This window comes from Bifidobacteriaceae bacterium, assembly GCA_031281585.1.
In the GTDB taxonomy this organism is placed as follows: Bacteria; Actinomycetota; Actinomycetes; order Actinomycetales; family WQXJ01; genus JAIRTF01.
Genome location: JAITFE010000135.1, coordinates 1 through 48,095, shown reverse-complemented (window position 1 = coordinate 48,095; position 48,095 = coordinate 1). Strand labels below are relative to the sequence as shown.

The 48,095-nt window shown below is 68.4% G+C and carries 44 protein-coding genes; 16 read left to right on the top strand and 28 right to left on the bottom strand.

Translation table 11 applies throughout. The features are described 5' to 3' along the window. The first annotated feature begins 143 nt into the window (after nt 1–143). The 6 genes from LBC97_14360 to LBC97_14335 all read left to right on the top strand — a co-directional run bounded on the left by LBC97_14360 (nt 144) and on the right by LBC97_14335 (nt 5,380). Nucleotides 144–1,310, top strand: a complete 1,167-nt coding sequence (locus LBC97_14360; GenBank protein MDR2567212.1) for a DUF916 domain-containing protein — start codon at nt 144–146, stop codon at nt 1,308–1,310. A gap of 357 nt (nt 1,311–1,667) precedes the next feature. After that, nucleotides 1,668–2,456, top strand: coding sequence for a DeoR/GlpR family DNA-binding transcription regulator (locus LBC97_14355; GenBank protein ID MDR2567211.1), 789 nt, complete (start codon nt 1,668–1,670; stop codon nt 2,454–2,456). A gap of 112 nt (nt 2,457–2,568) precedes the next feature. Continuing rightward, nucleotides 2,569–3,159 (top strand): hypothetical protein, encoded by a 591-nt coding sequence (locus LBC97_14350; protein MDR2567210.1) that lies wholly within the window; start codon nt 2,569–2,571, stop codon nt 3,157–3,159. A 92-nt stretch (nt 3,160–3,251) separates the two neighbouring features. Further along, entirely contained in the window at nt 3,252–3,860 is a 609-nt protein-coding gene (locus LBC97_14345) for a hypothetical protein (GenBank protein MDR2567209.1), read from the top strand. 60 nt (nt 3,861–3,920) lie between these two features. After that, nucleotides 3,921–4,439, top strand: coding sequence for a hypothetical protein (locus LBC97_14340; protein ID MDR2567208.1), 519 nt, complete (start codon nt 3,921–3,923; stop codon nt 4,437–4,439). Next, on the top strand, nt 4,364–5,380 hold the full coding sequence (locus LBC97_14335) for a hypothetical protein (protein MDR2567207.1): 1,017 nt from the start codon (nt 4,364–4,366) through the stop codon (nt 5,378–5,380). The genes LBC97_14340 and LBC97_14335 overlap by 76 nt, the downstream gene beginning before the upstream one ends. Nucleotides 5,381–5,484: 104 nt before the next feature. On the opposite strand, the gene LBC97_14330 is transcribed toward LBC97_14335, so the two are convergent. The 4 genes from LBC97_14330 to LBC97_14315 are packed head-to-tail and all read right to left on the bottom strand — an operon-like array spanning nt 5,485 to nt 8,774. Next, nucleotides 5,485–6,483 (bottom strand): hypothetical protein, encoded by a 999-nt coding sequence (locus LBC97_14330; GenBank protein MDR2567206.1) that lies wholly within the window; start codon nt 6,481–6,483, stop codon nt 5,485–5,487. Beyond that, nucleotides 6,480–7,658, bottom strand: coding sequence for an ATP-binding cassette domain-containing protein (locus tag LBC97_14325; protein ID MDR2567205.1), 1,179 nt, complete (start codon nt 7,656–7,658; stop codon nt 6,480–6,482). The genes LBC97_14330 and LBC97_14325 overlap by 4 nt, the downstream gene beginning before the upstream one ends. Then, nucleotides 7,655–7,984, bottom strand: a complete 330-nt coding sequence (locus LBC97_14320; GenBank protein MDR2567204.1) for a transcriptional regulator — start codon at nt 7,982–7,984, stop codon at nt 7,655–7,657. The genes LBC97_14325 and LBC97_14320 overlap by 4 nt, the downstream gene beginning before the upstream one ends. Next, nucleotides 7,944–8,774, bottom strand: coding sequence for a hypothetical protein (locus tag LBC97_14315; GenBank protein MDR2567203.1), 831 nt, complete (start codon nt 8,772–8,774; stop codon nt 7,944–7,946). The genes LBC97_14320 and LBC97_14315 overlap by 41 nt, the downstream gene beginning before the upstream one ends. Before the next feature lie 156 nt (nt 8,775–8,930). On the opposite strand from LBC97_14315, the gene guaB reads away from it, so the two are divergent. After that, nucleotides 8,931–10,463 (top strand): IMP dehydrogenase, encoded by a 1,533-nt coding sequence (gene guaB, locus LBC97_14310; protein ID MDR2567202.1) that lies wholly within the window; start codon nt 8,931–8,933, stop codon nt 10,461–10,463. A gap of 38 nt (nt 10,464–10,501) precedes the next feature. Here the strand turns inward: guaB and LBC97_14305 are convergent, their stop codons facing one another. Further along, nucleotides 10,502–17,020, bottom strand: a complete 6,519-nt coding sequence (locus tag LBC97_14305) for a DUF11 domain-containing protein (protein MDR2567201.1) — start codon at nt 17,018–17,020, stop codon at nt 10,502–10,504. A gap of 150 nt (nt 17,021–17,170) precedes the next feature. Next, nucleotides 17,171–17,851 carry a DNA polymerase III subunit epsilon gene (locus LBC97_14300; GenBank protein MDR2567200.1) on the bottom strand — a complete coding sequence of 227 codons (681 nt, stop codon included), beginning with the start codon at nt 17,849–17,851 and terminating at the stop codon, nt 17,171–17,173. A 132-nt stretch (nt 17,852–17,983) separates the two neighbouring features. On the opposite strand from LBC97_14300, the gene LBC97_14295 reads away from it, so the two are divergent. Both LBC97_14295 and LBC97_14290 read left to right on the top strand, forming a co-directional pair. Beyond that, the gene (locus tag LBC97_14295; protein ID MDR2567199.1) at nt 17,984–19,108 is read left to right on the top strand and encodes a GuaB3 family IMP dehydrogenase-related protein; all 1,125 of its coding nucleotides are present in this window, start codon (nt 17,984–17,986) and stop codon (nt 19,106–19,108) included. A 111-nt stretch (nt 19,109–19,219) separates the two neighbouring features. Then, nucleotides 19,220–20,467: an MFS transporter gene (locus tag LBC97_14290; protein MDR2567198.1), complete on the top strand. Its 1,248-nt coding sequence runs from the start codon at nt 19,220–19,222 to the stop codon at nt 20,465–20,467. A 70-nt stretch (nt 20,468–20,537) separates the two neighbouring features. Here LBC97_14290 and groES read toward each other — a convergent pair whose 3' ends face one another. From groES to LBC97_14275, 3 genes are all read right to left on the bottom strand, one after another. Continuing rightward, nucleotides 20,538–20,831: a co-chaperone GroES gene (gene groES / locus LBC97_14285; protein ID MDR2567197.1), complete on the bottom strand. Its 294-nt coding sequence runs from the start codon at nt 20,829–20,831 to the stop codon at nt 20,538–20,540. Between the two features lie 313 nt (nt 20,832–21,144). Then, nucleotides 21,145–22,101, bottom strand: coding sequence for a PfkB family carbohydrate kinase (locus LBC97_14280; protein ID MDR2567196.1), 957 nt, complete (start codon nt 22,099–22,101; stop codon nt 21,145–21,147). Nucleotides 22,102–22,282: 181 nt separating this feature from the next. Then, complete coding sequence (locus LBC97_14275; protein ID MDR2567195.1) at nt 22,283–22,447, bottom strand: hypothetical protein; 165 nt, start codon at nt 22,445–22,447, stop codon at nt 22,283–22,285. A 57-nt stretch (nt 22,448–22,504) separates the two neighbouring features. Between LBC97_14275 and LBC97_14270 the strand changes: the two genes are divergently transcribed. Further along, on the top strand, nt 22,505–22,993 hold the full coding sequence (locus LBC97_14270; protein MDR2567194.1) for a DUF4395 domain-containing protein: 489 nt from the start codon (nt 22,505–22,507) through the stop codon (nt 22,991–22,993). A gap of 171 nt (nt 22,994–23,164) precedes the next feature. Further along, complete coding sequence (locus LBC97_14265; GenBank protein MDR2567193.1) at nt 23,165–24,904, top strand: hypothetical protein; 1,740 nt, start codon at nt 23,165–23,167, stop codon at nt 24,902–24,904. 142 nt (nt 24,905–25,046) lie between these two features. On the opposite strand, the gene LBC97_14260 is transcribed toward LBC97_14265, so the two are convergent. Next, the gene (locus tag LBC97_14260; GenBank protein MDR2567192.1) at nt 25,047–25,565 is read right to left on the bottom strand and encodes a GNAT family N-acetyltransferase; all 519 of its coding nucleotides are present in this window, start codon (nt 25,563–25,565) and stop codon (nt 25,047–25,049) included. Beyond that, nucleotides 25,562–25,843, bottom strand: a complete 282-nt coding sequence (locus LBC97_14255) for a DUF1778 domain-containing protein (GenBank protein MDR2567191.1) — start codon at nt 25,841–25,843, stop codon at nt 25,562–25,564. The genes LBC97_14260 and LBC97_14255 overlap by 4 nt, the downstream gene beginning before the upstream one ends. 17 nt (nt 25,844–25,860) lie before the next feature. Between LBC97_14255 and LBC97_14250 the strand changes: the two genes are divergently transcribed. From LBC97_14250 to LBC97_14240, 3 genes are all read left to right on the top strand, one after another. Continuing rightward, entirely contained in the window at nt 25,861–26,139 is a 279-nt protein-coding gene (locus LBC97_14250; GenBank protein ID MDR2567190.1) for a HigA family addiction module antidote protein, read from the top strand. Nucleotides 26,140–26,267: 128 nt separating this feature from the next. Beyond that, entirely contained in the window at nt 26,268–27,671 is a 1,404-nt protein-coding gene (locus LBC97_14245) for a class I SAM-dependent methyltransferase (protein ID MDR2567189.1), read from the top strand. After that, nucleotides 27,668–28,807 (top strand): glutamate--cysteine ligase, encoded by a 1,140-nt coding sequence (locus LBC97_14240; protein MDR2567188.1) that lies wholly within the window; start codon nt 27,668–27,670, stop codon nt 28,805–28,807. Before LBC97_14245 ends, LBC97_14240 begins: the two co-directional genes overlap by 4 nt. A gap of 236 nt (nt 28,808–29,043) precedes the next feature. On the opposite strand, the gene tsaD is transcribed toward LBC97_14240, so the two are convergent. The 4 genes from tsaD to LBC97_14220 are packed head-to-tail and all read right to left on the bottom strand — an operon-like array spanning nt 29,044 to nt 32,175. Beyond that, nucleotides 29,044–30,084: a tRNA (adenosine(37)-N6)-threonylcarbamoyltransferase complex transferase subunit TsaD gene (gene tsaD / locus LBC97_14235; GenBank protein MDR2567187.1), complete on the bottom strand. Its 1,041-nt coding sequence runs from the start codon at nt 30,082–30,084 to the stop codon at nt 29,044–29,046. A 36-nt stretch (nt 30,085–30,120) separates the two neighbouring features. Further along, nucleotides 30,121–30,606 carry a ribosomal protein S18-alanine N-acetyltransferase gene (rimI, locus tag LBC97_14230; protein ID MDR2567186.1) on the bottom strand — a complete coding sequence of 162 codons (486 nt, stop codon included), beginning with the start codon at nt 30,604–30,606 and terminating at the stop codon, nt 30,121–30,123. Then, nucleotides 30,603–31,301, bottom strand: coding sequence for a tRNA (adenosine(37)-N6)-threonylcarbamoyltransferase complex dimerization subunit type 1 TsaB (gene tsaB / locus LBC97_14225; protein MDR2567185.1), 699 nt, complete (start codon nt 31,299–31,301; stop codon nt 30,603–30,605). Before tsaB ends, rimI begins: the two co-directional genes overlap by 4 nt. Nucleotides 31,302–31,311: 10 nt before the next feature. After that, nucleotides 31,312–32,175, bottom strand: coding sequence for an EamA family transporter (locus LBC97_14220; protein MDR2567184.1), 864 nt, complete (start codon nt 32,173–32,175; stop codon nt 31,312–31,314). Nucleotides 32,176–32,255: 80 nt separating this feature from the next. Here LBC97_14220 and LBC97_14215 point away from each other — a divergent pair, with 80 nt between their 5' ends. Next, nucleotides 32,256–32,465: a hypothetical protein gene (locus LBC97_14215; protein ID MDR2567183.1), complete on the top strand. Its 210-nt coding sequence runs from the start codon at nt 32,256–32,258 to the stop codon at nt 32,463–32,465. On the opposite strand, the gene tsaE is transcribed toward LBC97_14215, so the two are convergent. The 5 genes from tsaE to glmS all read right to left on the bottom strand — a co-directional run bounded on the left by tsaE (nt 32,462) and on the right by glmS (nt 38,882). Further along, nucleotides 32,462–33,001: a tRNA (adenosine(37)-N6)-threonylcarbamoyltransferase complex ATPase subunit type 1 TsaE gene (tsaE, locus tag LBC97_14210; protein MDR2567182.1), complete on the bottom strand. Its 540-nt coding sequence runs from the start codon at nt 32,999–33,001 to the stop codon at nt 32,462–32,464. The genes LBC97_14215 and tsaE overlap by 4 nt on opposite strands. Beyond that, nucleotides 32,998–34,278, bottom strand: a complete 1,281-nt coding sequence (alr, locus tag LBC97_14205; GenBank protein ID MDR2567181.1) for an alanine racemase — start codon at nt 34,276–34,278, stop codon at nt 32,998–33,000. The genes tsaE and alr overlap by 4 nt, the downstream gene beginning before the upstream one ends. A gap of 150 nt (nt 34,279–34,428) precedes the next feature. Then, nucleotides 34,429–36,024 carry a bifunctional ADP-dependent NAD(P)H-hydrate dehydratase/NAD(P)H-hydrate epimerase gene (locus tag LBC97_14200; GenBank protein ID MDR2567180.1) on the bottom strand — a complete coding sequence of 532 codons (1,596 nt, stop codon included), beginning with the start codon at nt 36,022–36,024 and terminating at the stop codon, nt 34,429–34,431. A 38-nt stretch (nt 36,025–36,062) separates the two neighbouring features. Next, complete coding sequence (locus tag LBC97_14195; protein ID MDR2567179.1) at nt 36,063–36,926, bottom strand: aminotransferase class IV; 864 nt, start codon at nt 36,924–36,926, stop codon at nt 36,063–36,065. Nucleotides 36,927–37,025: 99 nt separating this feature from the next. Next, the gene (glmS, locus tag LBC97_14190) at nt 37,026–38,882 is read right to left on the bottom strand and encodes a glutamine--fructose-6-phosphate transaminase (isomerizing) (protein MDR2567178.1); all 1,857 of its coding nucleotides are present in this window, start codon (nt 38,880–38,882) and stop codon (nt 37,026–37,028) included. A 232-nt stretch (nt 38,883–39,114) separates the two neighbouring features. Here glmS and LBC97_14185 point away from each other — a divergent pair, with 232 nt between their 5' ends. Next, a complete protein-coding gene (locus tag LBC97_14185) occupies nt 39,115–40,290 on the top strand; it encodes a PLP-dependent transferase (GenBank protein MDR2567177.1) in 1,176 nt (391 codons plus the stop codon). Between the two features lie 69 nt (nt 40,291–40,359). On the opposite strand, the gene LBC97_14180 is transcribed toward LBC97_14185, so the two are convergent. From LBC97_14180 to LBC97_14145, 8 genes are all read right to left on the bottom strand, one after another. Continuing rightward, the gene (locus tag LBC97_14180; protein MDR2567176.1) at nt 40,360–40,944 is read right to left on the bottom strand and encodes an ABATE domain-containing protein; all 585 of its coding nucleotides are present in this window, start codon (nt 40,942–40,944) and stop codon (nt 40,360–40,362) included. 72 nt (nt 40,945–41,016) lie between these two features. Next, nucleotides 41,017–41,691, bottom strand: a complete 675-nt coding sequence (locus LBC97_14175) for a nitroreductase family protein (GenBank protein MDR2567175.1) — start codon at nt 41,689–41,691, stop codon at nt 41,017–41,019. Between the two features lie 59 nt (nt 41,692–41,750). After that, nucleotides 41,751–42,947, bottom strand: coding sequence for a hypothetical protein (locus LBC97_14170; GenBank protein ID MDR2567174.1), 1,197 nt, complete (start codon nt 42,945–42,947; stop codon nt 41,751–41,753). Then, nucleotides 42,944–43,444, bottom strand: a complete 501-nt coding sequence (locus tag LBC97_14165) for an OsmC family protein (GenBank protein ID MDR2567173.1) — start codon at nt 43,442–43,444, stop codon at nt 42,944–42,946. Before LBC97_14165 ends, LBC97_14170 begins: the two co-directional genes overlap by 4 nt. Before the next feature lie 46 nt (nt 43,445–43,490). Next, nucleotides 43,491–45,065 (bottom strand): ABC transporter substrate-binding protein, encoded by a 1,575-nt coding sequence (locus LBC97_14160; GenBank protein ID MDR2567172.1) that lies wholly within the window; start codon nt 45,063–45,065, stop codon nt 43,491–43,493. Next, on the bottom strand, nt 45,062–46,753 hold the full coding sequence (locus tag LBC97_14155; protein ID MDR2567171.1) for an ABC transporter ATP-binding protein: 1,692 nt from the start codon (nt 46,751–46,753) through the stop codon (nt 45,062–45,064). The genes LBC97_14160 and LBC97_14155 overlap by 4 nt, the downstream gene beginning before the upstream one ends. Next, the gene (locus LBC97_14150) at nt 46,750–47,517 is read right to left on the bottom strand and encodes an ABC transporter permease (GenBank protein MDR2567170.1); all 768 of its coding nucleotides are present in this window, start codon (nt 47,515–47,517) and stop codon (nt 46,750–46,752) included. Before LBC97_14150 ends, LBC97_14155 begins: the two co-directional genes overlap by 4 nt. 38 nt (nt 47,518–47,555) lie before the next feature. Beyond that, entirely contained in the window at nt 47,556–47,960 is a 405-nt protein-coding gene (locus LBC97_14145) for an ABC transporter permease (protein ID MDR2567169.1), read from the bottom strand. Between the last annotated feature and the right edge of the window lie 135 nt (nt 47,961–48,095).

Below are 48,095 nucleotides of genomic sequence, written 5' to 3'. Positions count from 1 at the left end.
CCAAGCACCGACCACCATCGCGGCCGGCATCTACCAAGCCCTCATCACATTCTCAGTCCTGTAAACCCAACACAACCGAGGGGCGGGCAACCCACCACAACGGGCCCCGCCCCTCACCCACCAAACGTCGAAAGGGACAACTCGTGCAACTCCCGAGGACGAAACGTCTATTCATCCGATGCGCCGCGACCTTCGCGGCCGTCATAACGCTGGCCGTGCCTGCGCTGGTTCTCGCGCCGGCCGGCATCGCCGCTGTTCAGCCGGGTCCGCTGCCCGCCACCCCCTCACCCGAACCTTCGCCCCTCAGCCCCGGCCAACGCCAGAGCGAGCGTCTGACTTGGGGAGTCGCGCCGTCCACGCCGGATGGGCCAACCGATCGCGGCGTGTTCGAATACGAAATGAATCCGGGCGACGGGGTCATGGACTATCTGGCCGTCGCCAACTACAGCACCAAAGAAATCGAACTCGACATCTACGCGCGTGACGCGGTCATGACACCGAACGGCGGCTTCGACATTCAGCCGAAATCGGAAACACCGACGGGGGCTGGCGCCTGGTTCGAGTTGAGCGCCAAGCGGGTTACGATTCCCGCTCGATCTCGAATCAATCTTTCGTTCTGGTTCCGGGTCCCGCCTGACGCTGAGCCCGGCGACCACGCGGCTGGCCTGGTCGCGTCGCTTCCCGCTGAGAACAAGACGGCCGCGACCACCACAATCGGCCTTGAGCAACGCGTTGGCATGCGGTTCTACGTCCGCGTCGCGGGTCCCCTGCGCCCCGCGCTGAGCGCCGAGTTGCTCGATCCCCATTTCGATGCGGACATACTCGACGTTTGGGGAAGCGTTCGAACCGTCCTGCGGGTCACCAATACGGGCAATGTCCGGCTTGCGGGCGAGGCGTATCTCGAAAGCGCCGATTGGCTCGGCTGGCAAACCAGGCGCACCACCGCCGTCCAGGTCCCCGAGTTGTTGCCCGGACAGTCGCTCGACTATCCAATGGACACCGCCGCCATGGTCGCCTTGGGCCGACTCGATCTGCGAGGGGTGGTGGATCCGGCACCCCGCGAGGACGTGGGAGACTCTCCGCCTGTTGAGAAGAAGACCAGCATCATGGCTTTCCCCTGGGTGACCGTGTCCATTGCCGTTCTCCTGATCGCGTTGCTGACCGTGTTGATCATCCGACGGCGCAGAACCGCCAAGCTGCGCCGTCAGCGGCCCGCTCCGTCAAGACGGACACCCGCCAGTCCCACTTCGGAAGACGGCGCGATCGCCAAGTCGCCCGCCGAACCGAGGAAGGCGGTGGCAAACACCTGAATTTGCTGACGGGGTGAGCGGCCATCCGCCTTCCGCGCTCACCTCACGGTTCCGCCGGGCACGAGCCGGCGGTTAGGACACCAGACCGACCGCAGAAGTGGCCAGGAGTTCGGGGTCGCGGGCGTACCATTGCGATCACCGGCGAAGTACGCGACTCTGTTGGACAACCACCACGATCTCGATCCCCACGGCCAGGATGCGGTCGGTCTGGTGAGCCGTTTGGGAGGCCACGCCTTAGGGCACTCGGCGGCGCCAAGACCCGCTGTCCCGCCTCAAGAGCAGCCCAAGCCATTCGATGGCGACACCACATCAAACACTGACCATGACGACTCCTCCAACAAGGAAGCGACCCCACCCATGACCCAGCCCGCAGACGGCCCGAGTCCCGGACCGAGCACTCGGCGATCAGAGTTGCTGTCCCTCATCCGCTCGCAGGGACGAATCGACGTGTCCCGGATTCCGCCAATCATGCACGTGTCTGCCGAGACGATCAGGCGTGATCTCCGACTGCTTGAGTCCCAGGGCCTGATCCGGCGAGCCTACGGCCGCGCGTACGCGGTTGAGAGTGGCGGCTTCGAGATCGCCCTGGGGGTCCGGCGCAGCATCAATCCGGAGGAGAAACAGCGGATCGCGAACGCTGTGATCGGCCGTCTCGGCCCAGCGCAAACCATATACCTCGACGAGGGCTACCAAACGGAGTTGGTCGCGCATCGTCTGCCTTCCGACCGGCCGCTGACGGTTGTCACCGCGTCGTTGCCGGTTGCGACCGCCCTGGCCGCACGGCCAAACGTGCAGGTGGTTATCCTGGGCGGTCGGCTTCGCGCGGCCACTCTGGCGGTGGCGGACCACTGGCCGGCGGAAATGCTGGCCAAACTGACGATCGACCTGGCCATCCTCGGCGCCAACGGCGTCTCGATCGAACGTGGGCTGACCACGCCGGACCCCGCTGTGGCCGCCGTCAAAGAGACAGCCCTGAAAGCCGCGACACGGCGAATCTTCATTGGCGCCCATCACAAGTTCTCCGTGGCCAGCTTCGTCAAGTTCGCCGAGGTGCAGGACTTCGAAATGCTGATCACCGGACACGAGCTGTCGACCTCGACAGCCAACCGGTTCGTGGCCGCAGGCGCCCGCCTGATCCGCGTTTAGGCGATCCCCGGTTCTGCCGACCGCGGAGCGGCTGCCTGACGCCTTCTTGACCGCGGTCGATGGGCTTGTCCAGCCAAACGACCTTCCCCCAGTCGCTTTCGAGGAGGATCCGGTGAGCCAGCAAGCGCCCGTTCCGAACCCGTTCAGCCCGCCCCCGCCCGGACATTACCTGGCGGCCGACGGCCGCTACTACCCCGGTGCTGCTTCTCACCATCCGGCGCCGCCCCCGCTAGTCCCGGGCCCGCCGGCCAAGAAGAGGACCGGGCTGATCGTCGGGATCGTGGTGGGTGCCCTGGTGCTGCCGTTCGTCATCCTCGCGGCCATCGCAATCCCGCTGTTCTTGAGCCAGCGGGCCAAGACGGCGGATTCCGACGCTCAATGGGACCTACAGGGCATTGGCAAAGAGGTCGCCAGCGAGGCGGTCGGCCTGCGGGACGAGGGCCGGGGGACAATCGAGTTCGACCAGGGCACCGAGGGCTACATCCTCACCGTCCGCAGCTCCACGGGCGAGAGGGAAATCGTTGTGCCCCGGTCGGAGGGGGTCGAGCTTCAGGCCTCGTCCGACTTTGAGGGCCCTCGCTCCTGGTGCGTTGGCGTCCACGCCGAAGGCGGCAAGGTCAAGGACTTCGCGATCACGGCCGCCCAAACCGTGGTCGAGGGCGGCCTCTGCGACCCCGGCGGCGGCACAGCCGCCAAGCCGTAGGCGTCTCGGCGCCGTCTGGCCGCCCAGGCCAAAGCGCGAGCGTCTAGCCCGGCATCTGGGCCAGGCAGGCCCGGCTCGGTTACCATTCCAACGTGAAAACAGCCCAGTTTTGGTTCGACCCGATTTGCCCGTGGACCTATGTGACCTATCAATGGCTGACCCAGGTGCGGGAGGTGCGCGGAATTCAGATCACGCCGCGATTGCTGTCCCTGTACTACCTCAACCAAGGACGCGGCGATTGGCCCCACGCTGACGGCCATCGCGCCTCGCTCAACTTGGAGAGGTTCTTGGCCTTCGTCCGCCAAGAGCAGGGCGACGCCGTGATGGAGCAGGCCTACCAGCTGCTGGGCAACGGCCTGTTCATTGACGGGGCGGTCGCCAACTCCGAGTTGGTCGCGCAGACCGCGCGCACCCTCGGCTTCGAGGAGAAGCCCGCCGTCGAAGCGTCCCAGGACACCAGTTGGGATCAGGTCATCTTGGCGGATCACGAGGCAGCCATGGGACTGGTCGGCTCTGACGTGGGTTCGCCCGTGATCGCGCTGGAAGGCGGCCCGGCATTCTTCGGCCCGGTCCTGTCCCGCGCCCCCCAAGGCGCGGACGCCGGCCGGGTCTGGGACGGCTGCCAACTCCTCGCCTCCCACCCGGACTTCTTCGAGCTGAAACGCACCCGCACGCCGGACGTCAAAATCAGCTTCACGTAGCGCCCCCAGTCCCGTTCGGCGGACTGTAACGTTTGGGGCCTGACCGGGAATTAACCCTTCGTGGAGGAAGTCATCCAGCGTTACCGCACCGCCGCCCAACCGGCCGCTGGAGCGGGGGGCGGGCGGACGGCATCGGGCGACGCGGGTTCGGCGAGCGACCCGCAGGCGGTTCGAGAATTCGCCGCCCTGTACCGCGACCACCACGCCCGTTTGGTGGCGTACGCGCGTCGCCGCCTGGGCGGCGTTGACCAGGCCGAGGACGTGGCCGCCGAGGTGTTTCGGATCGCGTGGGAACGCACCCGCCGCGGCTTGGACCCGCCGCCCAGCGCGGGCTGGCTTTTCGTCACCGCCCGCAACGTTCTGGCCCACGAGTGGCGAGCCATCGGACGGGCCACCGAACTGAGCCGCCGGATCGCGTTGGAACTCGACCGTTCCTCCGGCGCTTGCGCACGGCCGCCGCTCCGGATGGGCGCCGGACGCGGCCGCGCGCGCTGTGGATGCCCGTGGCGGTGGGGGCGGCGGCCGTGGTGGCAATCGGCGGCGCCGCCGTCCTGGCCTCCAGCCAATCGTCCCGTCTAAGCGGCGCGCCCACCGCCCCGTCAACGGCCGCGCCGTCTGCGGACGCCGCCGCCCTGGTTGCCGAGGTCGTGGCCGTCGACACCGCACCAACCGCCGCGTACGGCCCCAGCGCCACGTTTGCGCTGCCGCTGCCGGAGGGTGGATGGGCCGCCTTCCGGATTTGGTTCCCAGCGGACGATGCCGTGGTCCCCGACATCGCCCAAACCTTCCGTTTCGCGCCAGCAGAGACGGGTGCCTACCAACTCAGCCCCTCGAGCGGGTTCCCGCTCGCCATGGGCCTTAGGCTGGAGCCGACCGCCCAGGACGTGGACGCCGCCTGGTCCGAGCAGCCGACCGAAGGCTTCTTTGCCATTTCGCTCGGCGGGCCCGGCGAACTCACGGACCGGATGACGCAGGAGGGCTTCGAACCGTTCTTCCTGGTCACCGTCCACGACGGCGCCAGCGTTGGCCTGAGGCAATGCGGGGTTGAACAGTGCGGCCTGTCGCTGGCGGAGCCCGGCATCTCAGTTCTGGCCGAGCCGGTCGAGCCGGTGGAAACGTTGCACTCGAAGATGTTCGCCGCCACCGCCCAACCCGCCGGGGCCCAGGCCCCGGCGACGGCGGAACTGCCGGTCGTCGCGGGCTCGGGCACCGACCGCGGAGCCCTCCTAGCCGAACTCGCGGCGATCGAACCGACCTTCAACGGCGAGACCTGGGGAATCGAAGCAGGCTGGAATCCGCTGACGCTGACGATCCTTCCGGACCAGACAAGCCTCGGGCAGTTGATGGACGGCATTGCCGAAATGACCCTCGCTGAGGTGGTGGCAAGGCTGGCCGCGCACGGCTGGGACGCCGAAGTCTCCACCAGCCCGGTCGAGCGGTCAACGGACGCCGAATGGCTCCATTTCGAGTGCCCGTTCGACCAGGCCACGCCCTGCAAGTTGGTGGTGCCGAAAGGCTGAGGGACCACCGGCCAGCGCGTGGGGAGGGGCTGTCCGGACCGTTCCGCGACGAGCGAGTCCGGGGGGCCGCGCCGTTGCGGGGAGTTCGGGACGCCAGGGCGCGGTCACGGGCCGATGTCGCGACGCTTGACCAGGAACAGGGCGGCGGCGACCGCCGCAGTTGACCAGGCCGCCAGGACCCCCGCAGCGATCCAGCCCTCGGCCGCGGTCACCTCGGTCGAAAGAACTGCGGGCCACCACGGGTAAGAGCCGTTGGCGACAGCCAGGTTGGAGGTTGCGGCGCCGATCAGCGCCTGCCCGGGGCCGGTCAGCCAGGGGACCGCCTTGGCGATGGCGATCAGCAGCGTGTCCACGCCCAGAATCCACAGCAAGCCGATCGTCAGGGACCAGAGTGTGCCGCGCGTCGCCACCGCAAGCGCGGCGCCGACCAGACCGTAGGCCAGAGTCATCAGCCACGTGGACCCCATGGCGACCAGCAGCGGCCCGGCCTGCGGCGCGCCAACCGGCCAGTCGCGCACCTCGGCCGCGCCGACCAGGCCGATGTAGTCGGCCGCGTAGGTCGCCACCGTCATGATGCCCAGGAAAGCCGCCAGCGCGACCAACTGGGAGCCGATCACGGCCAGCCGACCCGGCCCCTGGGTGTACAGGACGCGCACAGTGCCGTGCCGGTATTCGTTCCCGACCACCAACGCGCCGATCACCAGCGCCATGGCAGCGCCGTAGAACGGCACCGCGCCCGCCCCGAAAGAGGCGAGGTTTTGGGGCAGAAGCGAATCCCGGAACGCCTCGACTTGCGCCGAGTCGGCCTGAACGCCGAACGATCCGTTGGCCAGGTTCTGGTACATCACATGGTTCAGGACCACGCCGAAGCCGATCGTTTCAGCCACCCAAGCGACCAGGATCCACCACAACGACCGCTGCCCGGCCAACTGCGACCAAGCCGCCCGCCAGGGGAAACCCATCCGCTCCGGCGCGCGCGCTGAAGCCGCGGCAGGAGGTGCGGTGGCAGGCGCGAATGTGGGCGTGGCGGAGGCGGCAGAGCCTGCGGTCGCCTCGGAGGTGCCCGTCGAACAGCCGTCGGGGGTCAAGTCGGGGGCGCTCATGCCGTCGCCTCCCCGCCCGCGAGGCGTTCCGCCCTGCGGCTCGGTTGCTTCTTTGGGCTGCCGGGCGGCCCGTCGGCTCGGGCTTCGCCCGCCGCTCGGGTCAACGCCAGGAACGCCTCGGCCAAGTCCGGCCGGTCCAACTCAACCCCGTAGACCATCAGGCCACCACGAACCAGGCAGCCGACCAACTCCGGCACCAGGGCCTCCCCTACCAGTCCGCGCGGACCCGGTTCGCCCAACCCCACCACCAGCCTCGAGCCGGCGGGGGCGTGAAGCGCCTCCCCGGATCCGGCGCTCGCGCCGGAGGACAAGCCGGCCGCACTATTCGCCGAGAGGGCGGCCGGTTCCATGCCGGACCAGCCGTTTGCCCCGGCTGGCCGGTCAAACGAACCATCCAGTTGGCCGCCACCCCCGATGGCGATGGCGCCCGGCGGCACCAGCCCCGACTCCCGCACAGCCCGCGCCGCCTCATCAAGCGGCCTCGCGTCGATCAACACCTTGGTGATCGCCTCGTCGCGCAGCTCGCGGGGGGACGCCGTGCGGATCATGCGGCCGTCCACGATCACGCCGACCCGGTCGGAGATTCGTTCGACCTCCCCCAGCAGGTGCGAGGACAGCAGCACTGTCCGTCCGGCCTGCCGCAGCTGGGCCAGCAACTCCCGCATGTCGCTCATGCCTTGCGGGTCCAGACCGTTGGCGGGTTCGTCCAACACCAGCAACTCCGGATCCTTCAGCAGGGCCGTCGCCACCCCCAACCGTTGTTTCATCCCCAACGAGTAGTCCTTGGTCTTCTTGGAGCCCGCGCTCGTCAAGCCCACCAGGTCCAGCGCCTCACTTGCCCGCTCCGGGCCCGCCCCGCTCCACCGCGCCACAGCCCGCAGGTGGCCCAGGCCGCTCGCGGCGGGGTACAGCGCCGGGGTCTCGATCAACGCGCCCGTCCGGGCGAGCGCCGCCTGCGAACCGGGGGCCAAGCCCAACACGGAGACGCGGCCGGCGTCCAAGGCGGCCAACCCCATGACCACCCGCATCGCCGTGGTCTTGCCCGCGCCGTTCGGTCCCAGGAACCCGAAAATCTCGCCCCGGCGGACTTCGAGGTCCAGTCCGTTCAGCGCTGGCGGCGCCCCCTTGCGGTAGGTTTTCACCGCGCCGGCGATCTCAATTGCGTGCTCGTTCATTCGCTTCCCCGTATTAGTTGTTGCAGGTTTTCCCGGTAACGCTCGAAAGCCAAGCGCCCGGTTGGCGTCAGTTGCAGATAGGTGGCCGGCCGCTTGCCCTCGAAGGTCTTGTCGATGCGGACGTAACCGGCCGCCTCCAGCTTCGTCAGGTGGGTGGACAGGTTGCCCTGGGTCATTTCGGCGATCCTCAGCAGCTTGCCGAAAGAAATCGCCTCTGCCGGTGCCAGCGCCGCCAGGATTGCTACCAATCGCAGACGCGAAGCGGCGTGGATCACCGGGTCAAGGTCAGGCGCCGCCACCACCGCGCCCTTCCCCTTGGTGCCCACTTGAGCGGAGTATTACCGCTGGGCGCCCTTCTCCTTGGCGGCCTCCTGCTTGGCGCCGTTCGCGCGCCACGCGGAACTGCGCCATCAGCGCGCCCGCCCCGAGCGCGCCGCCGGCGCCCACCGCCATGACCAGGTACGCCAGCGGCAGCCCGCGTGCGACGGCCGCCAGCGCGCCCGCGGCTGACACCAACACCAGCACCAGCCCAATGGTGAACATGGCCCTATCGCCAAGGACCGAACCCGCGCCCATGTACAGGCATCCGACAATCAACCCCGCCAACAAGTTGTACAGGGCCATGACGGCCGTCACCGAGCCGATCTGGTCAACCAGCGTTCCGAACCCGGTCATCCCGCCGCCGAACGCGACCGCCCATGCCCATCCCCAGGCCGCAGAAGACCAACGGCGGCCACCCCGGATCTCGGCCTGCCGGGTCGCGGAGTGGAACACGCTCACCGCGATGGCGAGCGCAATCAAGCAGCCGAACAGGATCACGGCCCAGACAGGTGGCCAGGCGTCCTCCCGTCCGCCCAGAGTGGCCAGCCACAATGCGCCAAAGCCGCCAAACCAGGCCAAGCCCCAGGCCCCGTAGAGCAACCGGTCGTCAACGGCGAAGGCCCGCCGGGCGCGGTAGGCCGATTCGTCCAACACCGCCAGCGCCTCCGCCGGAGTCAGGCCGCCGGACCCCGGTGCCGCCGCCGAGGTCTGGCCGCCGGGCACGGCGCCCGCCGCGCCCGGCTGCCCGGCCGACTCTTCACCGTCGCCAGCGGCGCCGAATGGCGGTTCGCCCATCACGTCCCCTATCCGTTTGGTTTGCACCGCAAACTATACCTCTCCAGAAACCACAGCCCAAATCGGCGTCCAACCGAGGCACGCCGACGGCGAAACTGGCGGCGTGGGGCGACCGGACGGCATCGGCCGCCAAGAGCTCCTGGCTATGCTGGTCGGGTGGATGTGACTGGTGTCCCCGGCGCTGAGCGCGACGAATCCGATCCCTTTGCCTTTGTCGGCCTGACCTTTGACGACGTGCTGCTGGTCCCACAGCAATCCGACGTCATCCCCTCCGAGGTGGACACGAGCACGCGCGTGTCGCGGAACATCGAGTTGGCGGTGCCGCTCGTGTCTTCCGCCATGGACACGGTCACCGAGTCCCGGATGGCCATCGCCATGGCCCGCCAAGGCGGGATCGGGGTGATCCACCGCAACCTGTCGATAGCCGACCAGGCCAGCCAGGTCGACCGGGTCAAACGGTCCGAATCCGGCATGGTGACCGACCCGCTGACGGTTGGGCCGGACGCCACGCTGGCGGAGCTAGACGAGTTGTGCGGCCAGTACCGCGTCTCCGGCCTCCCCGTGATCAGCCCCGACCGCGTCCTACTCGGCATCATCACCAACCGCGACCTTCGCTTTGTCCCCCGCTCCGACTACCCCAGGCTCAAAGTCCGCGACGCCATGACGCCGATGCCGCTCGTGACAGCCCCGGTGGGCGTGTCCGGCGAGGAGGCCGCTCGCCTTTTGGCCAAGCACCGGGTTGAGAAGCTGCCGATCGTCGACTCGGCCGGCCGGCTGCGCGGCCTGATCACGGTCAAAGACTTCGTCAAGACCGAGCAATACCCGAACGCCGCCAAAGACGCCGAGGGCCGGCTGCGGGTTGGGGCCGCCATGGGCTTTTTCGGCGACGCCCTGGACCGGGCCTGGGCTCTGATCGAAGCGGGAGTGGACATGCTGGTCGTGGACACGGCCCACGGCCACACGAGCGCGTTGCTGGAGATCGTGGCGAAGCTGAAGGCCGACCAGGCCGCGGCCGGCGTGGACATTGTGGGCGGCAACGTGGCCACCCAAGCGGGGGCGCAAGCGCTGATCGACGCGGGGGTGGACGGGGTCAAGGTCGGCATTGGCCCCGGCTCGATCTGCACCACCAGGGTTGTCGCGGGCGTGGGCGTTCCCCAGATCACGGCCATCCACGAGGCGGCCAAAGCCTGCCGCCCGGCCGGCGTCCCCGTCATAGCCGACGGCGGCCTGCAGTATTCGGGCGACATCGCCAAAGCCCTCGTGGCCGGGGCCGGCACGGTCATGCTCGGATCGCTGCTGGGCGGCTGCGACGAATCGCCCGGCGAATTGGTCTTCGTCCAGGGCAAGCAGTTCAAGCGCTACCGCGGCATGGGCTCGCTCGGGGCCATGGCCTCGCGCGGCAAGAAGTCCTACTCCAAGGACCGGTACTTCCAAGCCGACGTGGAGTCTGATGACGCGCTCATACCCGAGGGCATTGAGGGCCAGGTCCCGTATCGCGGCCCCTTGGCGGCGGTCGCCCACCAGTTGGTGGGCGGGCTCCAGCAGTCCATGTTCTACGTCGGCGTCCGGACCATTCCCGAATTGCAGGAACGAGGCCGATTCGTGCGCATCACCCCGGCGGGGCTCAAGGAATCACATCCGCACGACATCCAAATGGTGGTGGAGGCCCCCAACTACTACCAGCATTGAGGGCCTCTCTCCCCCCGATTTGCTTGCGTGCCCGCGGCTCAGCGGCTCAGGCGTCGGTGGCTCCGGGCGACCAGCGCCGACCCGAGAAGGACGACCAGTGCGGCCGCGACTCCGAGGACCGGGGCGTGGCTGCCGCTGAACGGCAATTCGCTTGAGCCGCCTCCCGACGGGCTGGGACTCGCCGCGTGTCCCGAAGCGGTCGGGGCCGGAGTGGCCCCGGTCGGACCGGGCGACGGCTCAGTCGGCGACGGGCTCGGCTCCGCTGTCAGCGACAGGGAAGCCTGTGACGTGTCGTTGCCCGGGTCGGTGTCGACCAAGTCGTGGGTGACCGCCGCCTGAACCGCCAGCGAGTCGCCGGGCGCTCCCGTCGCGGTTCCCGTGATGGTGTAGGTGACGGTGCCGCCGACCGCGAGTTCGCCGATCACGCAGGTGAAAACCTGCCCGGACGAGGTGCAGCCCGGCAGCGGTCCGCCGCCGGAGGCGCTGGCCGCCACGACTTGCGCGTCAGCCAACCCGGCGGGCAGGGTGAACACGACCTGGGTGGCGGGCGCGGCCGCCGGCCCGTGGTTGGTCACCACCGCCGTGAGCCGCCCAGCCGATCCGACCGCCACCTGCGGCGTGTCCGCCGTCAACTCGACCCCCACGTCAGTCTGCGGCGCGGGCGTTGAGCACGCGGTCGAGGTGTTGTTGCCGATCTGATTGTCAAGCGCCCCAGACCCGACCATGGCGGCGTTGCAAACCTCGCCGGTGAAGCCGTCGTCAACCCGGAAGACCAGCGTTGCAACAATGCTCTGCTGGGGCGCGAGGGCGCCGAGTCCGCAGTTGGCCACGGTCTGGTCGTCCTTGAACTCGGGTGCGGGGCAGGTCCCGCCTGAGCCGAAGGAACCGGAAATGTACGTCAAGCCTTCAGGCACCGTGTCGGAGATGGTGACATTGTTTGCCACCGAGGGGCCGGCGTTGGCCACGGTCAACTCGTAGGTGACCTCCGCCCCCGCCTGGATTGGAATTGGCGCCACCAGGCGCTTCTCAATCGATGTGTCCGCCACCTGGACCACGTTGACCGTCACCGTCACCTGGTTGTTCGAATAGTCGGACTCGCAGGTGCCGGCGCCCGCAGGCGGATCGGTCGGGTCGGTGCAACGCACCGGGCTGCGCGAATAGGCCTGCGCCGTCGCGTCGTAGGCGCCGGCCGGAATGCCGGGCGGCACCAGCACCGTGACGGTGCCCGGCACGTTGATTCCCGGCTGGAACGAGTCCCGGATGGGCGTCACCTTCCAGCCCACGCAGGTCACGGTGTACACCGCCTCCAGGCCTTCGCCCACATGGGATGTGGTGCAGTCCATGTAGGACTCGTCGACCGCGAGAACTTGGAAGCCCTTGGGGAACACGGACACCACGACCGGGTTGTCCAGCGCCGAGGGCCCGTTGTTGACCCCCGTCAGCGAGTAGGTCAGCTCCGAGCCGGCGGACGGCGTGTCGGTGCTGACGCCCGCCGTGATGGCGATGTCCGCCAACGCCCGCAATTGGGTGGTGACGCTCGCCCGGTTGTTGGCCGTCTTGGTGTCGACGGCCGCTGACGTCACCTCGACCTGGTTGAGGAGATCACGCGGGTATTCGTCGCCCAAGTCCGCTGGCGGCAACACAACGGAGTCGCAACGCTGCCCGTTCACCCCGTCTTTGCCCGGGCACCAATAGGGCCGCAAGTCCCTCGGGTCTGAGGTCGCGACTATCCGGGTGTTGACCGACGCGCTGACCGCGATGTCCCCTAGTTCGCATTTGACGACCTGTCGGCCGTCAGACTCCGTGCGCTCCAAGGCGCAGCCCGGCGAGTTGGCCGGGTCGAGCGTCAGCCCCAGTGGCAGCGTGTCGAACAACACGGCATCGGGCGCGTTGGACGGGCCGTTGTTGATGGTGGTCACGGTGTAGCCGACGGACGCGCCCGCATAGGAAACCGGGACGTCGGCGAGCTTGCTGACGGCCAGGTCGCCCAATTCGACCACGTCCGTGGCCGCCGTGGCCGTGACGCTGGTGGGCGCGCCTCCGGGGCCCGGCGTGGGCGACGTGGCCAGCGCGATGTTGACCGCTCCGCCGTCGGGGATGATCTCGGCTGTCGCGCCGACTGGGACCGTTCCGTAGACGTAGACGGAGATCACCTGCGTGTTGGCCGCGTCGGTGGAGGCCTTGACGGTTCCAAGGGAGCAACTGACGGAGGCCACCGGCGTGGTGATCGGATCGCAGGTCCCTTGGGAGGTGTTGACCTGGGTGATCAGGAAACCGGCGGGGACCGTGTCTGTCAATTGGACGTCTGAGGCGTCTGCGGCGGGGATGCTCAGGCCGTAACCCGTGTCCAGGCGGGCGGGCACCGACAAGTCAATCCGGTACCCGAACTTCTCCCCAGCCACGTATGAGTCGTGGCCGTCCCCGTTCGGGTTCGGGATTGTGGTGAGGGCGGTCTTGGCCATCTGCAGGTTGGTCTGCGGCGCGCCGATCTCCAACGGCGCGGTGTCCAGGTTGTCGGAGAAGTCCGTCTCATAGGTCGAAGTCGCCACGGTCGCCCAGCCGCCTGGGCCGCCCGCGCAGGTCGCGGAGTGGCCGCAGTCGACGTAGGTTCCGGCGGGCGTGTTCGGGGCGATTGTGAACGGGAACTTGAAGGACAAGGACATGCCCGGACGCAGTTCGTTGTCGCCGGTGAAGGCGGCCAGGTTGCAGACCAACTCCTGGTTGACCGCCGTGCACCAATCGGGGAACGAGGTCTGGTCGGGAATGGCCGAAACGGCCACATCAGAACGAATCTGCACGTCGCGCGCCGTGGACGGACCGGTGTTCCCAACCCGGATCTGCGCGCACCTGAGCGAGCCGGCCCCGGTGTAGGCGGGCGCCGTGCCGGTCGGGCTGGCGCACGGGTCGGACCCCGGCCCCGGATACAGGATGGAGTACTCCACGTTGACATTCGCTTCGCTGTGGACCAGGTCCAAGGTCCAAGCCGTGTTGTTCGCCAGGCTCGGGTCGTCCAATGGGGACTCGACGGTGGCCGTGTTGAAGATCGGGGTGCCCCGCTCCAGGCCGGGGTCCACGTTGACGGGGAACAAGAAGCCCCAGGACTGACCGACCTGCAGGGAGGCGGCCCGCAGGCAGGTGACAGTCTTCTTGTCGGCGCTGGCGGTGCAGGGCACCGACGCGTCAAAAGCCCCCGCAGTCACGCCGTCCGGGAGGGTGTCGGTGATGGTTATGGTCCCGGAGGCGTCAGGCCCGTTGTTCGTGACAACCAACTGGTATTCATGCGCCACCCCGGCCCTGAAACCGGGCGGGGGCGTGGACTTCTCAAGCGCCAGGTCGGCCTGCGGGTTCGGCGAGTGCTTCCAGATCGCCTCGTTGTTGCCCGTATCAGGATCGTCTGTCCACAACGACCCCACCTCGACAGTCTGCTCGTTCTCCGTCAGACCGACTGGGCTCACGGTGCCCACGGCCGTGATCACGCGCGTCGCGCCCGCCGGAACGGTGCCCAGGTCGCAGGTCCCCAACACCTCGTTGCAGGTTCCGCCGCCGGTCGTCACGTTGAGCGCCGAGAGGGTCAAGCCTGCCGGCACCGAGTCCATCAGCCAGGCGCCCCGCGAGTCGGACGGCCCGTTGTTCTTGACCGTGATGGTGTACGTGACCTGGCTGTTCGGCGGCGGATCCGCCGCTGTGGAGCCCACTTTGGTCACCGACAGGTCGGCCGAAGTCTGAACGTCGCTGGTGACGGAGGGCGAGTCGGGGTGCGGGGTGGGCCCGGGCGGCGCGGGGCACGCCTGCCCCGCACAGGTGATCGCGGCGGTGTTGGTCAGGGAGGTCGCGTTGGAGTTCGCCGGCACCAAGACGCCGGTGATGGTGATGGTCGCGATGGCGCCGCCATCCGCACTGCCCGGCGCGCTGGGACCCGGCAGCGAGCCCAGGTCGCAGCTGACCGTGCCCGCTGCGACCGCGCAGGTGCCCCGGTCCGAGGTGGCGAAGGTCGAGCCGTCCGCCACCAGGCCGGTCCCGGCGAGGGCGTCCGCGACGGTCACCGCCGAAGCGTCAGAGGGCCCGAAGTTCTGGGCGGTGATGGTGTAGTTGTAGCGCCCGCCGGCCATGACGGTGGCCGGGCCGCTCTTCTTCAGTTGAATGTCCGCCACGGGCTGGCCCGGCGTCACCACCGCGGTAGCGGTGTTGTCGCTTTGGACCGGGTCGAACGTGTCGGAAGTCACGCCCGCCTGGTTCTGGACCGTTCCTCCGGTCAGGTTGCCCATGACGTAGCCCTCGACGGTGATCACGGCCGTTTGGCCGGGCCGCAAGCGGCCGTCGCCGGCCACCTGGCACTGGAAGGTCGAGGGGGACGGCAGCGTGGCCGGGCAGGTCACCGCGACTTGGGTGGTTCCGCTCGCGCCGGCGCCGGTCGCCTTCGTCAAAACCAGCTTCGCCGGGTCCGGCGCCGTGTCGGAGATGACCACGCCCACCGCGTCCGAGAGGCAGCCGCCCGGGTTTGTGCTGGTCGCGTGGTTGCACTGGTTGGTCACGGTCAACGTCCAGCTGATCTTTTCACCCGGCGTCACCGTGGCCGTGGCGGGTGTCTTCTCAATCTTCAGGTCCGCCTGGTGGGTCATGGGAATCGAGGCCGTGTCGACGTTGTTGGACAGGTCCGGGTCGAACGAGGTGGTCGCCACGGACGCCACGTTGGACAGCGTTGTAGCCACCGAGGACGATGCCGTCGCCCCGGCTATCAGCACCTGGGCCTGGTCTCCGCGCGCCAAGTCCGGCAGGGGGCAGACGACCGGAGCGCCGGCCGCCGGAACGGGGCAGGTGCCGGATTGCGCCGGGGAGGACACCGGCGCCGTGACCCAGGTCACGCTGGTGGCGGTGTAGTCGGCGGGCAGCGGATCGGTCACCACCACGCCAGTCGCCTGGTTTGGCCCGGCGTTGGTGACGACCAGCGTGGTCTGCCCGCCCTGTCCCGCGACGGCTTCGCTCGGGGCCAACGACTTTTGAATACGCACATCCGCTTTGAGGGCCACCGGGGTAAGAACCGGCGGCGTGTCGTACTGGGCGGCCACATGGGTGGTGCCGGTCTGATAGTCCAGGTGCGCAATGTTCCGCAGAGTGGTGCCGCCAGCCGAATCGGAGACCTTGCCCTGGAACTGGAAGGACGTGGAGTCCCCGACCTCAATGGTGCCTCCGGCGGTCGGCGTGGCGCCCCGCCCCAGATTGACGCAGACCTTACCGGCGGCGTAGCTGCCGAAGCTGGCGCCGTTGTCCGGCATGGCCAGCGGCAACGTGGGCGCGACCGCCGGATCCGGCGTGGTCAACAGCGTCATGGAGCCCGGCACGTAATCAAGGCCCGCGGGCAGCGGGTCGCACGCGCGCGAGCCGGCCGCGGGGTCTTGGCCGGTGTTGTTATAGGTCAACACGTATTGGATGACGTCTCCGGGCTTGGCGACGTCCGCGCTGGTGAGGTTGACCGCCGTCTTGGTGGACGTGGTGAAGTCCGGCGCGTACAGGTTGATGGCCAGGGCCAGAACACCGGGATAGTAGACGTCCCCGGCGGATGAGAAGCTGAACCGGGCCGAGGTCGCGCCGTTCGGAATGATCCCGGAAGCGCCCAAGTTCTTGATGTCGAACCCCAGCATGTTCCTGTCCGCGGGCGTGCGCGTGGTGACGGACGCGCCGTTGAGGGAGTTGATGGAGTCGAAGAAGTTGGTGCCGGGCGACACGGCGGTCGCCAACTGGCTGGAGTTGAGCAGGGCGTAGTCGCCGGTCTGGGACAGGTCGCCCTCATACACCACCATTGACAACTGCGCGTCCACGGGGCCGTTCAGCGGCGCGGTGAACCCGCTCACGTCAATGTTCTGGGGGTAGCCAGAGCCCACGGTGTTGAAGCCCTCGAACACGGTCAGGTTGCGCAGGGGCAGGCCGGGGGCGGTGTAGGCGATTGTCAGTGCCCAACCGGCGTAGCGGTCGGTCCCGGACCCGGCTTGCACGTTTCCAGCCCAGTAGTCGCCGTTCCCGGCGTCCCTCACCAGGTTGGTCACATCCACAAACGACTGGTAGGCGTTCTGCTGTCCCCCGTTCTGCGCGAGTTGCGTGCCCGTCAGAGTCTGATAGGCGGAAGCGCCCGGCGCCTTGAAAGCGACCTGGGCCGCCTTTGAGGCGTCGCCCGCAGTGCCGGAGCCCGAGGCGCCGGCGTCCAGCCTGGCCCCCCAATACAGCCGGGCCCACAGCACTTGGGCCCCGTCCGGCAAAGCCAACGTGGACATCGAAGAATTGAAAGTGGACGGATCTTGGTCCGCGTCCAACAGTCGCATCCAGAAGTAGTTGTTGTCATACGCGCCGCCGCCCAATGCGTTGGTGCAATTGTTAACCGTCGGAGAGCAGGTCATAAGGGTGTTCCCGATGGTTAGGACGGTGCCGTTGGCGTTGGCGCTGAAGGCCTGTCTGAAGGGGAGGGTCGCAGCCGCCTCCGCTTCTTTGGTGTCAACCACCAACGTGACCGCTATTGCGAGGACCGCGACCACAATTGCGGCTGAGGCGCGCCGGATTCTTGACATTTCTTCCCCCACCGTTCCGGAATCTGGAAACTGCTGTCCTGCCATGTTAGTAGTGCTCAGCGCGCGCCGCTGCGAGCAGCCCCGCTGGAGCGCAAAAATGGGATTCCCCGCACGGGCCCGGCATTGGCCAATTCGCCGCCGTCGCCACCCTTACGGCCAATCCAGGTCCACATCCGCCGGCCGGCCCCGTGAGGACAGCCACCCGTTGAAATGGGCCGCCCACTCGCGGTGGGCGTTTTGCTGCCACGCGTGTAAAGCCGCAGATTCCATGGCCGCGACCTGCGAATGGCGCGCCTCGATCGCGTCAAAGACCGCGATCGACTGACGCACGTCTTCAAGCGCGTCATGCAGGTTGGGGCTGGGCTGGACGCCGTACACCGCCATCAGGTCTCCCAGTTTGCGTTTGCCTTTGCGGTAGCGATCCACGCCCCGGTCGATCACCAATGGATCGATCACCGGCGCGATCTCCCCGCCCAACCGCTCCCCCAGGCCCGCCAATCCGTGCCGGGCCAATTCGGCGTCAAGAATGCGCAGGTCATACGAGGCGTTGAAGGCCAACACCGCCAGGCCTCCCATCAGGGCCTGGACCAATTGGCCGGCGATCTCCTCAAGGGCCTCCCCAGGCTGGCGCCCCTCCGCGCGGGCCTTGGCAGTAGTTATACCGTGAACGGCGGTGGCCTGGGGCGGAATCTCCACCCCCGGGTCGATCAACCAGGTGACCGCCTGTTCGGGCGCGCCCGCCGCGCGGGTCACCAACGCCGCGGTCACAATCCGATCCTGCCCCGTCCTGACGCCTGTGGTCTCCGTGTCGAATCCAACCAAATCCCTCATGCGACAACTCTCCCACTCGCCTCTGACAGCGTTGCGCCGACAGGCGCGGGCGGGCCAAGACGACCGGTGTGCCAATCGCCGACGCGACCGCCAAAGCCGGCCACACGGCACCGGCGGCTAGGCTTTACCCCCGTGAGCAACGAGATCGAAATCGGCCGCGGCAAGCGCGGACGCGAGGCGTATTCACTGGACGACGTGGCGGTGGTGCCGGCGCGGCGCACCCGCGGACCGGAGGACATCTCGGTCACCTGGCAGATCGACGCGTACCATTTCGAGACTCCGATCGTGGCCGCGCCGATGGATTCGGTCATGTCGCCGGCCACTTGCGTCCAACTCGGCCGGTTGGGCGGCCTGGGCGTGCTGGACCTGGAGGGAGTCTGGACCCGGTACCAAGACCCCATGCCGCTGCTCGAGGAGATCGCCGCCCTGCCCGAGGCGGAAGCCACCCCCCGCCTCCAGCAGATCTACCAAGAGCCCATCAAGCCGGACCTGATCACAGAGCGTCTAGAGGAGATTCGCGCGGCGGGGGTGACCGTGGCCGGGGCGCTGTCGCCGCAACGGACGCGGGACCTTTGGCGCACCGTGGTGGACGCGGGCGTTGACCTCTTCGTCATCCGGGGCACCACGGTTTCCGCCGAACACGTCTCCTCTGACTCGGAGCCGCTCAACCTCAAGCGCTTCATCTACGAACTGGACGTGCCGGTGATAGTGGGCGGCGCGGCGACCTACACGGCCGCGCTGCACCTCATGCGGACGGGCGCCGCCGGGATTCTGGTCGGCTTTGGCGGCGGCGCGGCCCACACCACCCGCGTCACCCTGGGCATCCACGCACCCATGGCGACCGCGATCGCGGACGTGGCGGCCGCCCGGCGGGACTACCTAGACGAATCGGGAGGGCGCTACGTCCACGTGATCGCGGACGGCGCCGTGGGCCGCTCCGGCGACGTGGTCAAAGCCATCGCCTGCGGCGCCGATGCCGTCATGCTGGGCGCCGCTTTGGCGCGGGCCACCGAAGCCCCCGGCCGGGGCTGGCACTGGGGCCCGGAGGCGCACCACTCCCGCCTCCCGCGCGGTTCGCGCGTCCAGGTCGGCACCGTCGGCACCATGGAGCAGATCCTGTACGGGCCGTCCGGCACGGCCGACGGCTCCGCCAATTTCATTGGCGCGCTGAAGCGCGCCATGGCCTCCACCGGCTACGTCGACCTGAAGGAGTTCCAACGGGTCGAGGTCGTGGTGGCCCCATACTCGGCCGCCTGACGCGGCCCGCTCCGAAACTTGGACGGACCGGCCCCCCAGACGGGCCGGTCCGGGGGGCAGAGGTAGCCTTTATTGGTCATCCACACGGAACCACCTTTGCCACGAAATCCAATGTCAACACCTGCCGCCTCGACGCGGTCAATCTGGCGGGGCCGCCTGACGGTCCTCGCCGGGCTCGTCATCCTGGGGCTGAACCTTCGCGCCGCCGTCACCACCGTCGCGCCAATGCTGGCCCTCATCAGAGCGGACATGGCGCTCAGCCCCACCACCGAAAGCCTGATCGCCACCGCGCCGCCGCTGATGTTCGCCGCCTTCGGCGCGCTGGCGCCGCTCCTCGGCCGCCGGTGGGGCCTTGAGCGGGTTCTGGCGGGCGGCATGGGCGTGGCGGCCGCCGCCACGGTGGCCAGGGCGGTCACCAGCGACGAGGTCGTTTTCCTGATCACCACCGGACTGATAATGGCGGGGCTCGGCACCGCCAACGTTGGCGTCCCGCCGCTGATCAAGCGCTACTTTCCGGATCGAATCGGGCTGATGACGACGGCATCGACGGTGTTCCTGGTGTTGGGCCAAGCCATTCCGCCAACGTTCGCGGTGCCGCTGGCGGACCTCCTGGGCTGGCGGTGGGCGGTGGGCGTCTGGGCCGCCGGGGCCGGGCTGGCGGCGCTGCCTTGGCTGATCCAGCCGTACCGGCTCAACCGCCGGCGGCGCCTGCGCGGCCAGCCGAAACCCGCCACGGCCCCGCCCCAGCCGGTCAAACTGGTCCGCTCAAGCTTGTTTTGGGGCATTACCGGCCTGCTGACCTGCAATTCGGCGGCCGCGTACGCGCTGATCGGCTGGGTCCCCCAGATCGTGGCGGACGCGGGCGCCAGCCAACCCCAGGCCGCCCTGGTGCTGAGCGCGTTCACCGCCGGGTCGCTGGTGCCCGCCCTCCTGGCGCCGGCGCTGACGGTGCGCCTGCGCCATCCCCAAATCGCGATTGTGGTCATGTTCCTGTGTTGGACCGGCGGCCTGCTCGGGTTCGCGCTGGCCCCGCTGGACGGCATTTGGTGGTGGGTGGTTCTGACCCGACTGGGCGACGGCAACTACGCCTGCGCGCTGACCCTCATGAACCTGAGGACGCGCAGTTCGCAGACCCTCCTGGCGGTGTCCGGATTCGGCCAAGCCATCGCCTACGTCGTGGCTGCGGCCGCCACCTTCGTGTTTGGTCAGCTTTACGCGTCCACCGGCGGGTGGCTTTGGCCGTTGGTCCTCCTGATGTCCACCATGCCGCTCGGCCTGGTGGGCGGCCTTGTCGCCTGCCGCAGGGGTTACGTCGAGGATCAAGCCGACCGCGCCGCCTTGGGCGGGCGCCCGGAATAACACAAAGCCCCTGTCCAGGCCAGATGATTCTGGCCCCGACAGGGGCTTTAGCGTTGGTTGCTCGGACCGGTCAGACGACCTTCGCCAAAATGTCCCGAGCGGACAGGATCAGGTAATCCACGTCCCCGAACGTGACTTCGGTGCCGCCATACTTCGAGTAGATGACTTTGTCGCCGACAGCCACGTCCAACGGGACGCGATTGCCGTTGTCGTCAATCCGGCCGGGGCCGACGGCGACAACTTCGCCCTCTTGGGGCTTTTCTTTGGCTGTGTCAGGTAGGTAGAGACCGGAAGCCGTCTGCGCGGCCGCCTCAATTGGCGTCACGACGATCCGGTCTTCGAGCGGTTGGATGGAGACCGACACTGCGGACCTCCCTTTCGCGATCTAGGAGTTTCACTACGGATGGACTGCCCGTGGGTTCCAAGCCCGTGCCGTCGCGGTGTCACGACCTGGGTTCCCGTGCGGGCTGCCTGGCCAGATGGCCAAGCACAACTACTTTATGACCGCATTAGCACTCGGTCAAGCCGAGTGCTAAGCGTGTCCGCTTGGTGGGCGGGATTATCCGCCTGCCGGACTCTGCCGAGGGTTCCCGGCGCTCAGCACGCGGTCCCCGGCGCCCGGCGGCCCGCGCCGGTCCTGCGGTGGGGACCGCAGCGGGGCCTTCGGTCGAGCAGTCTCAGCTTGCGGGCGGCACGTGGCCGGTCGCCAGCGCCAACGCCACTTCGCGCGCGTTCGGGATTGACGGACCCGCGCCGGGACGGCTGAGCGCGATCGAGGCGGCGGCCGTGGCGGCCCGCGCCGCCTCCCCCAACGCGGCGCCGTCTGACAGGCGCGCCGCGAGGACCCCGTTGAAGGTGTCGCCAGCGCCCGTGTGATCCACTGGTTCGACAGGCAACGCGCGCACGAATTCGGTGTCCTGGCCCGCCTGGGCCACGACCAATCCCTCCGCTCCCCGCGTCATCACAATTGAGGGGACCAGTCGTTGGAGCGCGTGCAGCAGGGAGGCGTCATCCGAGGGATACATGCCGAAGTGCTGGGCGGCGATCTCCCTCGCGCCGTGCTGACTGACGACCAGGACGTCCACGTTCTTCAGCAAGTCGGCGGGCAAGGCCGCGGACGGGGCCGCGTTGAGGACAAAGATCACCCCCGCCTCCTTGGCCGCCTGGGCGGCTTTGGCGACGGTCGGCACCGGCACTTCCAATTGGGCCAGGACCACGCGGCTCTTGGCGATGAGCTGCACGTCCTTGTCGTCCAATTCGACTCGCCCGTTCGCCCCGGCCACCACCGCGATCACGTTGGTCCCGTCTGGGTCCACCATCACCAGGGCCATGCCGGTGGGGCAGTCAACCGTGCGCACCGCCTTGGTGTCCACGCCCGCGCCCCGCAAGAAGTCCCTCAGCAGCCCCGCATCCGTGTCCGCGCCCCAAGCGCTGATCAGCGCGGTCGGCACGCCGCCCGCCTTGGCGGCCGCCACCGCCTGGTTGGCGCCCTTGCCGCCGGGGAACCGCTCCGAGGAGGTGGCCACGACCGATTCGCCCGGGTCCGGCCACTTCGGCACCCGCACCTCCAGGTCGACGTTCGCCGACCCGACAACCACCACTTGAAATCCCCCGACTGGGGTCTCCTGCGCCATCCGCGCGCCTCCTCATTGATCGCCTTGAAAGCGGGCCGACGGGCCACGCGGGGCCGCGCCGGCGCCCGCCGTGTTTTCCGCTAGGACAAGCCTGCCATAGCCGCGCGGGCTGACGGAATCGCGCCGTCGATTTCTTGCGCTGATCCCACCTCTTTCCCGCTTCACCAGCCCGCGCTGCCGCCTAACCGCAGTGGATCTGTTCCGCCGATCCCGCTTGTTTCCCGCTGGGCGGGCGCTCGACGTGCGGTGTCTGGCGGGCGGAGGGGACGGCATCGGCGGTGGTGGCGGCGGCGCCGGCGTTGGCGGCGTTGGCGGTCGGGGTTGACCAGGCATCGGGCCTTAACACTGGCCCCGCCCGCCTGCGGGGGCGGGTTAGGCTCGCGCGTGACAGTGGGAGGACGCCATGCCGATCGATTTCTCGTGCCCCATCTCCGGGGAGCAACGCGACAACACGACCGCCCGGATCGTGGCCGGGCTGACATTTGTCTTGGCCGTCGCCACGGTGGCGCTGGCCTGGCTGGTTCCGGCGTGGATCCCGGCGCTGGTGGCCTCCCTGTTGGCCACAGACTTCGCGGTCCGCGCGTTCGCCGAGCCCAAGTACAGCCCGCTGGCCACGTTGGCGCGGGGTTTGGGATCCGCTTTCCACGCGCCGCGCAAGCCCGTCGATGCCGCGCCCAAGGTTTTCGCCGCCCGCCTCGGCTTGGGATTCTCCGTCGTCACGGCGGTCTTGCTTTGGCTCAGCCCGGTGGCGCCCACGGTCCCGGCGGCAACGGTTGTGGCCTCAATCCTGGCGCTCTGCGCCTTCCTGGAATCAGCGCTGGGCTTCTGCCTGGGCTGCTGGGTCTACGCGCTGCTCCCCCACCGCGCACGGTCACAGCCCGCCCCCCAATAGGGCCGCGGTGACGGTGGCGTAGCCGCAGACAAAGACAGGGCCGTGCTCCGCCCCCAATAGGGCTGCGGCAGTGAGCCGTCGGCCGCCGGCGCCGCCGGTATCATCTGCTTGGGCTTGGGCTCTCGCCCAAGCCGACTGGTCGACCAGCCAGGAAAGGCCGGGTGCCCCGACATGGAAACGGTCATTCTCCGTTTGGTTCCAATGGACGAATTGGCGGAGGAACTGTCCGAGTTGGCCGTGTTCCTCGGTCGGCTGCGCCGGGCGTACCGGCACGCGGACGTGGAGTTTGCCGTCACGGGCCAGGTGGACGGCCTGCCGGAATCCGAGCCGGGCGACCCGAACCATGTCGCGGAGCCGCCGGGTCAGTGGCTGTTCTTGTTCGGCACGGAGCTCAGCCGACAGGCCAAAGATGAGTATCTCGCCGCGCAAGCCGCCTGCGAATCTGCGGCGTGGGACAGGGATTGGGTGGCCGCCTGGTTCAAGGACCTCGAACCCGGCCAAGAGATGACGCCCGAATTGGCCGAGTTCCGCGCCCAGATTGAGAACGACCGACATCATCGCTCCTATAGCTGGGCCACCTTGGAGGACGTCAAACTGGGCCTGGCGGTCAAATTCAACGGCTATTGCTCCGGTTACCTGTGGCTCGCGGCCCGCGACGGCAAAGCGGTCACGTACGGCGAGACGTTGGTCGACTTGCCGAAGACCCGGCAATACGCCGAGTTCGAGGGTCTGGGCGATTTGCGGCGGCAGATCGCCGCAGTGGATGGGCAACTGACAGACGCCGAATTGGCCAAGATTCCGCGTGCCGCCGGGGAAATGGAACGGATCAACGCCGAACACGACAGGCTGGCCGAGCGCATCCATCAAGCAGAAAACGAGTTCCTGGAATTGATGGAGAACGTGATGGACAATCTGTCCCCCGCCCTGAGCGTGACACCGCGCAACCTGGAGGGTTGCCGCCGGTTCCAGGCGGGCGACGTGGCGGGGGCGCTCGAGGCCCTCAGCTTCGCCGGGCTGAAAGCCGACGTCGAAGCCGCCGAACGCGTGCTGAAGGTGGCCGAATGGCAAGAACTTGACGCCGAAGGCCTGGCCGGCGAGTTGACACCGCCTACGCCGGAGGACTTGGAGTTATTCCTCGCTCACGCTGCGGCGCCGGCGGATTCGGACGAGGAAACACCGGCCGAGGCGGCCCGCGAGCATCTTCAGCGGATTCTGCACTCATTCTGGATGCGGGCTGAAATCCTGCAATCGCGGCTGCCCAACGCCGAGGCGCGCAGGGAGATCGTTGAGACTTTGCGGGAGGGGATGGCAGTCGAGCGGCGCCACGGGCTCGAATCGGGATCCTCGGGGCGTTTGAGTTGCTTCTTCGAAACGCACGGGCTCCCAGGGGAAGCTGATGGTTTTCGCGGTGAGATCTTGGCGTCGGACCCGAGCGAGGTCGACCTCGACCAACGTGTTCGCGCGCTGATGTCGCGGACCAACACGCTCTTATGTGGGAGTCAGGGCGACGAGGCCGAGGAGGCACTTCGCGAACTGCGTGAGTTCGCGCTCGGCGAAGAGGACCTCGAACTTGCCACGGCCTTGCTGGGCCAGACGATGGAGTCTTGGATGCACCGGGGACGCATGGAAGAGGCGTCCGGCGACCTGACGGCCATGGCCGAACGGTTCAAACCATTGGTGGAGGCCGACCCGGCGGCATACGGACCCGTCATGCGCGGCATTCTCGAGGGAGCTTTGGCGTTGCTGGAGGTGGAAAAGGCATGGACAGCGGCTCAGGAAGCGGCGGCCGAGCCGATCAGTTTCCACGGCTGGCTGAACGAAAGCCCGTTCAAAACCCACGGCCTGACGGCCGTCATCGCCGCGTTGCACGCCCGCAGCGCGGTGTCCCCGGATGATGCCACGGACGATTGAGCGGCCAGGTCGGTCCGGGCGGTCTACGACTTGAGCCGTGTTGACGCGCGGCCCACGCCATCGCCGCACGCACGGAAACGTCAAGTGAAACCGCGCAACCTGGTCTTGGCGGCCGCCTCTTGATCCTTGGGCACTCCTGGTCTCACGCCTGATCAGCCACGGCCATGGAGGCGGCCAGCCGCGCTATGGTCGCCACAAACCGCCCCGATCCGGGCGGCGATTCGGCGAAACCCAGGCGCGCGTAAAAGTCCTCGGCGCCGTCGAGGGCTTGGACCACCATGGCGCGGATGCCGATCACGCCGGCCGCTCGCGCGGCCCGCCGGACCGCGTCCCCCAACAACGCGGACCCCAGGCCCGCCCCCTGGTAACGGAGGTCGACTGCCAGCCGGCCCAGGACCACCACGGGAACCGGTTCTGGCATGTTGCGCCGCACGTGGCCGGGCAAGCCGACCCGGCGGACCTCACCGGCCGCCAGCGCGTAGAATCCGGCAACCGCCAGCGGATCGCCGAGGGGCGCCGCCACGTAGGCGCGGCTCGCTCCCCCAACCTGATTGCGCCACGCCCGGTTAGCCAACCAGCGGTTGAGCGATTCGTCTCCGCAGTCGAAATCCGCCACCTGGCACGATTCGGCCAAAGGTTGAGGCGCGCTGAACCGCGTCACGGCGCGAAGACGGAGGGGCGGCGCAGCAGTTCGACCAGGCCCGGCATTGGCTCCGGCGGCTGGTCAAGCGCCGAGCAGAACGATTCCCATTCGGCCGGCTCCAATTCCAACAGCGTGCGGTTTGACAGGACTTCGCGGGCGCGCTCCACCGCCGCGGCGACCGTGAAATCGGCGACCGAGGTCCCCTCGGCCTTGGCCGCCCGCTCGACCAGGCGCTTCTGCGCTTCCGTGACGCGGGCCGCCAACCGTTCGCTCTTCACCACCTGCGCGCTGGACACGCTCAAGACTGTACACCATTTGGGCAACACCCGACCGCCGTGCGGCGGCGGCCACGCTCGCGCCAAATCCGGGAGCGGCAGCCACGCCGCGACGCCACCTGCCGCAGACCCGGATCAGCCAGATCCTGGCGGGCAAGCGATCGATCACCCCGGCGACAGCGCTGCGGCTGTCCAAGGCGCTCGGCTTGTCAGAGCGTTACTGGCTCAACGCGCAGGACCGCTACGACATTGAACGCGAGCGCGACCAGCACGGGGAGGAGATCGACCAGGTGGAGGTGCTCGCCGCCGCCAGTTGAGGTCGTACGTTGGCCCCCGCCAGAATGGGCCGGGGGAAGCGAGCGGGAGCGGCGCCGAACTGGGCCTAATCGAAGACGCCGCTTGACCGGCCGGCTCTTCCCGGCCTGCGCGGCCTTAAGCTGGACCGGTGGATCTGGAGGATGTGGCGCTGTTGACCTCCGACCAGGGCCGTTATCTCCTTGCCAGGCTTCCCGAATACGACCCGGCGCTCGCCATCAAGCTGTCAGACGGCTTGCGCCAGCGCGGAGTCGACCCGAAACTGGCCGCCGCCGCGCTCACGCAGAGCCGCTTGCGGGCCAAGGCGCGCGCCAAGTTCGGCGAGTTCGCGGATCAGCTGCTGTTCACCGACCACGGGTTGCAGCAGGCCACCCGGTTGGAGGTCGCCGCCCGCCACGCCCAGCGCTACTTGGGGTGCGGCGCGCCGGAGGGGACCCATGTGGCGGACCTGACCGGAGGGGTCGGCGCGGACGCCCTCGCCATGGCCGCCCTCGGCCTGCGGGTGACGGTCTACGAACGCGACCCCGTCACCGCCGCCGTGGCCCGCGCGAACCTGGCCGCCTTCCCCGAGGCGCGAGTGGTCGCCGCCGATTCCCTCGAACAAGACCTTTCCAAAGCCGACGCCCTCTTCGCGGACCCCTCCCGCCGCACTGACGCCGGCCGGCGCGTCTTCGACCCGGCCGCCTACGATCCGCCCCTCGACCGCCTCATTGAACTGGCCGACACGCATCCGCTTGGGGTGAAGGTCGCGCCCGGCATTGCCCACCGCGCCGTCCCGCCCGCCGCCGAGGCCCAGTGGGTCTCAGTGAACGGCGACGTCGTGGAGGCCGCCCTCTGGTTCGGCCGCCTCCGCTCCCCCGCCGCCCGCCAGCACGCCGACGGCCCCTTTCGCACCGTTTTGGTCCTCCGCCGCGGCCGCGCCCACCACCTGACCCAAGGCCTGCCTTGGCGAGGCACAAACCCCGCCGCCGATGCCGTCCGCCCACCCAACGTCCCCGTCCCTGCATCCCCCGCCGACCCCCGGCCGTCAGCCCGCCAGAAAGACGGCCCGGCCAGCCCCGCCGCCGATGCCGTCCGCCCGCTCCAGGTCCACCACCCGGACTCTGCGGGCGCCCCCGTCGAGCGCCTGGCCACCGGTCCCCTCCAAGAGTTCATTTACGAGCCGGATGGGGCCGTCATCCGCGCGTCCCTGATCGCGGAGGCCGCCGCCTCCCTCGGCTCGGCGACCCTGGTGAGCGACCGGATCGCTTACGTGACGGCCGACGCGGCGGATCCCCAAAACCCGTTCCTGACCGGCTACCGGGTGCAAGACGCCTTCCCGTTCAACCTGAAACGGTTGCGGGGCTATCTGCGGGAGCACGGCATCGGGCAAGTGGTTGTAAAGAAGCGCGGCACCGCGGTGGACCCGGCCGAACTGCGCAAACGCCTGACCCTGAAAGGCGACGAGGCAGCCGTTGTCATCCTGACGCGACTGGGTGCGCGACAATCGGTGGTGATCGCTCAACCCCTGACCGCCCGGAAGGACTCGCCATGACATTGCCGTTCGCCGCCTCGCCACGCTCGACGGTCGGGATCGAATGGGAGGTCGCGCTGGTGGACCGGGATTCGGGCGACCTGCGGCAGGTGGCCCAAACCATCTTGGAGTCCGTGCGGCTGCCGGACGGGCAACCTTACCCGGGGATTCTGCAAGAGTTCCTGCTCAACACCGTGGAGGCGGCCTCGCAGCCGTCGCGGACCATTCGCGAGGCGATCACGGACATCGACCAGTTGATCGGCCTGATCCGGGCGGCGGCGGACCCGCTGCGGGTGGACTTGATGGCGGCGGGCACGCACCCGTTCGCGCGCTGGGAGGGCCAAATCGTCACCAACAAGGAGCGCTACCTGCGGCTGGTGGACCGCACGCAATGGTGGGGGCGCCAGATGCTGATTTACGGCGTCCACACCCATGTGGGAGTCGAGGACCGCCGCAAGGTCCTGCCGATCGTCCGGGGTCTGCTCTGCTATCTGCCGCATTTGCAGGCCCTGTCCGCCTCGTCGCCGTATTGGGGAGGGGCGGCCACCGGTTACGCCTCGAATCGGGCCCTGATGTTTCAGCAACTGCCGACCGCGGGGCTGCCGTTCCAGTTCGACGAATGGCCTGAGCTTGAGGCTTACGTGGCCGACATGCTCCACACCGGCGTGATCGACGTGTTCAACGAGATCCGCTGGGACATCCGCCCCGCGCCCCGGTTCGGCACCGTGGAGGTGCGGGTCTGCGACTCGCTGCCCACCCTGCGGGAGGTCGCGGCGGTTTCCGCCCTGGTGCAATGCCTGGTCGAAGAGTTCTCCTCCCTGCTCGACGCCGGCCAGGACGTGCCGACCATGCCGACCTGGTTTGTCCAGGAGAACAAGTGGCGGTCGGCGCGCTACGGCATGGAGGCCATCATCATCTTGAACCGCGCCGGCGACGAGCAGTTGGTCACCGAGCACTTGCCGCAGGTGCTGGCGCGCCTCGAACCGGTGGCGGCGCGCCTGGACTGCCTCGAAGAGTTGGACTTCATCCATCAGATCATCGCCGCGGGCGCGTCCTACCAGCGGCAACGCGCGGTCGCGGCCGCCCACGCCGGCGAACTGGGCCCGGTGGTGACCTCCTTGGTCCGCGAAATGGAGGCGAACCGGCCAGGCGGGTGAGCGCGTCCGCTCGGGCCGCCTCGAACGCGGTGCAGGTCGGGTCCTGACTCACCCAGGCCGCCCGTTTGAGATAGAAGCGGACCCTCGGCGGCTCGAACACGGCGAGACTCCTGCCCCGACTCACCGCAGAGGCCGAGCCTCCGGCCCTGACTCACTTGGGGCGCCTCGCCGAGATAGAAGCGGACCCTCGGCCGGTCGAATGCCCGTCGAATGCGGCGAGCACCGTCCCGTTGGCGTCAGGCGACCAGTTGGGTGGGCGGCATGGCCGAATCCGCGCCGAAACCAAGCCCGGACGGCGCCAGGCCGTGGCGCAGGGCGTGGGCGCCGGCCGCGGCGATCATGGCGCCGTTGTCGGTGCAGTACTTGACGGGCGGGATGCGGAGCGCCAAGCCCGCCTCCGCGAAGCGCTGGGCGGCCTTGTCCCGCAGCTGCGAATTCGCGGAGAAGCCGCCGCCTATCACCACCGTGCCAAGCCCGAAGGCCCGCGCCGCCGCGATCGTCTTGGCCGTCAGCACGTCCGCGACCGCCTCCGCGAACGATGCCGCGAAGTCCCCCAACGGCACCTCCCGCCCCTCGTCCTGGGCGGCTTCGATCCACCGGGCCGCTGCGGTCTTCAGCCCCGAGAACGAGAAATCGTAGGGGTGTTTCTCCAGGTCTTGCCGCCTGGTCAGCGCCCTGGGGAAGGCGATGGCGCGCGGATCGCCGCCGCGCGCCAGCCGGTCGATGTGCGGGCCGGCTGGGTACGGCAGACCCAGAACCCGGCCGATTTTGTCGAAGGCCTCCCCGGCGGCATCGTCCAAAGTCTGGCCCAGTTCGCGGACCTCCGGGCCGTCAATGACGAGCAACGACGAATGCCCGCCGCTCACCACCAACGCCAACACGGGGCCGTCGAACGCACCGTGGACCAACTGGTCGACCAGCGCGTGCCCAATCACATGGTTAACGCCGTAAAGAGGCTTGCCCAGGGCCAACGCGAGGGCTTTCGCGGTGGCGACGCCAACCGCGAGGGACCCGACCAGGCCGGGTCCGGCGGTCACAGCCACCGCGTCCACGTCCGCCAACGCGGCCCCCGCCGCGCGCAGAGTGGCTTGGACCGTGGGCGTCATCGCCTCCAAATGGGCCCGCGAGGCGACCTCCGGCACAATCCCGCCGTAGCGGGCGTGCTCCTCGACCGAAGAGGCGACCGTGTCGTGGAGCAGTTCGAAGCCCCGCGCCAGCGCCACGCCGGTCTCGTCGCAGGAGGTCTCGATCCCAAGCACCAAAGGGTCATCAAGCACCCCGATACCCTAGCCGAGGAGCGAGCCGGCCCACAGTCAACTCAGCCGCAGGCGCATCACCAAGGCGTCGCGGCCGGAGGGCTGGTAGTAGCGGGGCCGCCGTCCAATCTGCGCGAAACCCAGCGACTCGTAGAGGCCGATCGCGGGTGCTGAATCGACCGCGACCTCCAAAACGACCTGCTTCAGCCCGCCCCGGCGCGCCTGATCCAGCAGGGTTTCCATCAACCGGCGGCCCAGGCCCAGCCCGCGCGCGGCCGGTTCGACCGCGATCGTCATGACCTCGGCGACGTCCAGCCCCAAGAAGACGCCGGCGTAGCCGACCACCCGGCCGCCAGCCTCGACCACGAAATAGCGGCGGTGGGGGCCAGCCAGTTCCCCCGCCACCATTTCCGGCGTCCACGCCTCTGTCCCGAACGCCACACGCTCAAGTTCGACCAGACGTCCGATGTCGTCCGGCCGCGCCACCCGCACCACCGTCTGGTTCTCAGGCGGCTGGCCTGGAGGAGCGTCAGGCTCGCTCACGGGGTGGCGCGCTTACGCGGCGCGGGCGCCGCCACGTCCGGGCGGCGCAGGTAGATGGGCTGGGCGGGAACCGGCGCGCCGGCGGCGGCCCGCCAAGCGGCCAGGCGGGCCAGCAGGGCCGGGTCCACGCCGACGGCTTCGCCGACCACGGGCGTCAATTGGTCCGCGTGGCGCTCCGCGCCGGGCCCCACCACGATTGACGCCGCCGGGACCACCGCGGGCGCGCTCACCGACGGGCCCTCCAACCTGGTCAGCCCGTCGAGCATGTCGGCCGCGTCAACCCTGTAACGGGCCCAGTAGACCTCGCGTCGTTTGGCGTCCAAAACCGCCAAAACGGAAACGCCGGATTGGAGATGGAGGCGGCGGGCGGCATCGGCGGCGAGGACGTCCAAGTCTGAAATGCCCCAAACCGGACGGTCGAGCGCCAGGCCCAGCGTCTGGGCAGTGGCGAGGGCGATCCGCAGGCCCGTGTACGGGGCGGGGCCGCGCCCCACGGCGATGGCGGCCAGGTCGCGCGGGGACAATCCCGCCCGGTCCAACACCTCCGCCACCATTGGCGCCATGGACTCGACATGGGCTCTGGGCTGGTCGTGGGTCGCCGACCGGTCGGCTTCGCCGGGGACCGCCAGGCCCACGGCGCTCGGCCCCGCGGCGCTGAGGCCCAGGACCGGGCCGGGCAGATATGAATCGGTCACTCTTCGAAGCTTATAGGGCGCGCCCCAGGGCCTCGTCGCGGGCGGCCCCCGCCGACGCGGCCATGACCAGGACCATTCCGCCCGCAGCCCACCAGTCCATCCCCTGCCCCGCGATCATCCAGCCGAACAGTGCCGCCGAGGCTGGCGCCAGGGCGCTCGTGACGCCGAAGGTGGCGGCCGACATACCGCGCAGGGCGACCATCTCCAGGCCGTAGGGCACCAAGGTGCCGAGCAGCGCTACCAGGGCCCCCCAGCCGACCGCCTCCAACGTCACGGCGGGCGCTATCAGGTCCGGCAGGCCGCGGGGCAAGGAGGCCAGGGCGGCCACCGCCAGGCCGATCGCCAGGCCGTCGCCGCTGGGCCAGCACCGTCCCACCCAGCGGGCCGCGAGGATGTAGCAAGCCCACGCCGCTCCCGCGATCAGGATGAAAACGGTGCCCAAGACGTTGACCCCGGCCAGCGAAAACCCGGACAGCGTGGCGACCCCCGCCAACGCCAGCGCCGCCCAGAGCCAGGCCCGCCAGCGCCGCACCAAGACAACGGACAGGGCCAACGGCCCCAGCATCTCCATGGTGACGGCCGGGCCGACCGGGATCAGGTCGATCGCCTCGTAAAAGAAGCTGTTCATGACCACCATGGAGAGCCCGTAGGCGATTGTCGCCCGCCAGCCCTCGCGGCTGATCCCGCGCAGCCGGGGCCGGAACACCACCAGCAGCACCAGCGCGGACAGGCCGTTCCGGAAAACGACCATGGCCGCCGGGCTGGCCAGGTCAAAAGCCCTGACCGCGAACCCGGAGCCCGCATTAACCGACAACTGGGCCGCGACCGCCAGGATCAGGGCGGCTTTCAGGCCGATGGGACGGGCTTGGGGCACGCCCCCAAGCCTAACCACGCCGATTGCCGCTGTCGCGCGTTCCGCCCGGCCCGACCGCCCGCCCCCCGTAGACTCAATTTGTGACCGGCAATCCACTGGAGTTCTTCCAACCCGGACTGGAGTATCTCAACGAGGAGAAGGAGCGCAAGCGCCAGGACATCCACGAGTGGGTCGCCGAGGGCCCGCCTTGGGACAGCGTCTTGGACAGCGGCGCCATGGCGATCAAGGTGCCGCCCTCGGAGCCGCCCGCACCTGCCGCTGCGGTGACGCCCAACGACCCGCCCGCCTAACCCGCCACGTCCCGTCCGCCCGGACCGGCGGGCGAGGCAACGCTCGCCAGTTCCGCCAGGTTGACGCCCCGCCAACGGTGCCCGATGCCGTCCAGCCGCGCCCGCCGCTCCTCTTGCCTTCCAGCCCCCTCGCCGTGGGGACGGTCGAGGGTAATCTCCAGCCTGTCGGCGGCCAGCCGCTCGGCCAGGCCCGCACCCCATTCGACGGCGGTCACGGCCGCCTCGGCCTCGGTGTCCAGGTCAAGGTCGTCGAGCTGGTCCAAGCCGTCCAGACGGTATGCGTCCACGTGCAGCAAGCCCGGCCCGGCACCCAGGACGGGGTGGAAGCGGGCGATCACAAAAGTCGGCGAGCTAATCCTTCCGCGCACACCCAGCCCTTCGCCCAGACCTTGCACCAACGTGGTCTTGCCGGCCCCCAGGTCCCCGGAGAGAATCAGCAGGTCGCCCGCGCGCGTTAATCCGGCCAGGCGCCGCCCCAGGGCGCGGGTGTGCTCGGCCGTGGGAAGCCCCACAGTGGCGGTTGGGCCGGCGGTCAACGCTCCGCCCCCGCGCGGGGGCGGCCATCTCGATCCGGCGACTGGGCGGCCGTGCCCGCCGGTTCCGCGCCCTCTCCCGGCCGCGCCCCAATCCCTTGGGACGTCGCCTCCCCGCCGGGCGGCGGCACCGGCCCTGGGGACGCGTTCACGTAGACCCGCTCGAGGTGAGCGGGCAACCGGGTGGTGATTTCGTAGGAAATGGTGCCGACGGCATCGGCCCAGTGTTGGGCGGTGGGTTCTCCGTCTGCTCCGGGCCCGAAGAGGACCACGCGGTCGCCCGCCCGGTCGGGGGCGTCCGGGCCGAGGTCCAGGACGAACTGGTCCATGCAGACCCGTCCGGCGACCTTCAGGTTGCGGCCGCCCACCCGCGCCGGGCCCGCGTTGGAGGCGGCGCGCGGGATCCCGTCCGCGTAGCCGAGCGGCACCAGCCCCGTGACCGTGCGGACGGGCGTCACGTAGGCGTGCCCGTAGGACAGCCCTTGCCCGGCCGGAACGGTCTTGACCAGGGACAGGAAAGACTCGAAGGTCATGGCGGGCCTGAGGCCCAATTCGGCCGGGCTGGCCACCTCCGGGACAGGGCTCAGGCCGTACAGCGCCAAACCGGGCCTGACCAGGTCGTACGTGACCGGCAGGCCGGTCAACAAAGCCGCCGAGTTGGCGAGGTGGCGCACCTCGAAGCTGGCGCCCAGGCGCTCCGCCAGCGCCAGCCCGTCTGCGAAGGCCTCCATTTGCGCGGCGATGGTCGGGTTCCCCGGATCGTCCGCGTAGGCGAAGTGGCTCCAGGCGCCCCGCAGTTCGACGGCGCCCTCTGCGGCCAACGCCAGCGACCGGCGCACCAGGCCCTCCCAGCGGTCGCGCGGCGCGCCCGCCCGCCCCAGGCCCGTGTCGAGTTTCAGATGGACCACGGCCGGTTCCCCCAGCGCGCGGGCGGCTTCCGCGATGGCGTCCAGGGCCGGTTCGGAGGAGACCCCCAGTTCAATCCCGTTTTCAATCCCGGCGCCAAAGGGGGCGTCCGGCCCGTAGATCCAGGCGAGGATTCGCGCGCCGCGCCGCGCCGCGCCCAGGGCCGCGGCCACGTCGAGCGCTTCCGCCAACTGGGCGGCCCCCAGGTAGGAGGCCCCCGCCTCGATGGCCGCGCGGGCCACCGGCGCGGCCCCATGCCCGTAGGCGTTGGCTTTGACGACCGCCATCAACTCGGCGCCGTTGGCGGCTTCAAGCAGACGGGCGGCGTTGGCGCGGATGGCCCCGAGGTCCACGATCAGGCGCGAGTGGCTCATGGCCGTCGATCCTACCGACTGGCCCGCCCCTGGTTCTCCCGTCCGCCGACGCCCGGACGGGTGCCCGTGCGGCCGGGGAAACGTGCGTCCCCAGCGTCTCGACAGGGGGACGGGCAGACCTGCGGGGATGGGGGGTGGGCCTACGTTGGGTTAGCGGCGGAGGAGGGACTCGATTGTGTCCGGGAGGGCCTGGATCACGTCCAGGGCGGCGATCGGTTTGCCGATCGAGCCGGCGGCCGCGTCCGCGCCGCACGCCCGGACCGCCGCCCGGCCGTGGACCATGGCGCCCAAGGCCGCCAGTTGGGCCGGGAGCTCCGGCACAATCGCCACCGAGTCGCCGTGTCCGGCCAGCAGCGCGCCGATCAGGCCCGTCAGAACGTCGCCGGTGCCCGCCGTGGCCAGCCACGGGGTGCCCTCGTCCTCCACGTAAAGCGAATCGTCCTGGCCCGCGATCACAGTGGCCGGGCCTTTCAGCAAGATGGTGCCCCCGACCAACTCGGCCGCGAGCTTGGCGTAGGCCACCGGCTGCCGCTCAACCTGGGAGCGCTCGGTCGCCACTCCCCGGTCGCTCAGCAACGTGGCCATCTCGCCCGCGTGGGGCGTCAAGATGATCCACGGGTCAAGCCGAGCGGGCGCCTCCGGCAGAAGCTGGAACCCTCCGGCGTCCAGCACCGACGGGACCCGTTCGGCCTTGGCCCACTTCAACGCCCGCCCAATGCGGGAGATTTGGTCATCCGCGCCGGGGGCCACGCCGGGCCCCAGCGCCCACGCGTTCACGCGCCCGCCGCCCGGCACCACCTCCGGCCGCCGCGACAGCACCCGTTCCACCGCCCGGTCCGGCCCCAGGTAACGCACCATGCCGACGCCGGTGGCGACGGCGGCGGCCGTGGTCAGCACCGCCGCGCCCGGATAGGTCTCCGAACCGGCCACCACCCCGAGCACGCCTCGGCTGTACTTGTGGTCCGACCGGCGCGGCACCGGCCACAGCCCCAACGCGTCGGCCGCCTGAATCCGCCGGGCCGTGGGCGCCCCCGCCTCCTCCAGGTGCGGCGCCAGGCCCAAGTCGACCAGTTCGACCCTCCCGAACAGCCCCGAGGCGGGCGGCAGCAGCGCCGCCGGCTTGTAAGCGCCAAAGGTCACCGTCACGTCCGCCGGCAAAACCTGTCCGCCCACCGAGCCGTCATCGACGCCGATCCCGCTCGGCAAGTCCACAGCCACCACCGTGGGCCGCGTTTGGCGCCGGTAGCGCAGCGGCGCGTCCAGCCCGGCCTCCACAATCAGGGTGGTGACCAGCGCGGCCGAATGCCCGGAGAGGGGGCCGCGCGAGCCGATGCCGAGCAGCGCGTCCACAATCACGTCGCAGCCGCGGGCCTGTTCGGCGACCTGCTCGATCGGCGTGTAAATGCCGGGCCCGCCCTCCGCGATGGTGCGCAGGCGGCCGCCGGCCGCCTCGAACGCGGCCCGTCCCGCCTGGTGGACGCGGACGCCCACGGCCACCGCCGTCACGGCCACGCCCCGGCCCGCCAGCCGGGCCCCGGCGAACAGCGCGTCGCCCCCGTTGTTGCCGGTGCCGACCAGCAGGAAGACCGTGCCTCCCGCTGCGTTGCCGCGCCGTTTCCGGAGCTCTCCCAGGATCACATTGGCAGCCGCCTGGGCGGCGCGGGCCATCAACTCGCCTTGCGGGAGCCGCTCCATCACGGCCCTCTCGGCGGAATCGACTTGAGCGGCGGTATAACTGGAAATCATCGTTGCTAGCCTATTCGCAATCGGGGGAGAATTGCGCTTTACGCCGGGTCAAAGCTGCGGGCCTGACCCGCCGCGAACGCCTCCGCCGCCCGGCGCGTGACCGGGCCGAGCCGGCCGCCACCCGCCGCCACGCCGTCGATTTGCACCACCGCCTGCACGTTTCGCCCGGTCGAAGTGATGAAGACCTCCTCCGCCTCCCGTAACGCGGCCATCGGCACAGACTCCTCGACCGCGTCCGTCCACTCCAGCAGCAGGTCGCGGGTCACGCCGCCCAGCGGCCCGTCGGCGAGCGGCGGGGTGACCAACCGCCCGTCCAACACCAGGAAGACGTTCGACCCGGTGCCCTCGGTCAACCGACCCTCGGTGTTGGGGAACAGCGCCTCGGAGGCGCCGGCGGCCTGGGCCAACGCCAACGCCAAGGCGTTCTCGGCGTAGGAAGTGGTCTTCAACCCGGCCAGGGCGCCATGCGGATTGCGGGTGAACGGCACGGTGATCACGCTGGTAGTGGCTGGTTCCAGGTCATGGCTGGTGACCAACGCGAACAGGGATGGCCGGGCGCCGGCCACGCGGGACGACCCGACGGCTCCCCTGCCCGCCGTCAAGGTGATCCTGAGGACGTCGGCGGGGCCGGTCAGCAGGGCGGCGTTCGCCTCCACCACCTCCGCCACAACGCGCCGAACCACGTCCTCGCCGGGGAACTCCAGCCCCAGCCCAGCGGCGGAGCGGGCCATCCGGCGAATATGCCTGGTCAGCGCGAAAACCCGGCCGTTGACCACCTTTATCGCCTCGAACACCCCGTCCCCCACGGTGATGCCGTGGTCCAGCAAGGGCAAGGTCGCCTGCCCCGCGGGCGTCAACTGGCCGTTCACCCAAGCGAGCGCGGCGGCATCGTCGAATCCCATCTGTTTACCCCCTTTTGCGATTGAACAACCGAACGACCAGGCGGGCAAACCGCCAAGCGGGGCGGAGCCGCGGGCAGCCGCCGCCGGGCCAACCGGCCGTCACTCGACGGTAACCGACTTGGCCAAGTTGCGCGGCTGGTCCACGTCCAAGCCTTTGGCCGTGGCCAACGCGCACGCGAAGATCTGCAACGGCACCACCGCCACCAACGGGGCCAGCAGCGTGGGCGTCTGCGGCACCCAAAAGACGGCTTCGGCGTGCTGGGCCACCGCGTCGTCGCCTTCCTCCGCCACCACCAAAGTGCGGGCGCCGCGGGCGCGGACCTCTTGGATGTTGGACAAAACCTTGTCGTGGAGCACGTCGCGGCCCCTGGGGCTCGGCACCACCACAAACACGGCCTGGCCCTGGTCGATCAAGGCGATCGGGCCGTGTTTCAGCTCCCCCGCCGCGAACCCCTCGGCGTGGATGTAGGCGAGTTCTTTGAGCTTCAGGGCACCCTCCATGGCCACCGGATAGCCCACATGCCGGCCCAGGAAAAGCACCGAGCTGACGTCTTTCATCCGGTCCGCCAGCGCCCTGATCGCGCCTTCGCCGTCAATCACCCGCTGCACCTTGGCGGGCATGGCCTCAAGTTCGCGCAGCACGGACCGGATCTCGTCCGGGAACATGGTGCCGCGCAGTTGGGCCAGGTAAAGCCCCAGCAGGTAGGTGGCGGTGATCTGCGCCAGGAAGGCCTTCGTGGACGCGACCGCGACCTCCGGCCCGGCGTGCGTGTAAAGGGCGGCGTCCGATTCACGGGCGATCGTCGAGCCCATGGTGTTGACCACCGCGATCACCTTCGCGCCCTGCTCGCGGGCGTGGCGGATGGCCATGATGGTGTCCATGGTCTCCCCGGACTGGGAGATCGCCACCACCAACGTCTTCGCGCCCACCACCGGGTCCCGGTAACGGAACTCGTGCGCCAATTCGACCTCGACCGGGATGCGGCACCAGTGCTCAATGGCGTACTTGGCGACATGGCCGGCGTAGGCGGCGGTGCCGCAGGCGATCACCACGATCTTGTCCACCGACCGAAGCAGAGATTCGTCCACCCGCAATTCGTCCAGTTGCAACTGGCCGTTCGGCGTCAGGCGGCCCAGCAGCGTGTCCCGCACCGCGTCCGGCTGGTCGTGGATCTCTTTGTCCATGAAAGTGGGGAAACCGCCTTTGACCGCCGCGGAGGCGTCCCAGTCCACCGTGAACTCGCGCGGCTGGACCGCCCGGCCGTCGAAATCCGTCACGGTCACGTTGGTCGGGGTGATGGTGACCACCTGGTCTTGGCCCAGTTCGAGGGCCCGGTCGGTTTGGGCGACAAACGCGGCCACGTCCGAGCCGAGAAAGTTCTCCCCCTCCCCCAGTCCTACCACCAGCGGCGACGTGCGCCGGGCCCCGACCACCAGGTGGGGATTGTCCCCCGCCACCGCCAGCAGCGTGAACGCGCCCTCGAGCCGCCGCGCCACCGCCCGCATCGCCTCCGGCAGGTCCCCCAGTTCGGAATAGGCGCGGGCCAGCAGATGGGCGGCCACTTCCGTGTCGGTCTCCGACTGGAAGGCGACGCCCGCCCCCATCAGTTCCGCGCGGAGCGCCTGGTGGTTCTCCAAGATGCCGTTGTGGACCACGGCCACCGAGCCGTCTTCGCTCAGGTGCGGATGGGCGTTGACGTCGGTTGGGCCGCCGTGGGTGGCCCAACGGGTGTGCCCAATCGCCGCCGTCGCGGGGGGCAGGGGCTGGGCCTCCAACGCCTCCTCAAGCACGGACAGTTTGCCGGCCTTCTTCACAAAGTGCAGGCCCCGCGCGTTCGCCACCACAATCCCGGCGGAGTCATAGCCCCGGTATTGCAGCCGCGCCAGGGCCTCGCGCGCCACCTCCAGCGGGCGTCCCGAGTCGACCGGGCCCACGTAGCCAATGATTCCGCACATGCCAAATACCGTAACAGCGCGCCCACGTCTGGCGGTCGTCAACCGTTCGCGCCGGGCGGAGCCGTCAGCGAACAACGCCGAACGGCCGCCAAGTCCGCCGAGTCCGCCGATGCCGTCTGGTCCGCTCAGTCCGCCCGGTCCGCCGATGCCGTCTGGCAGCCCCGCAAGCCGTGGCCGTTTTGTTATCTGTTGCCTCGTTTCGCCCGCCGGGACGGCCGTAGACTCTACAGTCATGGCACTTGCCCGTAGTTTCTATGCGGATTTGTCCCCCGACACGGCGGTGGTAGCCGCCGGCAGGCCCGAATGGGAGCAGGGCGAACCTGTGAATCCCCCGGTGCTGTTCAGTTCCACTTTTATTTCGAGAGGCATTCCGGGCGAGCGGGAGCCGTCCTACGCCCGTTATGACAATCCCTCCAACCACCCGACCGAACAGGTGATCGGCCTGCTCGAGGGCGGCCCGCACGACGCGGTGTTGTTCTCATCCGGCATGGCCGCGATCGACGCCGCCTTCTCGCTGATGCCAATGGGCGGGCGCCTGGTGATGCCGTCGCACGCCTACAACGGCACCTTGGCCCTGGCCCGCGAACTCGCCTCCCACGGGCGCATCCGGCTGTCCACCCTGCCGATCGACCGCACCGAAGACGTGATCGCGGCGCTGGCCGGCGGCGAGGGAAGCGCCCCGGCCGCGATGCTCTGGATCGAGACGCCGACCAACCCGCTGCTGGAGATCGCCGACGGCCCCGCGCTGGTGGCCGCCGCGCACGAGGTCGGCGCGATTGTGGCGGTCGACAACACGATTGCCACCCCGTTGGGCCAGCGGCCCCTCGACTGGGGCGCGGACGTGGTGGTCCATTCGGCCTCCAAGTGCCTGGGCGGCCACAGCGACCTGATTCTGGGGGCCGCGGTGGCGGGATCAGCGGACCAGGACACCGCCTTGCGGGACTTCCGCCGGATTCGCGGAGCCACCCCGTCCGCGTTCGACGGTTTCCTGCTCCTGCGCGGCCTTAGGACCCTGGCTTTGCGAACCGAGCGGTCGAACGCCTCGGCCGCCACCCTGGCGCGGCGGCTCGAGTCGCACGCCGCAGTCGAGCGGGTCATTCATCCGTCGCTGGCCTCGCATCCCGGCCACGCCACGGCCAAGGGCCAGATGACGGGCTTCGGGTGCATCATCTCGATTGAGCTGGCAGGGGGCGCGAAGGCGGCGGACGCCGTGGCCGCGCAGACCAAGTCTTGGGCGCCGGCCACTTCCCTGGGCGGGGTCGAATCGATGCTGGAGCGCCGGCGGCGCTGGCCCGGCGAGTTCATCGACGTCCCGGAAGGCCTGATCCGCCTGTCGGTCGGCATCGAAAACGTGGACGACCTGTGGGCAGACCTGGACCAGGCCCTAACGCGCGCCGCCAACGCCTAAGAACCGGAAAACGGGGACGGTACCTATTTCCGGCGAGCCGGAAATAGGTACCGTCCCCGTTTTCGTCGTTTACGCGCCCGCAGCAGGTTGTCGGCCGTGGCGGCGGGACCGGTAGTTGCGTGAAGCGACCCGCTGCCCGCACTGCAAACAACACCACCGGCGGTTGGCTGACCGTGATCGATCCACAAACAACCACCAGCACGGCGGATAAGCGCATTCCTTGATGCGCCCCTGCAGCGGGCCGCCGAGCAGGCGAACCGCTTGCTGTGCCAGCACGCCGAGCATTTCCCTTGGCGCGTCGATGTCCGCAGTCTGGAAGGGCGAGCCATCCCCGACCAACCTTGGACCCCGCACCGGCTCCCCGGCGGCGGCGTTCAGGTACTCCACGTCGCGTGCGTTGACAGCGCGGCCAAAGTGCGGTGCCGAAGCCAACTGGTAAATGGCCCCACGCAGTTCGCGGGCCAATTTCAGGTCGTCCTCGGTGGCGGCGCTCACCGTGGGACCGAGTGGGCTGGCGGCGAGCCACGCCTCTAGGTCAGCCGGGCGGGCCAGGCGGTCCTGACCGCTCAGCCGTCCATGCCAGGCGAAAGTGGCCGTCAAATCAATGCAGGCGAAACCTGACCGGAAGCGGAAGGCGTCCGGGGGAGTTTGCACGTGTTGGACATTACCACCGGCCTGGGGACCACACCCGGAAAGGAGCACGGCGGGCGGCCGCCTGATTCTTTGTCAGGCCCCGCGGACGAAACGAATCACCTCGTCCTTTGGGCGGCGGCGGCGCTCATGGTCCGGAGGGCCGGCGCGGTGGCCCAAGACCACCCCGACAACCGCGAGCTCGTGGCTGAGGTCGATGACTCCGGCCTCGCTCAACACCCGGTTGACCTCGGCCGGGACCCAACCCTCGATGGCGCAACTGTCGACCCCCACCAGGGCTGCCGCTTGGATCAAACTGCCCAACGCGATGTAAGCCTGACGCGCGGCCCAGTCGATAACCTCGCGATCAGTTCGGATCTTGTGGTTCTCCCGCAGAAAAGCCTCCAAGTTGCTGCGACGCCGCTCAAGGCTTTCGCCCTTATGCCCCCAAGCTCGCCAAAGGCCCAGGGTGTGCTCGCCGCCCGGCCGCAATCGATCAGGCGCCACCACCGTGAAAATGACCAGGTGGCTGGCGCCGTCCAGGGAGTTGTGCAGGCCACCCGCCACGGGCTTGAGCTTGTCCCACAGGGCGTGATCGGTGATCACCAACAGGTTCCAGTGTTGAAGGCCCATCGAGGAGGGCGCCAAGTGCGCCGCCTCCAGGATGAAATCGAGGTCTTGCGGGCTGACGGGATTGTCTTTGTCGTATTCGCGGATGGCAAACCGGTTGCGGATGGCGGCCGAGAGGTCGGCGCGATTGAGTGTTGGCATTTGTCTTCCTTGCTGGTTGATGAGATGGATTGGGCGTCCACTTGGTCCGTTGGCCACGCTCAGGGCTGAGAAACCGCGAGGGCGTGGACTCCCAGGTTCCGGTAGGCCGCTCGCTGTTCGCCATGCAAAGTGTGATGGCGAGCGTCCCGCCAATAGCGGTCGAAACCAGTGCTATTGACGGCGCCACGCGAACCAACCGTTTCGAAGATCTTGGTGGTGGCGTCCACAACAATTTGATGGGCGGGCGTTTTCAAGGCCGCGACGTCAAGGTTCAGGCGGTCGACGGCTCGCGCGTCGCCGGGCGCCTTGAGATACCGGTCCAGGCTCTCGTTCGCGTAGAGCAGCCCCGAACGCAGCAAGCCCGCTTGGCCGACCAATTCGCCGAAGATCTCCTGCACCTGGCTGAGTGAAAGGCGCCGGTCAGGTTGGCCGGCGTTGTCACCGTGCAGGAAGTCGTAGGCCCGCCTGAGCACGCCGATCACAATGCCCAGGTAGACATTGACGAACATCAGCTGAAACGCCGGCGATGCCGCTGTTTCAGACACCAGCGGCGGCCCCGACTCGAGCGAACTGAACTTGATGAACTTGCTCTCCGGCACAAACACATCGCGCAGTTCGATGGAGTTCGAGGACGACCGGACAATGCCGATGCCTTCCCAATTGTTCAAGGGGACGAGTCCGGGCGAGTGGCCGTCCACCACCAAGGCCACGCGCCGTTTGGGCTCCGCCTCCGTTGGAAAACGCTCTTGGATGATGAATTGATCTCCCACCAAGCTGCCGGTGGCGAAATCCTTCCGCCCGTTGAGCAGCCAGCCGCCCTCGACTTGGACCACCGTGCTCTCGCTTTGACCGGAGGGATGATTGGCGCCCGACCACAGCCAGCCGTTGGCGACGGTTTCCCTGACCGCCCACTGGGCCAATGCCTCATTACCTGATTCGATTAGCAACAAGACATGCTGGTGGTGGTACCCCGCCAGCCAAGCCGCTGACGGATCGACGGTGCCGACTTCAGCGAGAACCCCATAGAGTTCACCCCATGTTTCGGGTCCGCCATCCGCCCACGGTCCGATCAGCAGCCCGTTGTCCCGCAAGACCTGCTTTTCAAATTCGGGCGCGCCACCGGCCACCTCGCGCGCGTCAACGTCAGGACGGAGGGCGGCCTTGGCGGCCTCCGCCCGCGCCGTCAAGTGGTCCGGCAAGTCCAGCCCTCGCAACAGGTAAGGGTAGTCGGCGGCCGGTCGGGCCGGGGCGTTCACCGAGCGTCCTGTCGCTCGTTGGTGATTCCACCCCGAATGGAAGTCGGGGCGGCCAGCAGCCTGTGCACAAAACTCTTCTCCGCCACAACATCGAAAATCTCCTTAAGCTCGGCCTCGGGGGCGTCAGTGTCCACGGTCACGTGGTAGACCAGCCCAATTGGGGTGTCGAAGCCGTCAGGGGTGGGCTCCTCCTCCACCGCCACTTCGAGTTTGCGCAGTTCGTAGCCACGTTTGGCAATTTGGATGACATAGCCGTGGCTCAAGCAGCCCGCCAGGGCCGCCAACCCCAATTCGCCGGGAATCGGCCCAAGGTCCGAACCGCCGCCGACATGCCGGACATCGGACACGATCAGGTGGTCCCGGATCCGGATTTTGCGCACACCGGCTCTTCCTTCGACCGACACACGGGCGGCGAGCTTCAGATCGGATGGCCCTGAAGGCGTTGCCAGCAACTCACGTTTGAAGGGTATGTAATCAGCTAATTCGCTCAAAGGCATGGTTTCTTCCTCTTTTCATAGATGGTTGGTGAAGGGCGCGGACGCGTCAGAGGGCCTTGATCTCATACGGCAGGATGTAGTCGTCGGGTCGGGCCTGCCATTTGAGGTCCTTGGCGTGTGCGTAGGTCGCTGCGATTGGCCAAAGGTAAATCGTCTGTTGGTTGTCCAGAGCCGCTTGAGTCGCGTCCTTTATGGACTGAACCTTCTCTTCTTCGGTGTTGGCGCTTCGAGCGGCCGCCACCGCCTCGTCGTAACCGGGTGCCACGTCCGTCCAGGATTGGCTGTGCGTGCCGCCTATGTACCTCAGAGTCTCCCCCGCGACTATGGCGGTGTCGATAAAGCCGATATGCGTCAGCCCCGCCGCCGTCTCGCCACTGGTGAGGCGCTCCATCAACACGGACGAGGGCGGCGTGGAGACCTTGGCGGTGATCCCGATCTCCCCCAACTGCTGCCCGATCACCTGGATGATCTGTTCATTCGCGATCGACCCGCCTTGGGAGGAGATGATCTCGACCTCGAAACCGTCATCCACGCCCGCCTGCTTGAGCAGGTCCTTGGCTTTGGCCGGGTCGTATTCCGGAAAGCCCAGCTCATCGTTGTAGGCGTCATACACCGCCGAGATGTTTTGGTTCAGCGCCGGGTCGACCAAGCCTGAGAGGAGCGATTCAATGATGGACTCCCGATCAATCGCCAGAGAAATGGCTTGGCGCACCCGCACGTCGTCCAACGGCTTGATATTGGTGTTGACCGTCAGGAGATAGATCCGCGCGGAGGGTACCGAACCCGTCACCAGGCCCGCCTGCTCAAGTCCTTCGAAATCGGCCGGGTCAATGATGTTGGCGAGGTCCACCTCACCGGTCTTCAGCGCATTGATTTTGTTGGCCACGTCCGGCGTGACCACAAAGCGAACGTTCTGAAAAGCGGCGGCCCCCGCGTAGTACTCGGGTTTGGCTTTGAGAGTGACCTCCGAATCCGGGGCGAAGCTGACCAGGTCGTAGGGACCAGTGCCCAGCGCTTCAGTGTTCAAATCGTGGCTGGCCGCGAACTCTTTCGACACCAGGTAGATGCCGCTCAGCCGCTGCGGCAGCAGCAGATCCGGCTCTTCCGTGCTGACCAGCACCGCATAGTCGCCGTCAGCCTGAATGTCGGTGATGTTGCTGATTGAGGCCGAAATCCAGTTGCCCGGCTTGGGGGTGTCGTGGAGTTGCCGGTTCAGGTTCCAGACCACATTGGCCGCGTCCAGCTTTTCGCCGTTCGGGAACACCAACCCCTGGCGGAGGGCGAACCGCCAGACGTTGTCTTCCGTGCGCTCCCAACTGGTCGCGGCGTCCGGTTGCAGTCGTCCTTGATTGTCCGTTTGCGTCAAAGCCGAATAGAGCGACCTGAGCAAGCTGAGGTCCCGGATTCCGCCTCCGATCGCCGGATCAAGCGACGTCCATCCGGCATAGGAGGCGATTACAACTTCCCGATCGGTGTTTTGGCCGGGGCTTTCCGCGCCGCCCGTTGCCGCCGCGGGCTTGTTCGGCTCCTCGTTGCACGCGGCCAGGCTCAAGGCTAAGGCGGCGGCCAGGGCGGTCGCCACAGGCAGACGGAGTCTGCCGCGAATCGTTTTGTTCATCATGGTGTGGAGTTTCCTTTCTGAGTGGTGGCGAGGCCCAGTCCTGGGACCGCGTCCACGAGCTTGCGGGTATAGGGATGACTCGGGGCATTGAGGACCCTTCCGACCGGGCCGCGTTCGACCACGCGGCCTTCGGTCATCACAACGACCTCGAGGCAAAGGCGCCGCACAATTCTCAAGTCGTGCGAGATGAGCACATAGGTGAGGCCAAACTGGTCGCGGAGCTCCTCCAAGAGGGCGATCACCCTGGCTTGCACCGTCACGTCAAGCGAAGCGACCGGTTCGTCGGCGATCAGCACCTTTGGACGCAGGGTCAGGGCGAGCGCTATGACACCTCGCTGGAGTTGCCCGCCGGACAACTGCCCCGGAAACCGGTTTGCCAGGTCGGCTTCAAGCCCGACCGCTGCCATCACCTCGCTCACACGTTCAGCTCTGGCGGTGGCGTTCCAACCGCCTGCCGCCAGCGGCTCCGCTATCGAATGTCCCAGCTTCCTGCGAGGGTTGAGCGCGGCCCACGGATCCTGGTTGACAAACTGCACCTCCGCCCGCCAAGCCTTGCGGCTTCTCCCCAACAGCTGTCCCAGGGGTTGCCCCATGTAAGTCACCGATCCGCCGTCGAGGCGTTCCAAACCCACCAAGACCCGCGCCAGCGTTGTCTTCCCCGAGCCGGATTCGCCCACGATCCCCACCGACTTGCCACTCTGGATTGTCAGATTGACGCCGTCCAGCGCGGTGACGTGGCTGGCTCGCCGGCCTTTCGTGTCGAAAGACCGGCGAGCGTCAGACACCACATACACGTCTTCACTCTCAGCCGCAGAACCGTCCACGGGCGGCGTGCTCACTCGCGCCAACCCGATCGAGCCCGAAACCAAGGCGCGTGTGACCGGCGAGCGCGCCGCGCCGCGAATCAAGAGGGCGCCTGTGTCCCCCTGTTCCGCCGCCCGGCCGTCTTCCAGCACGGTTAGCCTGTCGGCGCGGTCCGCCACGATCCCAATGTCATGCGTGATCAACAGGACGCCCAGACCTCGCTCCCGCCGCAACTGGTCGACAAGGTCCAGAATCTGCTTTTGGATGGTCGTGTCCAAAGCCGTGGTCGGTTCGTCCGCGATCAAGAGCGACGGGTCGCGCGCCAGGGCCAACGCGATCACAACACGTTGAGCCAGCCCGCCGGACAATTCGTGCGGATAGGCGGTCAACCGCTGAGCCGCGTTCGGCAAGCGGACCTCGTCCAACAGCCCTATCACCCGTTTCAACGCCGTCGCCGTGGACCGCCGGTCACCCGGCGCGAGGGCCTCGCGAAGCTGCGTCCCAATGGGCAGCCTCGGATTCAAAGCCGCCTTCGGGTTTTGGAAGACGAAACCGAGGCGCTGCGCGCGGTGAAGCCTGGCCAGTTCACCGACCTCCCCCAGGATTGACAAGCCATTCAGCACCACCGAACCCGTGGCCCTTAGCGGTGGCGGCAGGATGCCGGCGATCGCGTTGGCCGTCATCGACTTTCCGGAGCCCGAGTCGCCCACCAGCCCGTGGGTCGAACCGGCGGCCACGGCAAACGACAGGTTGTCGACCAGAAAAGCCTTAGTTCCGTCCCGTTTGACGGCAACCACCGACAGCCCCTCCACCTGCAGCAAGCCGCGCGGCGGAAGATCGGCCGCGCCTAGCCGGCCAGCGGCCGGCGACAATGCAACACTCATGTCTTCTCCGTTCCAATGACGAGCGCCGCCCCAGAGCGGTTCGCGGCGATCAACTGGATGCCCAACAGCAGGGCCACCAAGGCGAGGGAGGGAAACCCGGGCGCCCACACGGCATCGGCCAAATGGCCTTTAGTCGCGGCGATCATGTGTCCCCAGTCGGCTTGGGTGACGCCCAGCCCCAAATAGCTCAGTCCTGCCGTGGCCAAGGCGGACCCTGCGGCGTTGACCCCGACCGTGGCCGCCAGCACCGACGCGATCCCGGGCAGATAGTTGTCGATCGCGCGGCGCGGCCACTTGGTTCCCGCCAGCACCGACGCCTCGTCGAACGGGAGCCGTTTGACCATCCGGCAATGGGTCCGAACGACCCGGAAGTGCAGCGGCCACGCCGTCAACGCCAGCACCACGACTATGTTCACCAAGCTGGTGCCCAGCAGCGTCACAGCCAATAGCGCGAGGACCAGACCCGGGATCGACAGTTGGACGTCGGCCAAACGCGTCAGAACGATATCCAGCCAGCGATTGCCCACTGTCAGGGCGCCCAGGATCACGCCCGCCGCGACTGAGAGCGCGGTGGCCGCCACGGTGACCGCCAACACCGGCCGACCGCCCCAGATGACCCGTGAAAGGACGCAACGCCCCAGGTCGTCGGTCCCAAAAGGAAACTCGGCCGACGGCGGCGCGTAGCGTCCCAGCAGGTTCATCTCCTCCGGGTTATGCGGCGCCAACCAGGGAGCCAACGCGGAGACCACAAGGAGAAGAATCACAAGGGCCAGGCCAACACCTAGTTTTGTCCACGAGCGGTTCACAGGCTAACCGCCGTCCTCGGATCAAGACGGCGATTGACCAGGTCCACCGCGGTGTTGATGGCTATGAACAATGCGGCTATGGCGACCACGGCCGCAACTACGACGGGGTAATCCTTGTATTCGATCGCCTGGACCGTGACGGTGCCGACTCCCGGCCAATTGAACAGCGACTCCGTAATGACCGCGCCGCCCAAAAGGCCGCCCAACTCCAGTCCGATCACACTTGACACGGGCCCCAGAGAATTGGCGGAAATGTGCCGCCAGCGCAGGTGCCTGAGCGAGATCTCCTTGAGCCAAGCCGCGCGCACGTGCTCTTGGGTGGCCGTTTCCAACAAAGACGCGCGGAACACCTGCGCTATCCGAGGCGCCAGCGTCAAGCCCAGGGTAACGGCGGGCGCCACCAAAGCCAGGCTCCCCGGGTGCGCGTCAGTTTTGTTGGTGGGCGTGTGGGACCTGGGTTGTCTGGGGTGCGGACCTATCCCAGATTTGGTTGTATCGGCGGCCGCCTTGGTTGTCTTGGTCGTTTGAGCGGTGGA

Coding starts and splice junctions, on each gene's coding strand:
- LBC97_14195 (MDR2567179.1), bottom strand. CDS start 36,926: ATGGGATTCGACGATGCCGCCGCGCTCGCTTGGGTGAACGGCCAGTTG.
- LBC97_14330 (MDR2567206.1), bottom strand. CDS start 6,483: ATGAGCGCCCCCGACTTGACCCCCGACGGCTGTTCGACGGGCACCTCC.
- LBC97_14280 (MDR2567196.1), bottom strand. CDS start 22,101: ATGGCGCAGGAGACCCCAGTCGGGGGATTTCAAGTGGTGGTTGTCGGG.
- LBC97_14325 (MDR2567205.1), bottom strand. CDS start 7,658: ATGAACGAGCACGCAATTGAGATCGCCGGCGCGGTGAAAACCTACCGC.
- LBC97_14265 (MDR2567193.1), top strand. CDS start 23,165: ATGGAAACGGTCATTCTCCGTTTGGTTCCAATGGACGAATTGGCGGAG.
- LBC97_14155 (MDR2567171.1), bottom strand. CDS start 46,753: ATGAGTGTTGCATTGTCGCCGGCCGCTGGCCGGCTAGGCGCGGCCGAT.
- LBC97_14175 (MDR2567175.1), bottom strand. CDS start 41,691: ATGCCAACACTCAATCGCGCCGACCTCTCGGCCGCCATCCGCAACCGG.
- LBC97_14300 (MDR2567200.1), bottom strand. CDS start 17,851: ATGAGGGATTTGGTTGGATTCGACACGGAGACCACAGGCGTCAGGACG.
- LBC97_14240 (MDR2567188.1), top strand. CDS start 27,668: ATGACATTGCCGTTCGCCGCCTCGCCACGCTCGACGGTCGGGATCGAA.
- LBC97_14165 (MDR2567173.1), bottom strand. CDS start 43,444: ATGCCTTTGAGCGAATTAGCTGATTACATACCCTTCAAACGTGAGTTG.
- LBC97_14290 (MDR2567198.1), top strand. CDS start 19,220: ATGTCAACACCTGCCGCCTCGACGCGGTCAATCTGGCGGGGCCGCCTG.
- LBC97_14160 (MDR2567172.1), bottom strand. CDS start 45,065: ATGATGAACAAAACGATTCGCGGCAGACTCCGTCTGCCTGTGGCGACC.
- LBC97_14315 (MDR2567203.1), bottom strand. CDS start 8,774: ATGGGCGAACCGCCATTCGGCGCCGCTGGCGACGGTGAAGAGTCGGCC.
- LBC97_14305 (MDR2567201.1), bottom strand. CDS start 17,020: ATGTCAAGAATCCGGCGCGCCTCAGCCGCAATTGTGGTCGCGGTCCTC.
- LBC97_14200 (MDR2567180.1), bottom strand. CDS start 36,024: ATGATTTCCAGTTATACCGCCGCTCAAGTCGATTCCGCCGAGAGGGCC.
- LBC97_14270 (MDR2567194.1), top strand. CDS start 22,505: ATGCCGATCGATTTCTCGTGCCCCATCTCCGGGGAGCAACGCGACAAC.
- LBC97_14355 (MDR2567211.1), top strand. CDS start 1,668: ATGACCCAGCCCGCAGACGGCCCGAGTCCCGGACCGAGCACTCGGCGA.
- glmS (MDR2567178.1), bottom strand. CDS start 38,882: ATGTGCGGAATCATTGGCTACGTGGGCCCGGTCGACTCGGGACGCCCG.
- LBC97_14185 (MDR2567177.1), top strand. CDS start 39,115: ATGGCACTTGCCCGTAGTTTCTATGCGGATTTGTCCCCCGACACGGCG.
- alr (MDR2567181.1), bottom strand. CDS start 34,278: ATGAGCCACTCGCGCCTGATCGTGGACCTCGGGGCCATCCGCGCCAAC.